Annotated in this window: 56 protein-coding genes and 2 tRNA genes (2 of these 58 cut by a window edge); 30 read left to right on the forward strand and 28 right to left on the reverse strand. The window is 69.9% G+C overall.

Going from position 1 to position 54937, the window contains the following annotated elements; genetic code table 11:
• Window positions 1-106: the 5' portion of a hypothetical protein gene (locus tag ASF27_RS22025; protein ID WP_156368832.1), read on the reverse strand. It extends 68 nt beyond the left edge of the window; the window shows 106 of its 174 coding nt (coding positions 1-106); it begins with the start codon at window positions 104-106; the stop codon falls past the left edge of the window.
• Window positions 107-237: 131 nt separating this feature from the next.
• On the reverse strand, window positions 238-741 hold the full coding sequence (locus tag ASF27_RS02935; protein ID WP_056166130.1) for an META domain-containing protein: 504 nt from the start codon (window positions 739-741) through the stop codon (window positions 238-240).
• A 317-nt stretch (window positions 742-1058) separates the two neighbouring features.
• Between ASF27_RS02935 and ASF27_RS02940 the strand changes: the two genes are divergently transcribed.
• Window positions 1059-1346, forward strand: a complete 288-nt coding sequence (locus ASF27_RS02940; RefSeq protein ID WP_244480905.1) for an XRE family transcriptional regulator — start codon at window positions 1059-1061, stop codon at window positions 1344-1346.
• Window positions 1347-1451: 105 nt separating this feature from the next.
• On the opposite strand, the gene ASF27_RS02945 is transcribed toward ASF27_RS02940, so the two are convergent.
• Both ASF27_RS02945 and ASF27_RS02950 read right to left on the reverse strand, forming a co-directional pair.
• Window positions 1452-2672, reverse strand: coding sequence for an FAD-dependent oxidoreductase (locus ASF27_RS02945; RefSeq protein WP_056357556.1), 1221 nt, complete (start codon window positions 2670-2672; stop codon window positions 1452-1454).
• Window positions 2669-3625, reverse strand: a complete 957-nt coding sequence (locus tag ASF27_RS02950; RefSeq protein WP_056166124.1) for a LysR family transcriptional regulator — start codon at window positions 3623-3625, stop codon at window positions 2669-2671. The genes ASF27_RS02945 and ASF27_RS02950 overlap by 4 nt, the downstream gene beginning before the upstream one ends.
• 175 nt (window positions 3626-3800) lie before the next feature.
• Between ASF27_RS02950 and ASF27_RS02955 the strand changes: the two genes are divergently transcribed.
• The 4 genes from ASF27_RS02955 to ASF27_RS02970 all read left to right on the forward strand — a co-directional run bounded on the left by ASF27_RS02955 (window position 3801) and on the right by ASF27_RS02970 (window position 7249).
• Window positions 3801-4859, forward strand: a complete 1059-nt coding sequence (locus ASF27_RS02955) for a class 1 fructose-bisphosphatase (RefSeq protein ID WP_056263226.1) — start codon at window positions 3801-3803, stop codon at window positions 4857-4859.
• Window positions 4860-4886: 27 nt separating this feature from the next.
• On the forward strand, window positions 4887-5747 hold the full coding sequence (locus ASF27_RS02960) for a phosphoribulokinase (protein WP_056166118.1): 861 nt from the start codon (window positions 4887-4889) through the stop codon (window positions 5745-5747).
• Between the two features lie 72 nt (window positions 5748-5819).
• Window positions 5820-6497, forward strand: coding sequence for a ribulose-phosphate 3-epimerase (gene rpe / locus ASF27_RS02965; RefSeq protein ID WP_056166115.1), 678 nt, complete (start codon window positions 5820-5822; stop codon window positions 6495-6497).
• Window positions 6491-7249, forward strand: a complete 759-nt coding sequence (locus tag ASF27_RS02970) for an HAD-IA family hydrolase (protein ID WP_056166112.1) — start codon at window positions 6491-6493, stop codon at window positions 7247-7249. Before rpe ends, ASF27_RS02970 begins: the two co-directional genes overlap by 7 nt.
• Window positions 7250-7251: 2 nt before the next feature.
• Here ASF27_RS02970 and ASF27_RS02975 read toward each other — a convergent pair whose 3' ends face one another.
• On the reverse strand, window positions 7252-7515 hold the full coding sequence (locus ASF27_RS02975) for a hypothetical protein (RefSeq protein WP_056166109.1): 264 nt from the start codon (window positions 7513-7515) through the stop codon (window positions 7252-7254).
• A 95-nt stretch (window positions 7516-7610) separates the two neighbouring features.
• Window positions 7611-7686: transfer RNA gene (locus ASF27_RS02980), tRNA-Thr, on the reverse strand.
• Window positions 7687-8162: 476 nt separating this feature from the next.
• Between ASF27_RS02980 and ASF27_RS22985 the strand changes: the two genes are divergently transcribed.
• The 6 genes from ASF27_RS22985 (at window position 8163) to ASF27_RS03005 (ending at window position 12524) form a co-directional block, all read left to right on the forward strand.
• Complete coding sequence (locus ASF27_RS22985) at window positions 8163-8303, forward strand: NepR family anti-sigma factor (RefSeq protein WP_244473650.1); 141 nt, start codon at window positions 8163-8165, stop codon at window positions 8301-8303.
• The gene (locus tag ASF27_RS02985) at window positions 8300-8881 is read left to right on the forward strand and encodes a sigma-70 family RNA polymerase sigma factor (protein ID WP_056263218.1); all 582 of its coding nucleotides are present in this window, start codon (window positions 8300-8302) and stop codon (window positions 8879-8881) included. The genes ASF27_RS22985 and ASF27_RS02985 overlap by 4 nt, the downstream gene beginning before the upstream one ends.
• A gap of 143 nt (window positions 8882-9024) precedes the next feature.
• The gene (locus tag ASF27_RS02990; RefSeq protein ID WP_056263216.1) at window positions 9025-10800 is read left to right on the forward strand and encodes an ABC transporter ATP-binding protein; all 1776 of its coding nucleotides are present in this window, start codon (window positions 9025-9027) and stop codon (window positions 10798-10800) included.
• Window positions 10801-11012: 212 nt separating this feature from the next.
• Complete coding sequence (locus ASF27_RS02995) at window positions 11013-11480, forward strand: MarR family transcriptional regulator (RefSeq protein WP_056166100.1); 468 nt, start codon at window positions 11013-11015, stop codon at window positions 11478-11480.
• A 381-nt stretch (window positions 11481-11861) separates the two neighbouring features.
• Entirely contained in the window at window positions 11862-12320 is a 459-nt protein-coding gene (locus ASF27_RS03000; protein WP_056166097.1) for an NUDIX hydrolase, read from the forward strand.
• A gap of 129 nt (window positions 12321-12449) precedes the next feature.
• A tRNA-Thr gene (locus tag ASF27_RS03005) sits at window positions 12450-12524 on the forward strand.
• 911 nt (window positions 12525-13435) lie between these two features.
• Here ASF27_RS03005 and ASF27_RS03010 read toward each other — a convergent pair.
• The gene (locus tag ASF27_RS03010) at window positions 13436-13672 is read right to left on the reverse strand and encodes a hypothetical protein (protein ID WP_156467428.1); all 237 of its coding nucleotides are present in this window, start codon (window positions 13670-13672) and stop codon (window positions 13436-13438) included.
• Window positions 13673-14017: 345 nt separating this feature from the next.
• Here ASF27_RS03010 and ASF27_RS22030 point away from each other — a divergent pair, with 345 nt between their 5' ends.
• Window positions 14018-14155 carry a hypothetical protein gene (locus ASF27_RS22030; protein WP_156368979.1) on the forward strand — a complete coding sequence of 46 codons (138 nt, stop codon included), beginning with the start codon at window positions 14018-14020 and terminating at the stop codon, window positions 14153-14155.
• A gap of 538 nt (window positions 14156-14693) precedes the next feature.
• On the opposite strand, the gene ASF27_RS03020 is transcribed toward ASF27_RS22030, so the two are convergent.
• Window positions 14694-14951 carry a hypothetical protein gene (locus ASF27_RS03020; protein WP_056357562.1) on the reverse strand — a complete coding sequence of 86 codons (258 nt, stop codon included), beginning with the start codon at window positions 14949-14951 and terminating at the stop codon, window positions 14694-14696.
• 153 nt (window positions 14952-15104) lie between these two features.
• Window positions 15105-15740, reverse strand: coding sequence for a DUF2059 domain-containing protein (locus tag ASF27_RS03025; protein WP_244473017.1), 636 nt, complete (start codon window positions 15738-15740; stop codon window positions 15105-15107).
• 570 nt (window positions 15741-16310) lie between these two features.
• On the opposite strand from ASF27_RS03025, the gene ASF27_RS03030 reads away from it, so the two are divergent.
• From ASF27_RS03030 to ASF27_RS03045, 5 genes are all read left to right on the forward strand, one after another.
• Window positions 16311-16763, forward strand: a complete 453-nt coding sequence (locus tag ASF27_RS03030; RefSeq protein ID WP_056265115.1) for a hypothetical protein — start codon at window positions 16311-16313, stop codon at window positions 16761-16763.
• Between the two features lie 403 nt (window positions 16764-17166).
• Window positions 17167-17322 (forward strand): hypothetical protein, encoded by a 156-nt coding sequence (locus ASF27_RS22035; RefSeq protein WP_156467429.1) that lies wholly within the window; start codon window positions 17167-17169, stop codon window positions 17320-17322.
• Between the two features lie 24 nt (window positions 17323-17346).
• The gene (locus ASF27_RS03035; protein WP_056166081.1) at window positions 17347-17532 is read left to right on the forward strand and encodes an Rmf/CrpP family protein; all 186 of its coding nucleotides are present in this window, start codon (window positions 17347-17349) and stop codon (window positions 17530-17532) included.
• A 198-nt stretch (window positions 17533-17730) separates the two neighbouring features.
• Window positions 17731-17931 carry a hypothetical protein gene (locus tag ASF27_RS03040; protein ID WP_056166078.1) on the forward strand — a complete coding sequence of 67 codons (201 nt, stop codon included), beginning with the start codon at window positions 17731-17733 and terminating at the stop codon, window positions 17929-17931.
• A 261-nt stretch (window positions 17932-18192) separates the two neighbouring features.
• The gene (locus ASF27_RS03045; protein ID WP_056166075.1) at window positions 18193-18381 is read left to right on the forward strand and encodes a hypothetical protein; all 189 of its coding nucleotides are present in this window, start codon (window positions 18193-18195) and stop codon (window positions 18379-18381) included.
• A 131-nt stretch (window positions 18382-18512) separates the two neighbouring features.
• Here the strand turns inward: ASF27_RS03045 and ASF27_RS03050 are convergent, their stop codons facing one another.
• The 6 genes from ASF27_RS03050 to ASF27_RS03075 form a co-directional block, all read right to left on the reverse strand.
• Window positions 18513-18722, reverse strand: coding sequence for a hypothetical protein (locus tag ASF27_RS03050; protein ID WP_056166072.1), 210 nt, complete (start codon window positions 18720-18722; stop codon window positions 18513-18515).
• Between the two features lie 100 nt (window positions 18723-18822).
• On the reverse strand, window positions 18823-20175 hold the full coding sequence (locus tag ASF27_RS03055) for a hypothetical protein (protein ID WP_056166069.1): 1353 nt from the start codon (window positions 20173-20175) through the stop codon (window positions 18823-18825).
• Window positions 20172-20891, reverse strand: a complete 720-nt coding sequence (locus ASF27_RS03060) for an NADPH-dependent F420 reductase (protein ID WP_056166066.1) — start codon at window positions 20889-20891, stop codon at window positions 20172-20174. The genes ASF27_RS03055 and ASF27_RS03060 overlap by 4 nt, the downstream gene beginning before the upstream one ends.
• Window positions 20881-21810 carry an aldo/keto reductase gene (locus ASF27_RS03065; RefSeq protein WP_056357565.1) on the reverse strand — a complete coding sequence of 310 codons (930 nt, stop codon included), beginning with the start codon at window positions 21808-21810 and terminating at the stop codon, window positions 20881-20883. Before ASF27_RS03065 ends, ASF27_RS03060 begins: the two co-directional genes overlap by 11 nt.
• Before the next feature lie 95 nt (window positions 21811-21905).
• Complete coding sequence (locus ASF27_RS03070) at window positions 21906-25511, reverse strand: glycosyltransferase (protein WP_056357568.1); 3606 nt, start codon at window positions 25509-25511, stop codon at window positions 21906-21908.
• Between the two features lie 17 nt (window positions 25512-25528).
• On the reverse strand, window positions 25529-26431 hold the full coding sequence (locus ASF27_RS03075) for a glycosyltransferase (protein ID WP_244480906.1): 903 nt from the start codon (window positions 26429-26431) through the stop codon (window positions 25529-25531).
• A gap of 366 nt (window positions 26432-26797) precedes the next feature.
• Between ASF27_RS03075 and ASF27_RS03080 the strand changes: the two genes are divergently transcribed.
• Genes ASF27_RS03080 through ASF27_RS21395 form a run of 4 tightly spaced genes read left to right on the forward strand, consistent with a single transcriptional unit; the run spans window position 26798 to window position 32782 of the window.
• On the forward strand, window positions 26798-28570 hold the full coding sequence (locus tag ASF27_RS03080) for a hypothetical protein (RefSeq protein WP_156467430.1): 1773 nt from the start codon (window positions 26798-26800) through the stop codon (window positions 28568-28570).
• Window positions 28567-30438 carry a GSCFA domain-containing protein gene (locus tag ASF27_RS03085; protein WP_056357575.1) on the forward strand — a complete coding sequence of 624 codons (1872 nt, stop codon included), beginning with the start codon at window positions 28567-28569 and terminating at the stop codon, window positions 30436-30438. The genes ASF27_RS03080 and ASF27_RS03085 overlap by 4 nt, the downstream gene beginning before the upstream one ends.
• Window positions 30435-31175: a hypothetical protein gene (locus ASF27_RS03090; RefSeq protein WP_156467431.1), complete on the forward strand. Its 741-nt coding sequence runs from the start codon at window positions 30435-30437 to the stop codon at window positions 31173-31175. Before ASF27_RS03085 ends, ASF27_RS03090 begins: the two co-directional genes overlap by 4 nt.
• 17 nt (window positions 31176-31192) lie before the next feature.
• Window positions 31193-32782 (forward strand): glycosyltransferase family 2 protein, encoded by a 1590-nt coding sequence (locus ASF27_RS21395; RefSeq protein ID WP_156467432.1) that lies wholly within the window; start codon window positions 31193-31195, stop codon window positions 32780-32782.
• A 70-nt stretch (window positions 32783-32852) separates the two neighbouring features.
• Here the strand turns inward: ASF27_RS21395 and ASF27_RS03100 are convergent, their stop codons facing one another.
• The 3 genes from ASF27_RS03100 to ASF27_RS03110 all read right to left on the reverse strand — a co-directional run bounded on the left by ASF27_RS03100 (window position 32853) and on the right by ASF27_RS03110 (window position 40482).
• Window positions 32853-33569: a glycosyltransferase family 2 protein gene (locus tag ASF27_RS03100; RefSeq protein WP_056357579.1), complete on the reverse strand. Its 717-nt coding sequence runs from the start codon at window positions 33567-33569 to the stop codon at window positions 32853-32855.
• Between the two features lie 77 nt (window positions 33570-33646).
• Window positions 33647-37507 carry an autotransporter domain-containing protein gene (locus tag ASF27_RS03105; protein WP_156467433.1) on the reverse strand — a complete coding sequence of 1287 codons (3861 nt, stop codon included), beginning with the start codon at window positions 37505-37507 and terminating at the stop codon, window positions 33647-33649.
• 434 nt (window positions 37508-37941) lie between these two features.
• Window positions 37942-40482, reverse strand: coding sequence for a TonB-dependent receptor (locus ASF27_RS03110; RefSeq protein WP_056357585.1), 2541 nt, complete (start codon window positions 40480-40482; stop codon window positions 37942-37944).
• Between the two features lie 465 nt (window positions 40483-40947).
• On the opposite strand from ASF27_RS03110, the gene ASF27_RS03115 reads away from it, so the two are divergent.
• The 5 genes from ASF27_RS03115 to ASF27_RS03135 all read left to right on the forward strand — a co-directional run bounded on the left by ASF27_RS03115 (window position 40948) and on the right by ASF27_RS03135 (window position 45359).
• A complete protein-coding gene (locus tag ASF27_RS03115) occupies window positions 40948-41973 on the forward strand; it encodes a helix-turn-helix transcriptional regulator (RefSeq protein ID WP_056265066.1) in 1026 nt (341 codons plus the stop codon).
• 61 nt (window positions 41974-42034) lie between these two features.
• Complete coding sequence (locus ASF27_RS03120; protein ID WP_156467442.1) at window positions 42035-43033, forward strand: iron ABC transporter substrate-binding protein; 999 nt, start codon at window positions 42035-42037, stop codon at window positions 43031-43033.
• 11 nt (window positions 43034-43044) lie between these two features.
• The gene (locus ASF27_RS03125; RefSeq protein ID WP_082478798.1) at window positions 43045-44082 is read left to right on the forward strand and encodes an iron ABC transporter permease; all 1038 of its coding nucleotides are present in this window, start codon (window positions 43045-43047) and stop codon (window positions 44080-44082) included.
• A 2-nt stretch (window positions 44083-44084) separates the two neighbouring features.
• Window positions 44085-44855, forward strand: coding sequence for an ABC transporter ATP-binding protein (locus ASF27_RS03130; protein WP_056357591.1), 771 nt, complete (start codon window positions 44085-44087; stop codon window positions 44853-44855).
• Window positions 44856-44873: 18 nt separating this feature from the next.
• Window positions 44874-45359: an SAM-dependent methyltransferase gene (locus tag ASF27_RS03135; RefSeq protein ID WP_056357594.1), complete on the forward strand. Its 486-nt coding sequence runs from the start codon at window positions 44874-44876 to the stop codon at window positions 45357-45359.
• Window positions 45360-45381: 22 nt separating this feature from the next.
• On the opposite strand, the gene ASF27_RS03140 is transcribed toward ASF27_RS03135, so the two are convergent.
• Window positions 45382-45591, reverse strand: coding sequence for a molybdopterin-binding protein (locus tag ASF27_RS03140; protein ID WP_056357597.1), 210 nt, complete (start codon window positions 45589-45591; stop codon window positions 45382-45384).
• Window positions 45592-45599: 8 nt separating this feature from the next.
• Window positions 45600-46385 carry a molybdate ABC transporter substrate-binding protein gene (modA, locus tag ASF27_RS03145; protein ID WP_056357600.1) on the reverse strand — a complete coding sequence of 262 codons (786 nt, stop codon included), beginning with the start codon at window positions 46383-46385 and terminating at the stop codon, window positions 45600-45602.
• Between the two features lie 192 nt (window positions 46386-46577).
• On the opposite strand from modA, the gene ASF27_RS03150 reads away from it, so the two are divergent.
• Window positions 46578-46919, forward strand: a complete 342-nt coding sequence (locus tag ASF27_RS03150; protein ID WP_056265050.1) for a LysR family transcriptional regulator — start codon at window positions 46578-46580, stop codon at window positions 46917-46919.
• A gap of 68 nt (window positions 46920-46987) precedes the next feature.
• Entirely contained in the window at window positions 46988-47758 is a 771-nt protein-coding gene (locus tag ASF27_RS03155; RefSeq protein ID WP_056357603.1) for a glucose 1-dehydrogenase, read from the forward strand.
• A gap of 80 nt (window positions 47759-47838) precedes the next feature.
• Here ASF27_RS03155 and ASF27_RS03160 read toward each other — a convergent pair whose 3' ends face one another.
• The 3 genes from ASF27_RS03160 to ASF27_RS03170 form a co-directional block, all read right to left on the reverse strand.
• A complete protein-coding gene (locus ASF27_RS03160) occupies window positions 47839-48510 on the reverse strand; it encodes a haloacid dehalogenase type II (protein ID WP_056357872.1) in 672 nt (223 codons plus the stop codon).
• Window positions 48511-48543: 33 nt separating this feature from the next.
• Entirely contained in the window at window positions 48544-49653 is a 1110-nt protein-coding gene (locus tag ASF27_RS03165) for a catalase family protein (protein WP_056357605.1), read from the reverse strand.
• A 288-nt stretch (window positions 49654-49941) separates the two neighbouring features.
• Window positions 49942-51339: a TAXI family TRAP transporter solute-binding subunit gene (locus ASF27_RS03170; RefSeq protein WP_156467443.1), complete on the reverse strand. Its 1398-nt coding sequence runs from the start codon at window positions 51337-51339 to the stop codon at window positions 49942-49944.
• Between the two features lie 144 nt (window positions 51340-51483).
• On the opposite strand from ASF27_RS03170, the gene ASF27_RS03175 reads away from it, so the two are divergent.
• On the forward strand, window positions 51484-51837 hold the full coding sequence (locus tag ASF27_RS03175) for a hypothetical protein (RefSeq protein ID WP_056166004.1): 354 nt from the start codon (window positions 51484-51486) through the stop codon (window positions 51835-51837).
• 107 nt (window positions 51838-51944) lie between these two features.
• Complete coding sequence (locus ASF27_RS03180; protein WP_056265041.1) at window positions 51945-52394, forward strand: hypothetical protein; 450 nt, start codon at window positions 51945-51947, stop codon at window positions 52392-52394.
• 35 nt (window positions 52395-52429) lie between these two features.
• Here ASF27_RS03180 and ASF27_RS22630 read toward each other — a convergent pair whose 3' ends face one another.
• From ASF27_RS22630 to ASF27_RS03200, 5 genes are all read right to left on the reverse strand, one after another.
• Window positions 52430-52603, reverse strand: coding sequence for a hypothetical protein (locus ASF27_RS22630; RefSeq protein ID WP_200918676.1), 174 nt, complete (start codon window positions 52601-52603; stop codon window positions 52430-52432).
• Window positions 52604-52645: 42 nt separating this feature from the next.
• Entirely contained in the window at window positions 52646-53152 is a 507-nt protein-coding gene (dut, locus tag ASF27_RS03185) for a dUTP diphosphatase (protein WP_056357608.1), read from the reverse strand.
• Window positions 53149-54036 carry a CoA ester lyase gene (locus ASF27_RS03190; RefSeq protein WP_056357875.1) on the reverse strand — a complete coding sequence of 296 codons (888 nt, stop codon included), beginning with the start codon at window positions 54034-54036 and terminating at the stop codon, window positions 53149-53151. Before ASF27_RS03190 ends, dut begins: the two co-directional genes overlap by 4 nt.
• A gap of 99 nt (window positions 54037-54135) precedes the next feature.
• Window positions 54136-54492: a phage holin family protein gene (locus ASF27_RS03195; RefSeq protein ID WP_162238632.1), complete on the reverse strand. Its 357-nt coding sequence runs from the start codon at window positions 54490-54492 to the stop codon at window positions 54136-54138.
• A 125-nt stretch (window positions 54493-54617) separates the two neighbouring features.
• Window positions 54618-54937 carry the 3' portion of a DEAD/DEAH box helicase gene (locus tag ASF27_RS03200; protein WP_056265029.1) on the reverse strand. 1312 nt of this gene lie beyond the right edge of the window, so only the last 320 of its 1632 coding nucleotides appear in the window; the start codon falls outside the window, past its right edge — the gene reads right to left on this strand; it ends in the stop codon at window positions 54618-54620.

Raw genomic sequence — 54937 nt, forward strand, 5'->3', positions numbered from 1 at the left:
CGAGGGCACTGGGATGCGGCCCGGACAGGAAGGTGTAGCGCGTGTCCTCACGCGCACCGGCCCGCAATCCGCGGCTTCCCGTCGTCCATTCCAGCCGCGTTCCCATCGAATTCCCCGTGCCTGCCATGGGGATCAGCAGGCGCCGGGGGCGTTGAACGCGGGGTAAACTCGAGCCGCAGAGTCGGGATCGTCCTCAACGCAGGCTTAACGCCACGAGAACAGAGGAACCGGCGTCGATCAGAGCGCGCGGTCGAAGCGCAGCTCGCCTTTCTGACTCTTGATCACGAGTTGCGACCCGACGAGGTCCCACTGTGCCGCCGTCCGCAGGGCGATGAAGAAATCCTGCTCGCTGGCGCCCAGGCCCTTGTCGCAGGGCTTTTTCGTCAGCGCGAGGGGGCCGACGGCGAGGTGCTGCTCCTTCAGCGGGAAGGCGGTCGCCGCGAAGGTGTTGCAGCCGCCGTAGCCGCGGGCACGGTACTGCTTGTCGACGATGAAGCTCGGCCGGTCGTTGCCGCTGAACGCCTTGCCGTTGAGGCTCACGGCCGTCCAGGTCGCGTCGAGGGGGAAGATCTTCTCCTGCGCCTTGGCGGCGGGCACATACTGCTTCTTCTCAGGCTTCTCGCGCGCGTCCTTGCCGAAGCCGGTGACGTTGCCGCCCATCTGGGCCCGCACCTGCGTGGCGGTGGTCACCGCGCTGGCCGCAATGGCACCGGCCATCGCGGCGATCAGGATCGCTCTCATCCTCGGCCCTTTCTCAGTTCAAGCGCGCACGCGTCGCGTCGGTGGACGAAAATTCACTCGTTCACGCGGGACGATTCGCAGCGGCGGAGCGCGCGGGACCGTCGACGGAGCGAGCCTGCGCCAGGGCCAATCGGATAAGATTCCAGCACAAATATGGTCAAGACCCCGTGAAGGGTGATTTCCAGCCGTCCACGGACCATCGCAGCGGTTTGCGTTGAACGAAGGCGCTCATCCTCCGTTGTCGGGTCAGGCGAGACGGCCTGACGGCGAACGAGGGATGCACGGTGGCGGGATCGGACGAGGGCGGAGCGAGCGGCATGAACCCGAACACCATGAGCGCGGCGCAGTCGCGCGCGGCCCGTGCGCTGCTCGACTGGTCTCGGGGCGATCTCGCCGGGAAAGTCGGGTTCGGCGAGGAGACCGTCGAATCCTTCGAATCGGGCGGGAGCGACCTCGCCTCGGGACAGATCGAGGCCCTGCGCAGCGCCCTGATGGCGGCGGGCGTCGTGTTCACGGAGGACGGCTCGGCCGGCGTGCGCCTGAGCGACCGGGGCGGCGACGAGGGCACCCGCCTCGGTGCGCTCACCACCGAGAACGACCGCTAAGCAGGTTTCGCAAAAGTGGTCACCGGTTTCGCGTCGAAAACCTGCGACAGATCAATAAGCTAAGCAGGTTCGCGTTGGCTTGCCAACGAGACCCTGCTTAGGACGTCACCGCCCCGTCGCCAGCGCCTTGAGATCGTGGGCGGGATCGGCGGCTGCGGTGGGGCTCAAGGTCCGACCCTGCGCAAGGATGCGCCGCGCGGCCATGTGGTCGCCGGGGCGATCCACGGTCTCGACGGCGGACAACCGGCCTTCGCGAAAGCGGAACACGCAGAGCCCCGACGCCACGGGCCGCGCCACGGCCGCGTCGGACGGAGCGGACAGGCCCGCGATCTGCAGCTTGTGCGGACCCTGGTCGCTCCAGAACCACGGCACTGCGTCGTAGGCGGCGGGCCGGCCGACGAGGCGCGCGGCGAGGCACCGACCCTGATCGAGGGCGTTCTGCACCGATTCGATCCGGACGGACGCGCCATCGGCGAAGCGGCTCGGAGCGCGGGCGCAATCGCCGATGGCGGAGACGGCGGGATCGTCGGTGGCGAGGAACGCATCGACGTGGACGCCGTCCCCGACGGCGAGTCCGGCCGCCTCGGCCAACGCCTGGTTCGGGATCACGCCGATGCCGACGAGAACGAGATCGGCCGCGAGGGATGAGCCGTCGCGCAGGCGCACGGTCTCGGCACCCTTCTCCCCCTCGATGGCGGTGACGCCCGCCCCGAACAGGAAGCGGATGCCGGCATTCCCGTGGGCGCGGGTGAAGAACGACGCCGTCTCGGACGAGACGGCCCGGGCCATCGGCCGCTCCGCCGATTCGAGAACGGTGACGGACAGGCCGCGCGCGGCGCAGATGCCCGCGAATTCGAGCCCGATGAATCCCGCTCCGACGACGGCGACCGAACGGGCATTGGCGAGGGCCGCTTTCAGACCGTCGGCGTCGGCACGTCCGCGCAGCTGGAACACGCCGGCCAGGTCGGCGCCCGGGACCGGCAGCGCCCGGTTGCGCGCGCCCGTGGCGAGGACGAGGTGATCGTAGGCCACGGCCGTCCCGTCGGCGCACAGCACGCGCCGCGCCGCCCGGTCGATGGCGTCGATCCGCACGGAGGGGCGGTGGTGGATGCGATGATCCGAAAAATACGCCGCCGGGCGCAGCTCGAGGCCGGACGCGTCGGTCTTGCCTGCGAGATAGGCCTTCGACAGGGGTGGCCGCTGATACGGCAGATCCGGTTCGTCGCCCAGCAGCGTGATGGGATCGGCGTAGCCCGCCTCGCGCAGGGACGCGGCGAGCTGGAAGCCGGCCTGCCCGGCACCCACCACCACCACGCCCGCGCTCACGCCTCGAACTCCGCGGTGACCGCCGAGACCCGCGGCACCAGGGCGAGTTGCGGCAGCCAGCGGCCGCCATCCTTGACCACGTAATCCCAGCACGCGGCGGCGGCCGGGCCGAGCACCTTGTCGGCCCGGCGCACGGCATACCAGTCGCGCCGGATCGGCAATCCCTGAACGTCCAGGAGGACGAGGCGGCCGCTTCCGAGTTCGGCCGCCACCGTGTGGGCCGAGATGAGGGCGATGCCCAAGCCCGCCATCACCGCCTGCTTGATGGTCTCGTTGGAGCCCGAATCGATGCCGAGGCGCGCCCGCTTGATCATGATGCCGTTCATGAACTCCTCGAACACCGTGCGGGTGCCCGACCCCTCCTCGCGCACGAGGAAGGATTCCTGGGCCAGATCCTCCCGGGTCAGTCCGGTGCGGCCGGCGAAAGGGTGGCTCGGCGCCGCGACGACCACGATGGGGTGGACACCGAAAGTCTCCGCTTCGATGGCGAAATCCCGCGGTGGCCGGCCCATGATGGCGAAATCGATCTCGTAGTTGCGCAGGGCCTCGACCATGTTGCCGCGGTTGCCCACCGCGAGGTTGATCTCGACGGCCGGATGCGTGCCGACGAAGCCCGAGATGATGCCGGGGGCGAAGTACTTCGCCGTGGAGACCACGCCCATGGCGACCCGCCCGCCCGCGCCGCCCTTGAGGGTCTCCAGCCGGTCGGCACAGGTCTCCAGCACGGTGTTGATGCTGTCGATGGCCCAAAGCATCTCCCGGCCCGCATCCGTGGGCCTGAGGCCCGTGGGGGTCCGGTCGAACAGCAGCAGGCCCGCCTCCTCCTCCAACTGGCGGATGCGCGCGTAGAGGGCGGCGGAGGTGACGTTGAGTTCCTGGGCCGCCCGGGTCATCGTGCCCAGTCGGGCGACGGCCGCGACGGCCTGGAGCTGCTTCAGGGAAAGGTTGCGCATGGGCCGGTTTTAGTTTTTTTGGAACCGCCCGCAAGTTTTTTCAAATTCCTTGTTTTGATGAGGACGCGCCCTCCGGCGCTCTGGTTGTCACGGGCCCACTCGTGGCAAGGAGATGAAAACGCGGCGTGGGCGGTGGCCTACGTGCGGACGATGAATCCTGAGAGAAGGTGAGCCGATGTCGATGGGATCTCTGGAGATCGGGTCTCGCCTCGATGCGTGCCTCGCCGCGGCCGTCGCCGCCGACCCGACGCTGTCCGATGTCGCCGAGGTGATCGCGGCCTGCGCCACGGCGGCCATCGAGGTCAGCACGGTGATCGGGCGCGGTGCCCTCGCCGGCGACCTCGCCGCCCAGGGCGCGCAGAACAGCGACGGCGACGTTCAGAAATTCCTCGACGTGCTGGCCCACGAGCGCTTCACCGAGGCCTTGCGCGGGGCGCCCGTTTCCGAAGTCGCCTCGGAGGAATCCGAAGGGGTGATGCTTCTCAACCCCGGCGCACCGCTGGCGGTGGCCATCGATCCCCTCGACGGCTCGTCGAACATCGGCGTCAACATGGCGGTCGGCTCGATCTTCGGCATCTGGCCGACGGCTTCGACGCCCGAGAACCCCCTCGGCTCGTTCACGGGGCCCGGCACCCTCCAGCGCGCCGCCGGCTTCGTCACCTACGGCCCGGCCACCTCCCTGGTGCTGACCCTCGGCCACGGCACGCAGACCTACACCCTCGACCGGGCGGAGGGCGCCTTCCGCCTGACCCACCCGCGCATGGAGGTGGTGGCTGCGGCCAAGGAATACGCCATCAACGCCTCCAACGCCCGCCACTGGGACACCCCCGTGAAGGCCTATATCGAGGATTGCCTGCGCGGCGCGGAAGGCCCCCTCGACAAGGACTTCAACATGCGCTGGCTCGGCTCCCTCGTGTCCGACGCCCAGCGCGTGCTCCTGCGCGGCGGCGTGTTCCTGTACCCGGGCGACAATCGCAAGGGCTACGCGCAGGGGCGCCTGCGCCTCCTCTACGAGGCCGCTCCCATCGCCTTCCTCATGGAACAGGCGGGCGCCGGCGCCATCGACGGCGAGCGCCGCATCCTCGACATCTGCGCGAGCGCCATCCACGAGCGCGTGCCGCTGATCTTCGGCTCGGCCGACGAGGTGGCGTGCGTGGCCAAGTACTATGGCGGCCGGAACCCGGCGGCCGGGCGCTCGCCCCTGTTCGGGCAGCGCGGCCTGATGCGCGGCTAGCGGTAGGGGTCGCCTGGGCCAGAACGCATGTCGTCGCGTCATCCCATCATCTCGGTCACGGGCTCGTCGGGGTCGGGCACCACCTCGGTGCGCAACACCTTCGAGCAGATCTTCCGCCGCGAGGACGTGAGCGCCGTCTATATCGAGGGCGACGCGTTCCACGCCCTGGACCGCATCGCCATGCGCAAGGCCATGGCGGCCGAACCGACCCTCAGCCACTTCGCGCCGCGCGCCAACCTCCTGCCCGAGCTCGAGGAGGTGTTCCGCACCTACGCCGAATCGGGCACGGGCCGCACCCGGCATTACGTCCACGACGCGGCCGCCGCCGAGCTCTACGGCACGCGGCCCGGCACCTTCACCCCGTGGGAGAGCTTCGCGCCGGGCTCGGACCTCCTGTTCTACGAAGGCCTGCACGGCTGCGTCGTCGACGACAACGTCGATCTCGCCCGCTACGCCGACCTCAAGATCGGCGTCGTGCCGGTGATCAACCTCGAATGGATCCAGAAGCTGCACCGGGACCGCTCGACCCGGGGCTACTCGACGGAGGCCGTCACCGACGTGATCCTGCGGCGGATGCCCGACTATGTGCAGACCATCTGCCCGCAATTCACCTGGACGGACATCAACTTCCAGCGGGTGCCAACGGTGGACACCTCGAACCCGTTCATCGCCCGGTGGATTCCCACCGCCGACGAATCCCTGGTGGTGATCCGGTTCAAGGACCCCAAGGGGATCGACTTCTCCTACCTCATCTCGATGATCCAGGGCTCGTTCATGAGCCGGGCGAATTCCATCGTGATCCCGGGGGGCAAGCTCGACCTCGCCATGCAGCTCATCCTGACCCCGATCATCATGCAACTCGTCGAGCGCAAGCGCCGTATGGCGTAGGAACCGCGCCGCCTGGCGTGAGGCGCACGCCGCACGCGTTGAAGGGCGCCGCGCGCCCGAGAGGACAGAACCGTGACCAGCCCGATCATCTCGCCCTCGATCCTCTCGGCGGATTTCGCCCAGCTCGGCGCCGAGGTGCGCGCCGTCTCGGAAGCCGGGGCCGACTGGATCCACCTCGACGTGATGGACGGGCATTTCGTGCCCAACCTCACCTTCGGGCCCGCCGTGGTGAAGGCGCTCAGGCCCCACAGCACGAAACCCTTCGATGTGCACCTCATGATCGCCCCGGCCGATCCCTACCTCGCGGCGTTCGCCGAGGCCGGGGCCGACACCATCTCGGTCCATGTCGAGGCCGGTCCCCACATCCACCGTTCGCTCCAAACCATCCGCGACCTCGGCAAGCGCGCCGGCATCGCCCTCAACCCCGGCACGCCGGCTTCCGCCGTGGAACCCCTCCTCGACATGGTCGACCTCGTGCTGGTGATGACGGTCAATCCGGGCTTCGGCGGCCAGAGCTTCATCCCCTCGACCCTGGAGACCATTGCCCGCATCCGCGCCATGGCGGCCGGCCGTCCCCTCGACATCGAGGTCGATGGCGGCATCACCCCCGAGACCGTGGGGCTCGCGGCGCGGGCCGGCGCGAACGCGTTCGTGGCCGGCAACGCCGTGTTCAAGGGTGGCCCGGCCGGCTACGCCGACCGGATCGCGGCGATCCGCGCCAATGCCGGCGGCGATCCGGTGTCATGCTGAGGGCGCTGATCTTCGACGTCGATGGGACGCTGGCCGAAACGGAAGACCTCCACCGGCAGGCATTCAACCAGGCCTTCGCCGAGATGGACCTGCCCTGGTCCTGGGACTCGGCCTTCTACGCCGACCTGCTCGCGGTGATGGGCGGCAAGGAGCGCCTCGCCCATTACGTCGAGACCCGGCATGCCGGGGATCTGCCCGCCCTTCGTCCACGCCTGGCCGAGATCCACGATCGGAAGACCCGGATCTACGGCGAACTGGTGGAGGACGGGCGCCTCGGCCTGCGCCCCGGCATCGCCCGACTCGTCGCGGAAGCCCGGGCCGCCGGCCTGCGTCTCGCCGTCGCCTCCACCACGAGCCGGCCCAACGTCGAGGCCCTGCTGCGGATGAACTTCCCCCGGGGCGACGTCCCGTTCGACGTGATCGCCTGCGGCGACGAGGCCGCCCGCAAGAAGCCCGCGCCCGACGTGTTCGAACTCGCCCTGGCGCGCCTCGGCGTCGATGCCTCCGAGGCCATCGCGTTCGAGGATTCCGTGGCCGGCATCCGCTCGGCCCTCGATGCCGGGCTGCCGGTCATCGCCACCCGCAGCCGCTACACCGGGACCCACCGCCTCGACGGCGCGTTCTCGGCCGTTTCGGACCTCGGCGAACCGGACGCGCCGCATACGCTGCTGTCCGGCACCGCCTGGCCCGGTCACGTCGTCACCCTCGCGGGCCTCCGGGCCTGGCAGGACACCCGCGAGGCCGAGGCGTAGACCTATTCCCGCTCGGGCCGGGCCTGCAGGATGGCGGCGCGCACGAACGGGCGCTTGAGCTGCGGGCCGGCGTCGGAGCGGTTGACGAAGTCGTTGGCACCCGGGTGTCGGCGTATCGCCTTGCCGAGATTGAGCCGGTAGCCCTCCTTGAACGTGTAGGGCAGCGCCATCGGATCGGCCATGAAGGCCGCGATGGCGGCCTCCACCTCGGCCTCCGCGATGAGTCCGAGATCGCACAGGGCGAGGATCGTCAGCTTTTCGGTCATGGGGTGGGATAGGCCGGAACGGCCGGCCACGGCAATGCATGCGGTGCGCCGGAATGACGACCCAGTGTCGGGCGGTCGAATCTGGATCGGAAAAGTGGTGCCGGTTGCGGGACTTGAACTCGCGACCTACCGCTTACAAGGCGGTTGCTCTACCAGCTGAGCTAAACCGGCGCTGAAGGTTGCGCTACCAGCGCGCTCCGCCCTGCGCAAGCCCCGGCCTCTCCCTGCCCGTACACCGCGGGGTCGCGCCGGCAGGACCCGCGTTCAGCGAACAGACAGATCGCTCCGCTTAAGCCTTCCTTATGGCCGAGCTTGATCGGCCTGTGTTTTCGATCAGCAACAGTTCGGAAACAAGCCTCCGGATTCAGGGGCTTAAGATCCGATGAATGCATTTTTCAGTACACGTTAAATCGCTCTTCGTTAGCACCGCCGTCGATAGGATTTCGGATACGGCCCCGATACGCAGGGCCGGCGGTGCATGCCTTACGAAAGCACAGCGCCGCGCATCCGCCCTCGGACAATGGGCAGCGATGACCAGACACGCGAGCGATTCAGGCCTCGACGCCGTTCCCGCAACGGCAGCTCCGCATGACGGGTCGGGGATCATTCCAGCTCTGCCGCCCACGGTCCGAGAACCGGCACCGCCGTTGGGACGCGAAGCGCGGCGCCGGATCGGGCGCAACCTGCGCCTGCTCTACGGGGACGTCCTCCATCAGCCGCTGCCGGATCGCTTCACGGCGCTCCTCGACAGCCTGTCGTCGCAATCCGATTCGCAGGGGTCCCAATGACGTGCCCATCGATCCGGCCGGCTGCCCCCCAGGGCGGAGCCGACGCCGAGATGCGCGATCTCCTCCTCGGCGCCATCCCGGCCCTGCGGGCGTTCGCGTACTCGCTGACCTACAACCTCGACCGCAGCGACGACCTCGTCCAGGACACCCTCGTGCGGGCCTGGACCAAGGCCGACAGCTTCCAGCGCGGCACCAACCTCACCGCGTGGCTGTTCACCATCCTGCGCAACCTGTTCTATTCGGAACAGCGCAAGCGCAAGCGCGAGGTGGAGGATGGCGACGGTGTCCATGCGGCTCGCCTCACCAGCCTGCCCGAGCAGGAGATCCGGGTGGAGATGCGCGAGTTCCAGGCCGCCCTCGACGGCCTTCCCCTGAGCCAGCGCGAGGCCCTGGTGCTGGTCGGCGCCCAGAGCTTCACCTACGAGGAGGCCGCCGCCATCTGCGGTGTCGCCGTGGGCACCATGAAGAGCCGGGTCAGCCGCGCCCGGGGCCGTCTCATCGAGACCTTGGGAATGACGGGCACCGACGACATCGGCGCCGACGCCTTCACCCGCGCGGCCGCCGGCTCGGGCCCTTGACCGGGCCGGCCGGCTGCGATTCGCGGTCGGCCGGCTTCAATGGGCGTCAAAATCCTCTAAGGGGCAGGGCCGAGTGGCTCCGCCCCCGATCGTGACGGTCTCGTCCGCAGGGCCGCCGGAGCCTTCACCCGAGGAGCCCCGCCATGCGCGCCCTGATCGACCTCGTGCGCGTCCTGCGGCCGCGCGACCGGCGCCGGCTCGCCCTCATCGCCCTCGGCCTCGCCTGCGCCGCCCTGTTCGAGGTGGTGGGCGTCGCCTCCGTGGTGCCGTTCCTGACCCTCGTGGGCGACCCGTCCGCCGCCAGCCGCATCCCCTATCTCGCGACCCTGCGCGACGGCCTCGGCCTGACCGACGACCGCACCTTCCTCATGGTGACGGGCGGGGCGGCGTTGGCCGCCATCCTCACCACCAGCGTGGTGAATGCCGGCCTCACCTTCGCGCAGCTCCTGTTCACCAACCTCACGGGCTACGGCCTCGCCCGGCGCCTGCTCGCCCGCTACGTCGACCGCGAGCGCCTGTTCTTCGCCCATGCCAACAGCGCCGAACTCGCCAAGAACGTGCTGAGCGAAACCGACCGCCTCGTGGTCGGCGTCCTCACCCCCACCACGGTCATCGCCTCGCGCAGCGTCTCGGCGCTCGCCGTCGTCACCTTCCTGATCTTCTACGCACCCCGCCTCGCCCTGATCCTCGGCGGCGGCTTCGGCGGCCTCTACGTGCTGCTCTACCTCGTCATGCGGGTGCGCCTCGCCCGCCTCGGGGCCAGGGCCGTGGCGGACAACGAGCGGCGCTACCGCGTGGTGCAGGAGACCTTCGGGGCGCTGACCGAGCTCAAGCTCTACGGCCGGGCCGAAGCCTTCGCCGCCGGGTTCGACGGGCCCGCCCGGGCCTACGCGAAGGCCACCGCAGCGAGCCTGCTCACGGGCCAGTTGCCACGCTTCGTCATCGAATCCCTGGCCTTCGGCGGGGTCATCGTGGTCGTGCTGTTCGCCCTCTCCCAGGGACTCGACACCGCCGGGCTGCTCCCGCTGCTCGGCCTGTTCGCCTTCGCCGGTTACAGGATGCTGCCGGCCTTCCAGAACATCTTCACGTCGCTTGCCCTCCTGCGGTTCTACCTCCCGGCCGTCAGGATGGTGGTGGACGAACTCGCCGGCGAGCGGACGCCGCGCCCGCGCCCGGCGACGCGCCTGCCGTTTCGGAGGGACATCCGCCTTACCGGCATCGGCTTCGACTACACGCCCGAGCGTCCGACCCTGCGGGACATCGATCTCACGATCCCCGTCAACACCACGGTCGGTCTCGTCGGCCGCACGGGATCGGGCAAGTCGACCCTGGTCGGGCTCATCCTCGGCCTCCTCACGCCCACCACCGGGTCCGTCACCGTGGACGGCGTCCCCCTCGACGCCGAGACCCTGCCGGCCTGGCAGAACCGCATCGGATACGTGCCCCAGGACGTGTTCCTCATCGATGCCTCCGTGCGCGAGAACATCGCCCTCGGCGTTTCGCCCGAAGCCGTGGACGAGGCCGCCGTGGAGCGGGCCGCGCGGCTCGCCGGCTTCCACGAGGTCGCGCTGGGCCTCGACGGGGGCTACGATGCGGGTGTCGGCGAACGCGGCATCCGCCTCAGCGGCGGTCAGCGCCAGCGCCTCGGCATCGCCCGGGCCCTGTACCACGACCCCGACGTGATCGTGTTCGACGAAGCCACCAGCGCCCTCGACGGCGAGACCGAGGCGGCGGTGATGGGTGCCCTCGCGTCCCTGAACGGCACCCGCACCATCATTCTCATCGCCCACCGCCTCACGAGCCTCTTGGGCACCGATACGGTCCACGTCCTCGATGGCGGGCGCCTCGTGGCCTCCGGTCCTCTCGCGACGGTGATGCCGGATGCGGCCGCTCGCATGTCCGCGCCCGCCGAAGCGTGACGGGAGCGGCCTCACAAGCAAAAAGCGCCGGCCGGTCCGGGATATGCGTGTATTCACCGCGGATGGGGGTGGATCGGCCATATACCGGAACGTCCCAGGTCGGCTATCCTGTTCTCCCGGACAGATTTTTCGTCACAGGTTTCCCGGCCCGGTTTTTCGGCAGGGTCCCAGCCGCTCCATTCACGGCCCGGGAACAGATGGCATGGTTTGGCATGGTCGACGCTCCTGCTCCAGAAACGCCTCCGCAGATCGATCCCCTGCTCCTCGACAATCAGCTCTGCTACGCCCTCTACGCCGCGGCCCATCGCATGACGAAATCCTATCGTCCGATGCTCGAGCGCCTGGGCCTGACCTACCCGCAATATCTCGTCCTCCTCGTTCTGTGGGAGACGGACGGCATCACGGTCTCGGAGATCGGCCGACGGTTGCGCCTCGATTCCGGGACCCTGACGCCAGTCCTGAAGCGCCTCGAAACGGCGGGGTTCCTCCTGCGCAGCCGGCGACGCACGGACGAGCGCGAGGTCGAGATCGCCCTCACCCCGCAAGGCCGGGCGTTGCGGGGCGAGGCCACGACCGTGCGGGAATCGGTGATGTGCCAGCTCAACATGTCCGAACCCGAAGTCCAGGCCATGCGGGCCGACCTCAATGCCCTCATCGAGAATCTGAGCGCCGCCGGGTAAACGCCCCTCGCAGGGGTTCCGCCGGGTCTTCGGGCTCAGGAGATGCGGCGGAAGCCGGGCATTCGGCTGCGGCACGCCAGGAATCCTTCGGCGTTGCGGTCTCTCCCCTCATCCGCGCGCCGTTCGCGACAGCGGCATCGGTGTGTCTCGGACCGCCCTATTTTAGCCGGGTAAGTATCTCCATGGAACCGGGAGCGGACGGCGGCTATGCCCTCGTTCGATCATCGATCTTCGAGGACCAGCGGTGCGGACACCGAACGCGAACGAAGTCGGCCGTCTCGTCGGTCTCATGGCCAGAGCACCGGCGCCTCCTGCCCGGCGGACGAGCACGGGAAAGCGCCCATCCGGCGAACCCGCAAGGCTCCCGGGCGTTTGTCCCCGATGAACGCGACCTTGGCCGACACGGACCGCGAGCCTCGGCGGCAGGTGGGCGCACTGCCATACCGGCGGATGCGTGACGGAACCTACACCATCCTGCTCATCACCTCGCGGGAGAGCCGACGCTGGGTGATTCCGAAGGGCTGGCCGATGAAAGGGCGCAAGCCTTTCGAGGCGGCCGCCCGCGAGGCCTACGAGGAGGCCGGGCTCATCGGTTCCATCGGCAAGCGTCCGCTCGGCTTCTATCTCTACGAGAAGCGCCTGAAGAGCCGTGATTCCGTCCTGTGTCAGGTCAAGGTCTTCCCGCTCGAAGTGCGCAAGCAGCTGAAATCGTGGCCCGAGAAGGACGAGCGGGAGGATCACTGGTTCTCGCCCGCCGAGGCCGCCGATGCCGTGGCCGAACCGGGCCTCGCCGCGATCATCCGTGCCGCGTGCAAGCGCGACGCGGATGTGTTGCGCTGAAATCGGAAGCCGACACGAAAGTTCACCGGCGGTGCGATTGAGTCCGCCCAGGCGATTGCCAAGCCGGAAACGATGGGCTAATCCCCCGCTCGTCCAGACGGAGACGCCGCGGCGAACCCCGGACACCCCGCTGCTGTAGCTCAGTGGTAGAGCACCTCATTGGTAATGAGGAGGTCGACAGTTCAATCCTGTCCAGCAGCACCATCACAATCAATCACTCAACCCCCACACCGCGGACTGGCCAAGCGTTCCGGCAGGCACGGTGACGTGTGCCCGGCCCGCGACATCGGCGAGGGGTGAGCGCGGGGGAACTTGAGCCCTTCCCGACCCGGAGCTCAACCCTCCGGCGTGGAACATATTTGGCCGTCTCCTGTCGCTCAGTGCGCTGCATCAGGCCTTCGCCGACGAGGGCGGAATCGCACGCTTTGTTCAGCCACGCCGGCTGGAGACCCTTCGCAAGGCCCTGCGTCGGCCCCATGAAGGGCGGTCGGTCGCAGCGCTCGCATTCGCCTGCGGCTTCGTCAGCGAGAGCCACTGCAGCCAAGCCTTCCGAGCCGCGTTCGGAAGCCTCCGGGCCGCTACCGCGCCGGCATCCGACAGGCGCGCCAGGGCGAGGCCGGCGGCGGATCGCCCCTTGAGGTTTTCCAGCGCTGGGCGAACCAACTGTATTGACCCATGTCCGGGCCTCGGACGGCACCGTTCCGAGAGGAGGCCCGACGAACCCTGAGGCTTCGGTCCTGATCGGACGTCGCGGGTCGCCCCTGATCCGTCCGCACCACGAAAGACCCGCCTCGGATCGCTCCGGGCGGGCAAGGTGGGAAGATCATCTCGGGTTCGAGGGATCTATGGGGTAGACGGATTCAGGGGACGCGATAATCCGTGGTCCGCCTCCGGCCCCCGGCATCGACCGCGCCCACATCGAGCAGGTGGCTCAGCCGGGCCGGCGCGCGTCGAACCCGCTCCTGCGAGCCTCGATCCTTCATCCGAAGCCGATCGGCGTCGGACAGTACACCTGAGCCAACAGAAGCAATCACGCAGAAAAAACCCGCCCTGACCGAAGCCGAGCGGGTTCTTGAATAGCAATGAAGGAATGCTCCTTCACGTGTCCGGTGAAATCAGCAGTCGTTGCTGCCCGGCTTGACGACCTGGCCTTCGGCCGGCTTCTTCTCGCCCGCGCCGGGCTGGGTGTTGCCGCCGACGTTGGACATGGCGCCGACCGTGCCGGGCGACTCGGCCTTGGCGCCGGGAGTCACCTTCGCATCCGAAGGACCATCCGCCTTGGAGGTCTTGTCGGTGGACGCGTTCTGGCCCTGGGCGTTCGTCGTCGTTCCGACGGCGCAGGGCGCAGCCATGGATGCCGATCCCGTGGCGATCACAGCGGCCGCCGCGATGGCAATCATGCAAAAATTCTTCATTGGTTTCTCCGAAGGCGTTTCCCAAAGTTCCCAACGACGCGAAGCGTCATCACGTTCCGATGGCCGAGCGGGTTCCGACACGAACCGGGGGCCGGAGACCGAACCGCCGCCTTCGCCGCACGGCCACGCCCCCCCGATCCGTCCAGCCCATCGGGCTCATGGACGAACCCGTCGCGGTCGCGCTCAAACCGACGATCACGGTCTCGAAACGAGCAGCGGTGCCTTCGGCGATCCTGTAGAAGCGGACGTGAGCCTTCCGACCCTTCCCCCACGGACATCGTCATGCCCCGCTGGTTCCTCGCTTTCGTTGCCGCGATCGCCACCCTGGCCGTGGTGATCGCCCTCCTGTTTCTCGGCAGCGGTGCCACCAAGAACACCGTTCCGGCGCCGGAAGCGGGGGTGAAGGAGACCACGAAGTAGCCGCGACGGTTCGCCCGGGCCGCGAACAAAGGCGCGCCCGACGGCGTTTCACGCCTGAACCTCTCCACACGACGGAACGCTTCATGCACAGGACGACCCTTGCCCTCCAATGGACGGCCCTTGCCCTCGCGACTTCGTTGATTCTCTCGCTGACGGGGCCCGCCGACGCGCAGACCCCAGGTAGCGCCCCGGCGACCAGCGACGGGAACACCGCCGCCGATCTCAGGAGCAACGGCGACAAGGCGGACAACCGCACGATCGGGTCCTCTAGGGGCGGGAGCGACAACCCCGGCGGACGTCCCTCCGATCAGAACGGCACGGCGAACACCCTCGGAAAGGAGAACGGTAGGGCCGGCGGTTCCGTGTCGTCGCCCGCACCGCGCCCGTGACCGTACCCCGATCGTTTCCAGGCTCGGACTTTTTCTCCGATCAGTCCTTCACCCCAGATCCGGTCAGTCCGACCTTCGAAGCGATGAGCCAAAAAAACCCGCCGCGGCGTGAGCCGGGCGGGTGATGATGATCCGAACCGATGGACGGGTTAGCGACCGCCGCCGTTGGCGCTGCCGTTGGGGATCGCCTGTTCGGGCCGCGAGGCGTTCCCACCGGCGGCGGAATCGGTCGTCGCCGTGTCGGCACCGGTCGCACCGCGCGAGATGGCGATGTTGGCGTCGTTGCCAGTGCTGTTCGGCTCGCTCTGCACGACGACACCGGGAGAGCCCGGCTGACCCGGAGGGCCGACCTGGGCGAGTGCGGGGGTGGCGGCGAACAGGGCGGTGGCGAGGATGAATGTTCTCATGGCGAACTTTCGATTGGGCCGACGGCGGGACAATCTTCGCCGGCTCAGCTCGAAACAAACTCCGGAACGCCCCGAAGTTTCCTGACCGCTGTGTCACACCCGGAGGCGATCTGACCCGAAAACCCGCCTGGGCGGGCTTGGCGGGCGTGGGGATCATTTCGGCTTATCGCCCGGACCCCAACCATGCGCCTTGATGACTTGCATGATCTTGGTCTGCATCTCCGGCATCAGCGCTTGCATCCACTGCGTCGTCCCGGTCATTTGCGCCTGAGCGAGCTGCGGCTGGGCAGCCGCCAGGCGCCGGCCCGCCGGAGAGGCGTAGAACGCTCCCACCGCTTGGAGATCATCCTTGGAGAGGACCGTCGCGAAGCTGCGGGCCTGGAGATCGAGGAGTTCGTCGTAGTGCGCGGTCAGCATCGGAAGCACGGCTTCGCGGACGATCACCTGCGCGCGCTCCGGCTCGCGCACGCCCATCTGCTGCATCATGCCGGCCATGGGAGCGGCCATCGCGTTCAGGGTGGTGACACGGTCGCCCTGCATCTGGGCAACGACCTCGCGCGCCACCTTCAGAGTCGCCGGATCCTGCGTCGCCGAGGCCGATGGCTTGTCCGGGGACGGGGCCGCCTGTGCGTACGCCCCGTTCGCGAGGGACGTGCACAGGGCGAGGCCCGCGACGATGCGGCCGAATTGGTTCAGCAAAAGCGTTCCTCCAACATTGGCACCCGCGAGACGGGGCACTCCAAAAGAAGAACCCGCCGGGCTGGGAACCGGGCGGGTGAAGGTGGTCACATATGAGGATGCCCTGGGAAGGGCAAGGGACTATCGCATCTGGTATGCCAGACGCCAAGCCCCCGGCGGCCGGATTGGTCCGCTATTCGACGCGCCGACGGTCCTCGCCGCATTCGTCTCTTCACGGAACCGGTGCTGGGCTTCGAATGGATCGGTCGAAAGGCGCCCATGGTCGGACCGGCCTCCGGGTCGTGGAACGAATCCGATCCCATCCGAATACTTTCACGGGCACAGATGGAGTGCGCGCGAATGCTTGCGAGATTGTTGAGCGCCATCGCGGGTACTGGCGCGGATCGGGCGGGCGAGAGCACCCGGCCCGCGCAACCTCAAACGAAGGCGACGAAGGCACCCGCGAGACCGCCGTCGCCCCGGAACGACGAGGGGATGCGGAGGGTCTGCGAGGAAGTGGAAAAGGCGCTGCGGGAGGCCGGGCATCTGCGGTGAGGGAACGCCGCCGCAAGGTCGGTGATGGGCCGTCGGGTTGCCGCGGCGCGCTGCCGCAAACAGGAACTCGCCGATCCTCGGCCCTCTTTCCCCGTCACAGTCCAGGAACGGATAGAGAGTTGCTTCATGCGTCATGCAGTGATCGGATTTGGTGCGCTTGCCGCCGTGGTCTCGGCGGGGCCGGTCCTCGCCCAGGGTAAGCCGCTCCCGGCCCCATCGAGCAGCACCACGGTCCAGGGGGAGCTGACCATCACGATGGATGGCGACAAGCCCGTCTGTGCCCCGGCCGAGCTCAAGCTTCCGGCAAACACGAACGTCGAGCTCCACATCGTCAGCACGGCGAACGTGCCCGTCACCATCACGGCACCCGGCCAGTTCGAGAAAGGTCACGTTCTCCACGCGGACGGCTCGCTCGTCCACGTGTCGAGCGAGAAGGGGTACCTCGTGAAGGCGAATGGCCAAGGCGTCCTGAAGATCCGGACCATGGAGGCTGGAACGGAAACCTACGCCTGCACCACCACGAGCAACCAGAAGGCTCCCTTCGAAGGCAAGCTGGTCCTGACCGCTCCGGCAGGGTAGCCGCGTCTCGAGCCTCGGGACAGCCGATCCACGGCTGCGCCGGGCAGGGGACGAGCGACGAACGGCCCTGCGACGGTCGGGCGGATGACCGGAGCGGATCGGGCCGTGGCCCGGTGATGATGACGGGGCTGTTCTTCGCTCTCTTTCTCTACGGCGAGACGCCGGCTTTGCCGGCCTTTTCGCCCGACGTTCGCGATCTCTGCCGGAACGCAGGTGATGCGAGGCAGAGGGCGAAACCGAAAAATGGCTGCGGCCCCGGGGGATCGAAGGTAGTCGATGCAGGTTTAACCTTAGAATATGCTTGGCGTCGGCGAAGCGAATACCGCCTCGCCGTCACCGAGCATAGCGAGATCGAGAACGATGACTTGCCGCACGGCAAGGCCTTCCGATTCAGGAGCAGACGATGGCAGACGATCAGCCGAAACCGTCTCAAGTGGACGCGACGCCGGATGCCGGCTCGCCGGCGCCGCAGCCGCCCGAGCCGGGCCATCATCCGAAGCCGGCCGAGACCGACGCGCAGCCGGACAGGCCGGTCCCCAACGATGCCGCAAATTCCTGAGCGCCTCTTTCGGGGATGCGAACCATGGCCTTTCCCCAACGCTCCCCCGCCGCCGTGAGCCAGGAAGGTCGACACGCGCGCGACCGGGGCGATCCGCTCACCGCCAACCCGTATCCCGAGGGCTCCGAGGAGCATGAGACCTGGGCACGGGGCTGGACGGTTCCCGATGGTGAGATCGGGCACGAAACCGCCGGGAGCGATGTTGGCTGATGCGGTTCGATTTGGACGATCGGGGTTGTCCAGGCTCCGGACCGAACAGGACCGTTTCCGGCTTGTGGTTGTCCTTCTTCCCCGGCACACGCAGGTTTGCGACCAGATTGCACATGCCGCGAGGCTCACCCTCCGCACGACAGGCCTCGCGCCGAATCGGCCGGTGATCTATTCAGCCCGCCGCAACGGAGCGGCACGATGAGTCAGATCGCCAAGGAATTCTTCCGTGATTGGGTTGCGGACAACCTCGACCCCGACAAGCCCCCCCAAACCCACCTAGACGAGCTGCTGCAGGATGCCGACGACGAAGGCATCTCCGAGGAAGAGATGGTGAAGGCCGCCGGTGGCGATCTGCTCAAGGCCGTCTCGAAGGCGATCGCGAAGGCCAAGCAGGACTGAGACCGTCTCCGGATCATCCGTTCGGAGAACAGTCTCAGGCAGCCCGCGCGGCGCCTGAGCGAAGCCGAAATCCGCATCACGAAGCGATCAACCGGTATGAGCGCCCATTTCCAGAGTCGCATCGGGTGGGATCTGGCCGAACGGCTCCGACGCAGAACCGCCGTTCATGGCACCTGCAACCTGTGGGCGGTTCCCGAATCAGGACGGAACGGAGTATCGAAAGCTTCGCCGTAAGCGCGGCGCAGCACCCCAGGAGCCTGGATGACCAAAGACGTGCAGCCCGATCGCTCTGCCTCGACGCTCGCATCCGTCTCTGACGAGATCTATCCAACCCCCTTGAAAAGCAGGCCGGACCTTCCGGCCGAAGACCTGTCGCCGGCCCCCGCGGAGGATTCGGACCTGTCGGCCGCCCATACCGAAAGCTTCGAGGGATTCAGTTCCTTCGGCTGAGTACAGTCCAACATCGTGGACGGCCTACGGCCTGCGCTGGGGCCGAGTGCTGCAGGCCGTCCCGACACCCACCCCTTCGGCGATGTCACCGGACCTGGCCCGACCTCGGAACCGGGGCCCTGGTGTCCAGCCTACTCGCGCGGGCGGGACACGTCCTCGGCTTCCGTACCGGGTCGATCGCTCGGCCCCTCGGGGGTCGCCCGTACGGTGTCATGGTCTGCGTCGCGCGGGGAGACCGCCGCTCCGCCCATGTCGGGTTTGGAGTGCCGCTCGCGCGCGCCGCGTTCCTGATCGTAGGTCGATTCGGGCAGGTTCTGGTTCGAGGCGGTCAGATCGGACATGCGTCGCTCTCCCGTTCTGCCAGCAACGCACTGGGCGTCGAAACGGTTTCGGACGACCGCAACCGTCGATTCCACCGTCTTCGTAGCTCGGGCGATCGCCTCAGGGACGTTCCCCACCCGATGGATCTTCCCCCCTCCGCTGGCGCTCCTCCTGCCTGCGGCCGAGCCAGAGACTGTTGAGCAACCATGCGATCGAGAGCGGTACCGCGGTCACGGCCACCGCCGTGGAGCCGAGGCCGAGCGCCCCGATCCCGGCGAAGGACCACGCTCCGATCTGGTCGCCGGTGCGGTAGACCACGGTGTCGAGGAAGTTCTTCGCCTTGTAGCGATCTTCGCGCGGCACGACGGTGAACAGAACCTCGCGGATCGGCCGGGCGATGGCGAAATTGCCGGCCCGCCGCAGGACCTGGAACACCACGATGGCGGAGATGGTCGGCGATACGGCAAGGGCGGCAAAACCCAGGACGCTGGCCGCCGGCAGGAGGGCGAGGCTCGGCCCGACGCCGATGCGCCGGACGATCCGGCCGGTGAGGAAGAACTGCACCCCGAGCGTCAGCGCGTTCACCAGGAGGTCGACGCTGGCGAAGAACGCCGTCTGCGCCCCGCGGTTCGCGAAGCTCTCCTTCGCGATCTTGGCCTGCTCGAAATACAGGAACGTCGAGGTCACCGAGAACAGCAGCAGGAACAGGCCGATGTTGAGGAGGTAGGGCGAGCGGAACGTGCGGGTGATGCCCGCGAACGCGCTGCCGCCGATGGCGTCGGCCGGGGCCACGTCACCGGCCACGGGGCGCTGGTGCAGACGGTCCGACAGGCGTGCGAGGCCGCGCATGCTGAACACCGCCACCTCCAGCAGAACAGCCGCTCCGATGAGGAGCGCCCAGGTCGGCACGTCGCGGGCGAGGATCGCGGTGGTGGCCGAGCCCGCGATGGCCCCGAGGGTGGCACCGGCGGCGATGAAGCCGAACAGGCGCTTGCCCTGCTCTGTCGAGAAGACATCGACGACGGTGGCCCAGAACACCGACACCACGAACAGGTTGAAGATCGACAGCCAGATGAAGAACGCCCGGCCGATCCAGACGTCGCCTTCAGGACCGGCGAGGTAGAGCGACACAGCGAAGACGAGGATGTTGGCGGCGAAGAAGCGGTAGGTCAGGGGCACGAACCGGGCGCGCGGCAGGGTCTTCACCAGCCAGGCGAAGGGCACGTTCAGGGCCAGCATGCCGATGAGCGTGCCGGTGAACAGCCAGGGCAGGTTCTCGATCCCGCCGGCGATGCCCATCTGGTCGCGAATCGGGCGCAGGACGTAGTAGGCGGCAAGAATCGAGAAGATGTAGGCCCAGGACCACGCGAGCGCCGGAACTTCGCCCGGCCGGACATCGACGAGGCGCCCTAGCCACGAACGCGACCGGCCCTCGGCGGGGACGGGCTCCGCCGCCCCGCCGAGGCCGCTCAACGCGCCACCCCGAGGCGCGCGCCCGATTCAGCGGCGGTGAGGTCGTGCCCGAAGCCCGGCGACCCCATGGCGAAGCTGTCCGCCTTGGAAAGGGGCCCGACGATCACCGGATCGAAGCCGGCCTCGGTCACCAGCTTGGCGACGGTCGCCACGGCTCCGGCATCGTCGCCCGCGAGGGGGATCGCCATGCGGGCGCCGTCGCGATGCGCGTTCTTGGCAAAGACCTTGTAGTTCGCCGCGTTGAAGGCCCGCACGATCCGGGCACCGCGCAGGTACTTGGCCGAGACGGCGGCGATGCCGCTCTCCTTCACCTCGGCGTAGACCTCGCCGTCGCGGGCCTGGGTCGCGTTGCCGGCATCGATCACGGTCTTGCCCTGAAGAGCGGCGCCGTGGTCGGCGCTCAGTTGCGGATAGGCCTTGTAGGGCACCGCGATCAGCACGACGTCGCCGAAGGCGATGGCCTCGGCCGGAGTCCCGGCACGGGCCTTCGGACCGAGGCTCTCGACGAGGCCCTTCAGCTCCTCGGGGTGGCGGGAGGAGACCATCACCTCGTGCCCGGCCTTCGCCCATAGGCCGCCGATGGTGCCGCCGATGTTGCCGGCACCGACGATGCCGATGCGTGCGGGCTGCGCGGCGGACTGGGCCCAGGCGCTCCCGCTGGCGACGAAGGCGGCGAGCGCGAGGGCCGCGCGGCGGGATACGAGTTTAGAGCGCATCGACAAAGGCCTCCATCCGGGCACGCTGGGCCGCATCGGGCATCCGGCCCCGGGCGGCCCCGAGGTTGTCCTCGACATAGGCCACCTTGGCCATGCCGGGGATCGGGCAGGTCACGGCCTCGTGTCCGAGGACGTATTTCAGGAAGAACTGCGGCCAGCTCGCGCAGTCGAACTCGGCGGTCCAGGGCGGCAGTTCGCGGCCCTGGACCGCCTTGAACAGGCGGTCGCGCCCGAACGGCACGTTGACCATCACGGCCATGCCGCGCTCTGCGGCGAGCGGCAGGATGCGCTGTGCGGCCAGCCGATCGTCGAGGGCGTAGTTCACCTGGATGAAATCCAGGGTCTCGCGCTTCATGACGGCTTCGAGATCGGCGAACTGGCTGTCGCGCCACACGGTGACGCCCGCATAGCGGATGCGCTTGGCCGCCTTGAGGTCGCGCAGGGTGGCGAGGTTGGCGGCGGTGTCGATGAGGTTGTGGACGGCGACGAGGTCGATGGTCTGCGTGTTCAGGCGCTTGAACGAACGCTCGATCTCGGCGAGCCCGGCCTCACGCCCCGGCGTGCCGACCTTGCTGCACAGGAACACCTTCTCGCGCAAACCATCCTGCGGGAGGATGAGGCCGAGCACGTCCTCGGCCGTGCCGTAGCTCGGGGCCGTGTCGATGACGGAGCCGCCGAGCGCCACGAACCGCCGGACCGCCTCGCGCAAGGGCGCGACCTTGTCGGGCGTCGGCTCGACCTCGTAGCGGCGCGAGGTGCCGATCCCGAGGACGGGAATCCGCTCGCCCGTGGACGGGATCGGCCGGCTCAGGAGCCCGGCCGCTTCCGCCTGCGCGGGTGACGCGGCGGATCCGAGAAGCGGCACCGCCAAGGGAAGCAGGCCTGTGCCGGCCAGGAAAGCGCGTCGGGATGGGTGCATGCGGGCTCCTCACGGGGACGGGCGTGCACTCCCATCTAGGTCACCGGTCCGCCTCCGACATGGGTGTCCGACATGAGTGAATGCCGACACACGCGTCACCCGACGGCCCGTTGCAGGGCGGCGGCGAAGCCGGTGAACTCCACTGTCCGGCGCCGGTAGCACTGGAAGACCCGCACGCCGCCGGCCTGAAGCGCGGCGCGCGGAACCGCGAGTTCGAAGCCGCTGCCGAGCGCCTGGGCCGTGCCGAGATGCGCGGCGACCTCAGGCCGGGCGAGGCGCGCCGAGACGCAGACCTGCGGGCGGCCTGCCGCGTCGTTCCAGACGGCGAGGGTGCACAGCACGTCGCCGAGGCCCCGTGCGAAGGCCCAACCCCGGCACGCGATGCTCCCGCCGAGGCCGGTGAGGTTTACCCGCTCGGCCCGCTCGATGGCCGGCGCACGCTTCAGCCGCTTGATGAAATGGCGGCGGAAGGCGGGCGGCATCGTCCGGTCGAGGCGGTAGCGGCCCGGCCCCGCGACGATCTCGAGACGGCGGGGCACGGCACCGGGATGCACGCCGTCGCCGCCGTGCAGGGTGATGTCGTAGCGGCCGGGCTCCAGGCCGGTCAGGGCCGCGACGAGGCGGAACGTGCCGTCGCCCGCCGCCCCGGGGGCGATCCGTGCGCGCCATGCGGTGCCGTCCTCTCCGCGCAACCAGAGGCTCAACGGGAGATCGGACGCCGCACCCTCGATCCGGCCCGCGATGCCCCAGAGGTCGCCCGGCGCCGCCAAGAGGACGCCCCCCGCCTCGGGCAGGTTCTGACGCAGGTCGAGGAGGGCGGGGCCGGGGACGGCACCGGGCGGCGTGGCCTCGCGGGCGAACCGCACCAGCGCCCCCTCCGTCGCGCCCCCCGCGAAGACCTGGCCGAAGCCCTGCGCCACGAGCAGCCCGTCGCGCCCGGCCTGGACGAGGTCGAGGGTGTGCGGCCCGAACGCGAGGCCGGCGACGTCGATGGTCCCGGTGAAGCCGGAGCGCGCGGCGCCGGGATCGCCGAGGCTGTCGACCACGTCGGGGCGGTCGTCGGGCTGAAGGACTGCGTAGGCGGTGCGCGATGGTCCGGTGAACCGCAGGTAGGTCCGCGCGGCGGGCGCGGCGTCGAGCCTGTGCAGCCAGCCCTTCACCGCGAGGTGGCGCAGCACGAGGTCGTGGCCGCCCGGGTTCGCGATCTCCCTGTCGTCGAGGCGCAGGCCGTCGCGGGCGAAGGCCAGGGTCGCGTGGGTCAGGGGGAGCACGACGGCCGGCAGGGCCCGGTCCGATGCGGGTAGATCGTCGAGGAGGGGCGTCGCGGGCCGCGCACGCCCGGTGGCACCGAGGGCGGCGGCATAGGTGCCGTCCCAGTGGATGTCGCGCGACACCCAGGACGGGGCGTTCACCCGCAGGCCCATCTCGGCGAGCGACAGGTCGAAGGTGACGCGCAGACGGTCCGGCACCCGGTCGTGCGGGCATGGACGCGCGGCCACGAGCCCGTCGTAGACGCGGCGTACGGCGTCGAGATGCGCGGCCACGGTCGGAAAGCGCTTGGCCTGAACCGCGTTCCGCATCCGCGCGAGACGGGCCGGGTCGTAGTAGAGATCGAGGAGCCTTGCCCGCACCGCCCCCGGATCGTGGGGCGGGACGAGGAAGCCGTCGACCCCGTCCGTCACCCGCTCGGCGAGCGCGCCCAGGGCGGTCGCGACGGGGACGAGACCGGCCTGCCACGCCTCCGTCAGGGCGATGACGTAGGTCTCGGGCCACGTCGAAAGATGGAGCGAGACATCGCAACCGCTCAGCAGGCCGTGGATGGCGTGCGGCTCGTAGGGACCCGAGAGGGTGATCCGGTCCGGCGCGATTCCGCACAGGCGCCCGGCGTGGTGCGCGTCGACCCGGCCGAACACCTTGAAATGGATACGGTACTCCTCGCAGATCCGCATGAGCTCGACGATCTCGTCGCCGCCCTTGTGCGCGGCGAAGTTGCCGACCACCGCGACGGTGAGCCGGGGACCGTCGTCGCGCTCGGGCCGGAGCATGGGCACGATGGGGGTGGGCTCGACGGGGGCCAGCATCGCGATCTCGACGACGCGGTCGGCCTCGATCTCCGGGTAGAACGCCCGTAGGTAGGCCCCCGTCGCCGGAGTGCTGGTGATGAACCGGTCGACGGCGCGTACGAGGAGCGAGACGAACCCGTCGCGGCGCGCCTTGGCGCCCGGCGGGTAGTTGCTGGATGCGATGAGGCAGGCATCGCACTGGTCGCGCCCGCGGTTCACCACGTCGCAGAAGCGGCCGGCATGATCGAGCAGGAGCCAGCGCTCGCAGATGAGGTGGTGGTCGTGGAGGTGGTAGATCACCGGCACGCCGCAGGCCCGCGCCACCAGGGGCAGGCTGAGCGGCAGGTGGAGCAGGTGGTGGATGTGGACGAGGTCCACGCGCTGCTCGAACAGGATGCGTTCGAACACGCCCTCGACATGGGGGTCGGTGAGCTTGGGCAGACCGATCTCGCCGCATTCGATGGTCTGGCCGAGACCACGCCCTTCGAGGCGCAGGGACCAGCGTCCATCGTGGAGCACGGGAAACAGGAACAGGATCGCGTAATCCGGCGCGAGACCCGCGAGGGCGTCCTGGTAGATCTCAACGCCGCCGCCGTCGCGATAGCCCGTGCGGTTGTGGCTGACCATCAGCACGGTGCGCACAGCCGGCCGCTTGGCAGGCCGGGCCCGCCGGTGCGGGCCGCCCGCCGTTTCGAGGATCTCGGCGACGCGGTGATCGTAGAGATGTTCGGCCAGGGTTCGGGCGCGGGCGGCGCGTGCCGCCGCGATCCGCGCCGCAGGCCGGTCCAGCATCTCGGCGATGATCCGCGCGCCCGCCGCGTCGTCGGCGCAGAGGGCGATCTCGGCATCGGGCTCGTAATAGTCGCGGATCTCGGGTTCCGGCGAGATCACCACCTGGAACCCGCCGGCGAGCGCCGTCTCGAACAGTCGGGGCGGAGGTGTCGAGCCCTGCGCCTGGTTCGGGTCGGAGGCGGAGAACACCCGTGGCAGGGTGAGGACGACGCGGCTGCGATTGGCCAACCGCGCGAAGTCGCGGTTGCCGCAGCGCCAGTCGGTGACGAGGCCCGGATCGTCGAGGGCGGGCGGACCGATATAGGTGTTCCACGGGAGGGCGAGCTTGACCTTGAGATCGCGCGACAGGGTCGCCAGGATCGCGTTGAGGCTCGCGACCCGGTTCGGCCAGGCGGTGCCGATGAACAGCAGATCGTAGAGGTAGTCCCGGTCGTCGCCGAGGACGGGCAGGTCCTGGAACAGGCTCGCTGCCGCCAGCGGCAGGTGCCGGGCGCGCCCGCCATAGGCCGCGACGCTGGCCTTGTCGTTGGTGAAGACGAGGTCGAACCCCGTGGAGCAGCGTACGTTGTCGGCGAGCTCGTAGGGATCTTCCGTGGTCCACAGGATGCTGAGCTGCGCCCGAGCGGCGAGGCGACCGAGAACGGGCGCGTGCTTACGCGCGCCGCCGAAAGCGAGCACCGTGTCGAGCCTCTCGTCCGTGAGGGTGGCCAGGGCGTCGGCGTGCCCCGCCAGATGCACGCGCGCCACCCGCGGATGGCGCCGCAGGGCGTCGGCGATTGCGACCACGATGTAATGATTGTGTGTGCCTGGCTCCGTGTCGAGGAGCAGGATCGAGAAATCCGCCATGGGGTGTGCGTGTTTCGTCAGCGCCGGGCCAGGGCCAGGCGCGGCCGCTCCGATCCGCCGGACAGGCCGAGGCCCGCCGTGTTGCGGCAGAGGGCGAGCATCCGGGCGGCACGCTGCGTGTAGGTGTGGTCGCGCAAGGCGCGGATCTGCGCCCGCATCGCGATGGCCTGGATCGCATCGGGGTCGTCCAGGGCCTGCTCGATGGCGCGGGCGATGTCGGCGACCCCGTCCACGAGGAGGATTTCCCGGCCCGGCTCGAAGGCGTCGCAGATCTCCAGGCCGGTGGCGAAGAACAGCTGCGCCGAACCGGCGAGCGCGACCTCGAAGGTGCGCGGCCCCGGCGTCGCTGGCGGCAGGGCGAAGCGCCGGTTGGCGATATCGAGATCGCGGCCGATGTTGAGGGTCAGGCGGGCGTCGGCGGCGTGATCCGCCATCTCGGCCGCGGTGAGGCGCCGGTTGGTGGCGCAGCGGATGTCGGAGGGCCAGCCGGTCCCGAGGATCGCCACGGGATGACGCGACAGCACCGCATCCGCACGGCGGATCAGGGCGACGCGGTTCGGGTAGGCGACACCGCAGAAGAACACCATGGTCTCGCGCTCGGGCAGCGGCGTGAGATCACGGAGGTGCCGCGTCCGCGAGGCGGCCAGGGGCAGGTGGTGGACGTCGCCATGCCGGTAATGGTGCACCGCCCAGGAATCGTTCGAGAAGATGATGTCCGCGGTGAGTTCGGCCTTGAACGCGTAATCGAACTCGTACGGGTCGTCGTGAAGCCAGTAAGCCAGTTCGGCGCCTATACTGTCGGCGGCACGGCGAAGACCGCGCAAATCCGAAGAATCCGGCACGATACTGCCGACCGCAACCACGAGATCGGGGCAGAATACACGGATCGCTGCCGGCGCGAGGTCGAGGGGGACCGCCATCACGCGATCGGATCCAAGAACCTCAGCAAACCCTTCTGCCAGGCAGGGGCGAATCGAAGTATTCGTGTTCAGTGCATCGTTGAACGTACTCGTCACGAGCACTTTCGGCCGGCCAAAACTCCGGCCGTTGTAAAAATTCATCCTGCGACTCGGGCTGAACAACGGGGCCTGTCGGTTTGACTTTGTGAACGCTAGAACAATAAGTCCGGGTCCTTCGATTGTCCATGCAATCGCAAAAAAACTGCCTATTGGGTAAAAGTGGCAATAGACTATGCTTCTGATCGGCAAATGAGTTGGGATGTTCCGGCAGATCTTCGCGAGGCGACGCAGTCGGCGCGCACGGACATGTCCGGCACGGATCCGCGCGTGCTCCATCCCTTTCGGTCGCTCCTCACCGGTTCGGTCCTCGTCGCCGGGGGCGCGACCGCCGATCTCGTGGCGGCCCTCCGTGAGACCGCACGGTCGGTGACGATCCTGAAGGCGCGAGCGGACCAGTCTCGCTACGATGCCGTGGTGTTGCTCCATCCAACGACCTCGGCCTTGGACGGCCTCGGCGTCCCCCCCGGCGAAGGGGAAGCCGATTCGGCGCGTCGGTGTCCGCCGGATTCGAGAACCGGGGTCGACCGTCTCACCCAGGCCCTCGACCGAGCGGCCGGGCTCCTGCGACCCGGTGGACGGCTCGTCGTGGTGGTGGCGAACGCGTCGAGCCTGCGCCACCTCACCGGCCATTCGGAGGCGGATGCCACCCTCGACCCGGTCGGCTTCGCGGATCGCGCGCATCCCGACGGCTCGGCGCTGCCGACGCGGCGCGGCCTGCGGGCCCGGCTCGCCCGACTCGGCCTCACGCAGCAGGCATGGTGGTTTCCCTTTCCCGATCACCGCCTCGCCCTCAGCCTCGTCGGCGAACGCGGTCTCGACGCGGGTGGACCGTTCGAGCCCGGTCTCCTCGCCGCTGCCGCTGCGCCGTTCGATCCGGACGGCCCCGGACCGGGCGGGCGCTCGCTCCAGCGTGCCTGGGCGGCCGTGGCCCGCGCCGAACTCCTCGGCGATCTCGCCCCCGCCTTCGCGGTCGCGGCGTCGGTGTCGGCCCTTCCGGAAGACCCGCGGCTCGCCCTGCATTTCGGCCATCGCCGCCGACCCGCCTTCGACAAGGTGGTCGGCTTCGTGCGCGTGGGCGATGCGATCCGCGTGACCCGTGCGCCGCTCCACGCGGATCTGCCGCGAACGGTGGATGGGGTGACCAACCGGTTCCCCGACGAGCCCTTCGTGCCCGGCGTGCCGTGGCAGGCGGGTCTGCAGGCCTTGCTCGCCCACGACGGCTGGACCGTGGCCGGGATCGTGGCCTGGGCCTCGGTCTGGCGGGATGCCGTGCGGGCGCACTATGCCGACGGCGCGGACCTCACCCTGGGAACGCCGCTTCCGGGCGAAGCCGTCGATGCGATCCCGCGCAATCTCCTGCACCGGGGCGGCGTCCCGGTCTTCATCGACGCCGAGTGGGAGGTCGAGGCCCTCTGCTTCGGTCATCTCCTCGTGCGGGGGCTGATCAACGCATTCACGGATGTCGAGGTCTGCGGGTCGCCCGCCCCCGGAATCGCCCCGACCTTGCTGCCGCTCGTGCTCGCCGTCGCCGAGGGCCTCGGCATCACCCTCGACGCGGCGGCCCTGGACGAGGCGCTCGCCCGGGAAAATCGGTTCCAGACGGCGGTGAGCGGGATCGAAACGCGCCGGAACCGGGCGTGGCTCGGGGGGACGTCGCTGCCGTTGCGCACGGGCTCGCCCGACCCCTTCGCCGAACGAGACCGTGCCCTCGCCCACCTGCATGGCGAGGTTGCGGCGCTCCGCGCGGACGGTGACCGCCGGGTCGCCGCGGTGACCGAGGACTTGGAGGAATCCCGCCGCCGGACCGACCGGGTGGTCCGCTACGCGGCGGAGCTCGACCGCGAGCGCGGGCGGCTGGCGCACGCCCTTGCCGCTGCGCAAAGCGCAATGCAAGGGCAAAGCCCGTCACCGGAGGAAGCGGGAGCACGGCGCGGTGCCTTCCATCGACGCGGCAGGCCGGCCCTTGCCGCCGTGGTGTGGACGGTGCTGGCGACGGGCCTCGGCCGCCTCGCATTCCGCAGGAGCGACGCCCGGCGATGACGCATCCCTATCGCGGGCTGCCCGACCGGGCGTTCTGGGGCCGTGCCTTCGCGGAGCGCTCCCCCCACGCCCTCGTCAATCCGGCCACCGACCCGCTGATTCCGCACGACGCCGCCATCATGTCCGTGGGCAGCTGCTTTGCCGCCAACCTGGTTCCGTTCCTGGAACGGGCCGGCCTGCACTACCTCCGCACCGAGCCCTTGGCCGACTGGCTGCGGATTCCCCCCGAAGCCATGGGCTACGGCCGCTACAGCGCCGCCTACGGCAACGTCTACACCGCTCGGCAACTGCTGCAGCTCCTGCGGCGAGCCTGTGGCACGTTCGCGCCGCAAGAGGATCGCTGGTGCGAACCCGACCGGATCGTCGATCCCTACCGGCCCGGCCTGCGCTACGCCGCCCGAACCGAAGCCGAGTTCGAAGCCTTGACCGCCCAGCACCTGCGGCTGACGCGGGATGCCTTCGCGCGCGCCGGCGTGCTCATCGTCACCCTCGGACTCACGGAGGCCTGGACGGCCCGGGACGGGGCGGTGTTTCCCGCCTGCCCCGGCACCGTGGCGGGGCGGTTCGATCCGGCCCGGCACCGGTTCGTCGAGTTTTCCTGCGCGGAGGTGACGGAGGACCTCGCCGCCTTCGTCGCGGACCTGCGCGCCTTCAACCCGGCGGTCAGGATCATCCTCACGATCTCGCCGGTGCCCCTCGTCGCCACGGCGGGCGGGCGCCACGTGCTGGAAGCCTCCACCCACGCCAAGGCGGTGCTGCGCGTGGCCGCCGAGAGCGTCGCCCGCGGCGCGACCGACGTGATCTACTTTCCGGCCTACGAGATCGTCACCGGGCCTCAGGCGCCGGACACCTTCTTCGCCCCCGACCGCCGCAACGTCAGCCGGGAGGGGATCGCGGCGGTGATGCGGGCGTTCCTCGCCGCGTGCGGCCGCGACCCGCCGGGCGAGACCGACCCAGCCCCATCGGCGACGCCCGTGAGCGCCGTCCTCTCCGGCGCCATCGCCGAGACCGAATGCGAGGAGGAGATGGCCGGGCATCCCGGCCCCACCGGACCACCCGCCCCCACTCACGGGTCACAGAGCCCCGAGACCGCCGCCATGCCCGACGATGCCCCCGATCCCGAGACAGCCGCAAGGATCGCCACGCTCGCGGCGGAGCACGGCCCCCTGCCGCCGGATTTCGAGGGCGCGGGCTATATAGGACTTCACCCGGACCTCGCGGCCCTGTTCGCCCATCCGTGGCAGGGCGACCTGCACTACCTCGAACACGGACGCCGCGAGGGCCGGCTCTATCCCTCGAACGTGACGCGCGCCGAGACCAAGGTGGCACAGGCCCAGCGCATCGCCCTCGTGCTCGACGGGCTCGACGGGGCCGGCAAGTCGACGGTCGCCCGCCTCGTCGCCGAGGCCATCGGCGGCTGCGTGCTCCATCCCTACGACGGCAACGGGCCGCTCCTGGTCTGGCTCGCGCGCACGGGGCAGCACGCGCTCGCCGATGCCGTCGCTCACGCCGCCGTCGCCATGGCCATGGACCGGGTGCCCGAGGGCGTGCCCATCGTGTTCGACCGGCACTGGTTCACCGCCTCGCAGTTGCTCTCCTCGCTCTACCGCCCCGGCTGGGAGCCCCGGCCCTTCACCCTCCTGTGCTGGGCCGACCGCGAGACCACCGTCGCCCGCATGATCGCGCGCGGCGAGGACCGCGACGCCCTGGAGATGACGCAGGACCGGGTCGAGACCTACCGGCGGCTGGCCGCCGAACTCGACGTGCCGCTCCTCGACACCTCGCGCACCACGCCCGAGGCGGCGGCGGAACGGGCCCTGGCCCTGATGACCGAGCGCGGCATCCTGCCGTGGCGGGGCACGTCGTGAGCGCCATCGTCATCGCCGGCCACTCGCACCGCAAGGCACTCGGCGTGGTGAGGGGCGACCGAGCCGAGGCGCCCGCCCTCCTACCCCTCGACCCCGAGGACCGGCGCTTCGTCGGGCTCTCCGGGGGGCCGAAGCAGGCCGTGTACTGGGACCGTCTCTGCACGCACGCATCGGGGCGGCGCATCGCGCTGGCCTGGGAGGGCAACCGCTACAACGATGCCTTCCTTCTCCAGGGCAGCCCCGCCTTCGACCTCGTCGTCGCCGAACTCGCCCACCTGCCGTTGCGCGACAACGCCGTCGTCGTCCCCGAGCGGGCCGTGCGTGCGCGCTTCGCCGAGACCGGGGCGGGACTCGCGGCGTTCGTGGAGCGGCTCGCGGCCCATGGCCCCGCCCGCGTCGTTCTCGTCGGCGCGCCACCGCCGAAAGCCGATGCCGCGCGCCTCGCCGAACTCATCGGCATCGGGGCCTACGGCGCCAAGCTCGCCGCGGCTCACAGCCTCGATCCGCACGACCTCGCTCTGACGCCCGCCACGGTGCGGCTCAAGCTCTGGCAGGTGGAGCAAAACGTGCAGCGGGCGGTGGCGGACCGGTTCGGCATCGCTTTCGTACCGGCACCCGCGGCCTGCGCCGACGCCGACGGCTGTCTCCACCCGGATTACTGGGCGCACGACGTCACCCACGCCAACGCCTCCTACGGCGCCCTCATGCGTGACGAAATCGCTAACCATTTCACGTGAAAAAGGAGGCGGCGACGATGCGCCTGGTGATGACGCTGCTGATCCGCAACGAGATCGACATCATCGCGGACTTCCTCACCTACCACCTCGCCCAAGGGGTGGATTTCATCGTCATCACCGACAACGGATCCACCGACGGCACCCTCGACGTGGTCGCGCGGTTCGTGCCGACGGGGCGGGTCTGCCTCCTCGTCGAGGAGGATCAGGATTACCGGCAATACGCCTGGGTCACCCGGATGGCGCGCCTCGCCCGCGATCTCCTGAAGGCCGACTGGATCATCAACAGCGACGCCGACGAATTCTGGCACGCCGCGGGCGGCAGCCTGAAACAGGTACTGGCGCAGGCCTCCGCCGATGTGCTCATGGTCCGCCGCCGCAACATGATCCCGCCAGAGGAAGGCAGCGGTCGCGACGTGCTCGCCGACGGGACCCTCGCCGTGCTGGCGCCGGTGGCGGATCGAAGCCGCTCCAAGCTCATCCGCACCGTCAGCGCCAAGGCGGTGTGCCGGGCGGACGGATTCGTCTCCATCGGCCAGGGCAACCACGAAGCGACCTACGACCGCCCGGTGACGCAGGCGGCCGAACCGCGCCTCACCATCTACCACTATCCGATCCGGACCTACGCCCAGTTCGAGGCGAAGGTGATCCAGGGCGGGGCGGCCTATGCCCGCAACACCGAGTTCGACCGAAGCGTCGGCGGCCATTGGCGGCGGTGGTACGCGACCTGGGAAGCGGGCGGCCTGCGGACCGCGTACGACGCCATCGTGCTCGATCCTGCGGCCCGCGCGGCGGCCGTGGCCGAGGGCATTCTCGGAGACGACGATACCCTGGCGCGTCATTTCCGGAGTCGGGTCCGGAGTCGGGCCGACGCCGCGCCCCCGGAGGAAGCCCGGCGCATGGCCGACCTCGTCTCCCTCGATGGTCCCCTGCCCGGGGATTTCGACGCGGGCGGCTACCTGCGCCTGCATCCCGACCTCGCCGATCTGTTCACCCTGCCCTGGCAGGGCGCGCTGCACTACCTCGAACACGGCCGGCGCGAGGGCCGGATCTACCCCTCGGCGCGTACGCGGGCGCAGGAGAAGGCGGACCAGGCCGGACGCATCGCCCTCGCCGTCGACGGGCTCGACGGCTCGGGCAAGTCGGCGGTGGCGCGCCACGTGGCGGCGGCTCTGGGCGCCACGGTGCTCGACCCGTTTGCTGGCCGGGTCGGCGCCCTGATGGTGCATCTCGCCCGCCTCGGCCAGCACGACCGCGCCGACGCCGTGGCGCACGACGCCGTCGCCCTGGCGCTGGCGGAGGCGCCCCCGGGGCCGGTGGTGTTCGACCGGCACTGGTTCACGGCGTCGCAATTGCTGTCGAAGGCCTACCGCGCCGGGTGGGAGCCGCGCCCGTTCAGCGTGATGACCTGGACCGACCGCCCCGCCACCCTGGCGCGGCTGGCCGCGCGCGGCATCGATGCCGCGGCGGAGATGCCGGAGGACCGGATCGACACCTACCGGCGCCTCGCGGCCGAGCTCGACGTGCCGCTCCTCGACACCACCTTCACAACTCCGGAAGAGGCGGCAACGCGGGTGCTGGCCCTGATGGCTCGGGGGACGCCGTCCTGAGGGAGGCCAGGGAAGACAGTCGGGCTCTGCCCGACACCCACCGAAGGGCTTGCCCTTCGGTATCCCGGGATCAGGCGGGCTGGGGGTCCACCGGTCCCTGTGGGATGCGCCGATCCCAGCCGATGTGGCGGACATAGCCGCCCCGATCGAGAATCACCGCCCGGAAGCCGAGCGCGTGGTAGTGCTGCGAGATCTGGCCCTCGTGCTTCAGCGGGCTCACGAGGATGCGGCTGAAGCTGCCGATCGCGGCATAGTCCGACAGGCGGCGCAGGCCGGGGTTGAACGTGAACCCGTGCCACTTGCCCCGGTAGCCGAAGGCAAGCACGCCGAAATCCCCCGCCGGGGAGACGAAGTGCAGGGGATGCCCGTTGGTGTCGTCCCAGGCCCGCAGCCACACGCAGATCGTCGAGGGATCGGCGGCGAGCAGGCTGCGGCTGCGCTCGATGAAACCGCCGCGATAGAATTCCCAATCGTCCTCGGTGTGGAAGATGTAGGGCGTGCGGACCTCGGCGTAGCCGGCCTCGATGGCGGCGATCTGCCCGCGGGACCGGCCGAGGCGGAGCAGGCGCGCACCGTGGCGCCGGCAGATCGCGGAGGGGTCGCCCGTCCCGTCCTCGACCACGAGGATCTCGGCGATGCCCTGATCGGTGTTCCAGGCCCGGAAGCTCGCCAGCGTGCGTTCGAGAAGGTCGTGGCGCCCGCACGAGGTGAGCACGACGGTGACGTCGGGGGAGTTTGGCGCAGGCTTGCCACCCCGCAGCCACCGCCATCCGGCCTTCCACGGCATCGCGTCATCCTGTTCCAAAAAAGCAAAAAGGGGCCGGCTCGTGTCCGAGCCGGCCCCCGTCGTGCCGTCCGTTCGGATCAGAACGTGTAGCGAACCCCGCCGCGCACCGCCTGGATCGTATCGGAGGAGGCGAGTTCGGCGTCGTAGCCGAGAAAGCCGGCCAGGCCCGGAGCCAGTTCCGTGCTCACGCCGAGGCCGACCAAAGCCCGGTCGCGGGCGAGGCGACGGCCGGAGACCGCGAACGGCACCGTCGGCACCAGGGTGAAGGACGCCCCGATGGTGCGGCTGATGTCGGCGAAGTCGTGGACGTAGGCCGCCTTGACCCAGAACGAGACCGGACGCCCGTTCAGCACCGTCGTCGCCGTCTCCAAGCGGCCGCCGACCAGGGTGCGGGCCGAGAGGAAGTCCTTGGCGGCGATGGTGAGGCTGAGGGGGCCGGCGCTGCCCTCGCGGACCCGGTCCTGATCGAAGGTGTTCACCTGGAACCCGACGAAGGGCGACAGCACCGTGGTGGGCGCAACCGCGAAGCGGTAGCCGAGCTCACCCGCGGAGATGAACTGGTCCCCGCTGACCTTGCCCTGCGCGCCACCGGCCTGGATCTGCGCCAAGCCGAGGGACCGGTTCACGCGGCCCTCCGCATGGGCGTAGCCCACGGTGGCGTTGGCGTAGAGGGCGCCGCTGGAGACGCCGCCGTAGATACCGACCTGAGCGTTGTCCGTATGCGCCCGCTCGCCGGTGCGGTTCAGGCCGACGTCGACGGAACCGTAGCCCGCCGCGATGCCCAGCACCGTGCCCACCTGCGGGTGGAAGTCGATGCCGCCCGCCATGCCGGCGACGGTCTCGGAGCGGCCCGCCGCGTTGGCGGTGGAGTCGACGCTTCCGAACTGGCCGTAGCCCGTGGCCCAGAGGCCGTAGCCGCGGCTCGTCTCGACGAAGCGGGGGGCGGGCACGGGGGCGCGGTTCGGCATGTCGGCGGCGTAGACCGTCGGCGGCAGGGTGAAGCCCGTCGGGCCGGCTTCCGTGCTGGCGGCGTAGGCCCGCGACAGGAGTTGGCTGCCGAAGGCGCGACCCGAGCGGAGCTGCGGATCGGCCAGCGACGCGTAGCCCTGGCCGGCGACCCGGTCGAGGGTCGCGGCGATCCCGGCGTTGCTCTGGTTGTCGATGACGAGGAGCGCCTGCGGGTTGTTGGCGAGCGCCGCATCGAGGCCGCGCGCCACGTTGGCCTGGTTCGCCGTCTGCGCCACGAGGCCGAAGCTCTGCTGGGCCAGGGTCACGTAGGCGTTGTTGGCGTCGGAGGAGGCGATCGCGCGGATCAGGAAGGGCAGCGAGCCGTTGTCGGTGACGTTGGCGAAGTTGCCCCGCACGCCGCCGGCGGCGCTGACCAGCGTGTACCGGGCGTTGGGCAGGTAGGTGCCCGCCGCCGTGACGCTGGCGGTGCCGGCGAGGGTCGCGGTGCCGGTGGCGACGAGGCGGGACGCCTGGCCGTCGACGCCGAGGTTAGTCTGGAGCGTGCCGCCGGCCTGCTGGACGAAGTTCGTCACCGTCAGGGTGCCGAAGGGGGCGGCGGTGCTGCCCGGGGCGACGATGCCGGCGTTCGTCAGGGTGCCGGCGACGCGGCCGGTGCCAGCGAGGGTGCCGGCCGGACCCACGCCGGTGTTGGCGTTGAGGGTGGAGTTCACCGTGAGGACGCCGCCCGCCACCGTCGCGCCGCCCGAGAAGGTCTGCGTCGAGCCGAAGGCCAGGGTCCAGGCGCTGTCGGCCTGGCGCAGGGTGGTGAACCCGGCGACGTTGCTGGCGAGCGTGCCGGTGCCCGACAGGTTCAGGGCGTTGATGCCGAGCCCCTGCGCGGTGATGTTGCCGCCGATGGTCGAACCGGTGCCGAGGTTCACGGTGTTCCGGCTCGCCGCGACATCCGCATAGGTGATGTTGCCGGTGATCGTGCCGGTGTTGGTCAGGGTGTGGTTGCCCATGCCGTACTGGACGTTGCCGGCGATGCGGCCGGCATTCGTCGTGGTGCTGTTGCGGCGGTTGGCCGTGGTGGCCACCTGTGGGTCGGCGTCGGTGAAGCGCACGTCACCGGTGATGACACCCGTGGCGGCGTTGGTGAGCACGCCGTTGCCGGCGCCGTAGACCACGATGGCCTGACCACCCGCCGGGCCTGTGATCGTGCCGGCATTGGCGATGGTGAAGGTCTGTGCCCGGCCCTGAATGGCGCGGACCCCGGTGCCGGTGCCGCTGATCGTGGCGCCGGCGCGGTTGGTGACGCTCAGCGCCGCGACGTCGTCGTCGGAATCGATGGCCGCCACGGCCGCCGTGCCGGTGCCGTTGCGGGTCGCCGAGATGGTGCCCGCGTTGGTGATCGCCATGGAGGCGATGTTCTCGCCCGCATAGATGCCACGCGAGATCCCAATCCCATTCTCCGTCACCGCGATGGTGCCGTTGTTGGTGACCGCCACGTTGGCGAAGTCGGCGCCCGTCGAGTTCGTCAGCACGCCGTAGACGCGGGTGGCGGCGGTGTTGGCGCGGCCCGCCGCACCAGTGCCCACGAGGGTGCCGTTGTTGACCAGACTCGTGTTCGAGCCCGACAGGTTCACGGTCTTGTTGGTGAGCGTATTGTTCACGGTGAGCTGCGCGCCCGAGCCCGTCACCTGAATCAGCCCGGCGACGTTCTGCGTCGAGCCGGCACCGAGCGTCAGATTCCCACCCGCCACCGTGAGGTTGCCGGACAGGTTCTGCACCGAGCCGCTCGCGGTGGTCCAGGCGCTGCCGGCGCCGGTCTGGTTGAGGCTGGTGAAGCCCGAGATCGTCCCCGTGAGGGTGCCGGTGCCCGACAGGTTGAGATTGTTCGTGCCGAGGCCCCGCGCGGTGATGTTGCCGCCGATGCTGGACCCGGTGCCGAGGTTCACCGTGTTCACGGTGGCGGCGACGTCGAGGAACGACAGGCCGCCGGTGATGCGGCCGGTGTTGTTCACGGTCTGATTGCCGCCGCCGAAGGCGACGTTGCCGTTGATGGTGCCGGCGTTGGTGAGGGTGCCGGTGCGGCGCAGGTTCACCACCGTCGTGGCGGTCTGGAGATCCTGGTCGAAGTTGCGGACATCGCCGTTGATGACGCCAGTGGCCGTGTTGGTGATGACGGTGTTGTAGGCGCGGACAGTGGTGGCGTCGCCGGCATTACCGGCATTCACCGCGAAGGTTGCGATGGCGGCCTCATTGGCGGTGGTGTTGGTGAGGGTGCCGCTGTTGTTGATCTCGTACTGGGCGGCGCGGCCCGAGATCGCGCGGGTGTTCGTGCCCGTAGCGGTGATCCGGCCGCCGGCGGCGTTGTTGACCACGAGACGGTCGGTATCGTCGTCGGAATCCACTCCCGCCACCACGGCCGTCGTCGCCGTGGCGGAGGTGCCGCGCGTCGCCGAGATCAGGCCGGTGTTGTTGAGCGTGAACAGCGTGGTGTTCTCGCCGGAATAGATGCCCCGGGCGATGCCGTTGCCGTTCTGCGTCACCGCGATGGTGCCGGAATTGGTCACCGTGGTGCTCTCGTACTGCGAGCCCGCCGGCGCGCTCGAATAGGCGCCGTAGACCCGGGTCGTGGTGTTGCCGGCCGGCGCCGTGAGGGTGATCGTGCCGGTGTTGTTCAGGGTCGAGCGGTCACCCGCCAGGTTCACGCCGAAATTGTCGCGGTTCAGCGGCGCGGTGTTGCCGACGGTGCCGGCATTGTTGACGATACTCGTGCCGTTCACCCGCACATTGGTGAAGCTCGGGTTCGTGCCGGCGCTCGTCTGCTGCGAACCGATGGTGCCGCCCGGCTGGATGCTGACCGTGAGGCCGGTGGCGGCGGCCGGCGCGACGTAGCCGGTCGGCTGCGCATCGGTGCAGGTCACGGTCTGCCCGCTGGCGGGCGAAGCCGGTTGGCACGCCGCCGAGGCCTCGGCGATCAACATGCTCCACACGGGAACGCTCACCATCAGTGAGCGGCGCAGCACTTGACCTTGCCTCGACATCGTATCCCCCAGGATTTTATGATTTTGATTGGTCGGCCGCTCGCATGCGCTGCCAATGGAGCGACGATTACGGACAGCACGAGCAGAGTCAAAAATTAGTTCTGTGTTCGAGGGCCGGTGTCCGGAATTTGATTTTACGAGATGCAAATCAATCACACATTCTTCTTAGAACGCGGACTTTAGACACGAACATCACGGTATTCAGGCAGGATTTCTATTTAAAACAGGCAGAACGGACAGGAAAAACTGGCAATTCGCGTCGAGAGCCCATGAATGCGAAAAGGGCCGGCCCCTGTTCGAGGCCGGCCCTTCGGACGGAGACCCGGTCGTCACCGATGCTTGGTGATGACCGGGCGTGGGTGACTGACGACGGCTCAGTACTTGCGCACGATGGGCTCCGGCATCGGCGCGGGCGCCTCGCCGAAGGTGTAGCGGATGCCGCCGTAGACCGAGAGCGGCTGAGCGAGCGTCGTCGTGCGCACGTCGTTGACGGGGTAGCGGTTGGCCACGAGGCCCGGCTCGAAGAAGGTGCCGAACGTCGTGTAGCGGTTGTTGGTCAGGTTGGTGACGTAGCCGAACAGCTCGAGGTTCCGGTTCACCCGGTAGCTCGTGTTGAGGTTGAGCACGTAGTACGCGGGCAGCTTGCGGTTCAGGTTCGACTCGTCGCCGCGATAGTAGGCGGACGAGAAGGCCTGCATGGCCATGCCGACGCGCCAGCGCGGCAGCACCTCGACGTCGAAGCCGACCTTGAACTGGTGGTCGGGGATCAGCGGGACCTTGTTGCCCGGGACCACATCGATCGCGCCGTCCACCGACAGGGGGTTGTTGGGCGAGGACAGCGTGCCGTTGAAGCGGAAGGTCGCGTCGATCAGGGCGTAGTTCGCGTAGACGGTGAGCCAGTCGGCGACGTATTCGAGGCCGACCTCGACGCCCTGGCGACGGGTCGCCGGCACGTTGACGAAGTAACCGCGTGCCGCGTTGCCCGGGGTGGCGAGCGACAGGATGTCGTTGGTCAGATCGGTGCGGAAGGCGCCGACCTTATAGTTGACCAGGCCGCCATCGTAGAAGTTCGGCAGCGCGCCGCGGAAGCCGACCTCGTAGGTCTGGCCCTCGACCTGCTTGAGCGGCGGATCGGCCACGAGGGAGTTCGGCAGCAGGCAGGGGCGGAGCGGGTTGGCGCAGGCGAGTTCGAGGGGCGTCGGCGCGCGGTTCGACTCGGAGTAGCCGCCGTAGAGGTTGAGGCCCGGGGCGAAGCGGTAGGTCAGACCCGCCACCGGGTTGATCTTGTTGAAGTAGTGCGTGCCCGTCACGTCGGGGGAGAAGCCCGTCTGGTCCTGGCTCGAGATGCGGGCGAAGTTGAGCCGCGCGCCGGCCGTCAGCGACAGGGCGTCGGTGATGTCGATGGTGTCGGTGGCGTAGAGGCCCATGTAGAGGTTCGAGCCCGTCACCGAGCTCGGCGCGATGCCGAGTGCAGCCGACGTGCGCAGGAAGTCGGTGCCGAGGCCCGGCACGGTGCCGTAGGCGGGCGTCAGCGGGTTCGTCGTCACCGACAGGTCGGGGTTGATGACGCCCAGCGTGCTCGACGACTTGTAGCCGTAATCCGCGACGTCGATGGAGCCGCCGACCACGAAGCTGTTGTTGAAGCCGAACACCCGGTCGCGGTTGGCCGCCTGGAGCGTGCCGCCGTAGCCCGTGGCCTCGGTCTTGGTGACGTCGAGGGTGCCGTAGGGAACGCCCGCCGTGAACGGGATGCCGTTCGGGGCGCCCCGGCCCACCATCAGGAACTGGTTACGGAAAGCGAGCTGCGACTGGCCGGCCGAGGGGCTGAAGCCGTCATCCTCGTAGCAGAGCCGGCCGCGGAAGCTCGAGCGCGTGCTGCAGTTCTCGAAATCGCTGTCGTTGCCGTCGATGTAGCGCTGGCTGAAGCGTCGGAAGTAGGCGGCACCGGAGATGTCCCAGGTCGGCGAGAGATCGACGCGGCCGGTGAGCTGGATGGTGCCGACTTCGGAGGTGGTGGTCTGCGGATAGGTGAAGATCGCCCGCGGCTCGATGTGGGTGAAGTCCGTGGGTGTCGCGGCGGCGGCGCCGAAATAGGTCCGCGCCATCTGGCCGATGAGGTGGAACTCCGAATCCAGCGTCCGGTAGCCGACGTCGCCGTAGACCCGGCCGATGGTGCTCGGGCTCTGGAAGCGCCAGCCGCGGTCGTTGAGGCCATCACCCGCGAAGTAGATGCTCCATGGGCCGATCATCTTGCCGTGCTGCAGGGAGCCGGCGATGCGCGCGTCCGAACCGCCGAGCGCGGTGATCTCGGTGCCCTGCCAGTTGAAGCCGTTCTTCATCTGGATGTTGATCGCGCCGCCCAGCGCGTTGAGGCCGAAGACCGGGTTGCCGGTGACGACGTCGATGCGGTTGATGGCGACCTGCGGGATGAGATCGAGGTTGACCGTATCGCCGAAGGCTTCGTTGATGCGCACGCCGTTCTGGTAGACGGCGAGGCCCTGCGGCACGCCCGTCACCGGCGAGGCCTGGAAGCCACGGTAGTTGATGTCGACGCGGTTGTTGTTGCCCTGGCTATCCGACAGGTTGAGACCGGGCACGCGGCGGGCCAGGGTCTCGACGGCGTTGAAGGTCGCGCGGTCGAAATTCAGATCAGCGGCCGTGACCGTCTCGACTGTGCTGGGAATCTTGTTGAGCGGCAGAGCACCGCCACGCAGACGCGTGGTATCCGGAACCTGGAGAGCCGTTCCGCCCGGGGCCTGCAGTACCGGAATACTGGGCGCACCATTTCCGGCGGCGACACCGACCGGTGTGGTTGCAACAACGCTGATCTCGCTGAGCGAAACCGTGCTCTGTGCCTGAGCAACGCACGGCAGCAGCGCGACTGAAGCAAATAGGCTGTACCGCAGCGAGCGCATGATTCTTTCCCGACCCAGGATTGTATTTGTAACCGTCACCTTCTGGCGACGTGTTGTTCACTCATGGGCGAGGATGCGCGGACAGGGCAAGTCCATCCCGCATCATCATCGGGAATCCTGGGCTCCCTGGCAGCGGAATGGCGGACCAAGTGGTGTTCATGCCACATTTTTCCCTTATTCGACAGAGACTTAGAGGCAACAATGGCAATCTTGTTCGGGATCATTCGGCAATCGCGGCCGGCCTAGCCACCCGAAGGCGATCGTCGTCCCGATGGAGAACCATTCATCCAGGATCCCCTGTCCGGACCGGTGGCGACCGCTCCGTCGAATCGAGGGCGATGGTGGACGAAACGGGCTCTGGACGTACGATCGTCCATTCGGCCGCTTCACCCGCGGCGTGCTATCCGTCCGTCGCCTCGGGTCACGAAACCGGAGGCATCGGATCAGCACTCGCGACGGTCTCCCATGACGCAAGACGCCGATGGACAACCGCTCAGCATCGCGCTCGGCATCGGCGGAACGATCCGCATCGGCGAGCAGCATCTCGGCGTCGCCGAAACCCTCGCCATCGTGGAGGCCATCGCGCGCACCGGCTCGGTCCAGGGCATCGCCACGGAACTCGGCTTGTCCTATCGCGCCGCCTGGGAGCGCCTGCGCACCCTCGAAAGCGCGCTCGGCCACCAGATCGTCCAGAAGACGCGCGGGCACGGCAGCACCCTGACGGAGACGGGGGTGGCGCTGCACGATGCCCTCGCGGAGGCCGCCGCGGCCCTGGCGGGGCCGTTGGCGCGCGAGGGCCGGTCGGTCCAGGCGCGCCTCGCCGGCCTCCTCGGCGACGCGGCCCCCACCCTCACCCTCGTCGCCAGCCACGACCTGCTGCTCATGACTGTGCTGGCCGATTGGCCGGGGATCGCCGTCGTCGTCGCGGGCAGCGCGGATGCCGTCGCCCGCCTCGCCGAGGGCCGCGCCGACGCTGCCGGATTCCATTGCGGTCCGGGCGGGCTCGCCCTCGCCGGCCCCGCCTTCGCCGACCTCGGCGACACGCCCGGGATCCGCGTCCGCCCCCTGTTCGAGCGGGAGCAGGGCGTGATGCTCGCCGCCGGCAATCCCCTCGGCATCCAGGGGTTCGCCGACCTCGCGCGCCTGCGGGCGCGGACCATCAACCGGCAGAGGGGGTCGGGGACGCGGGTGTGGTTCGATCGCCTCCTCGCCGAGCACGGGATCGAACCATCGGACATCCAGGGCTACGCCACGGAGGAGTTCACGCATCAGGCGGTGGCCGCGGTCATCGCCTCCGGGGCCGCCGATGCCGGCCTCGGGGCCCGAGCGGCGGCCGAGCGGTTCGGCCTCGCGTTCCTCTCCCTCGGCTGGGAATGCTACTACCTCGCCTGCAGCGCCTCGCTGCCCGACGCCCTCCTCGACCGGGTCGCCGAGGCCGTGGCGGAGGGTGCGGATCGGACGGTCGGCTACCGGCGTGCGAAGAGCGACTGAACCGATGAACGTTGTCAGACACTTGCGGACGCGGGTCCGTGTTCTCGCGGGTGCCCTCCTCATGGGCGGCCTCGCGGTTTTCCCCGCCTCGGCGCGCCCGTTCACCGACGCGGCGGGACGGGTCGTCGAGATTCCCGAACGGGTGGCCCGCATCCTCGCCGCCGGCCCGCCGGCCTCGGTGATGCTCTACAGCCTCGCGCCGGGCCGGATGGTCGGCTGGGTGCGCGCGCCGACCCCGGCGGAGCGTCCGTTCCTGGCACCCGAGACGCGGGATCTGCCCGCCACCGGGCGCCTCACCGGGCGCGGCGGCACCGCCAACGTCGAGGCCGTGCTGGCGTTGAAGCCCGATCTCATCGTCGATGTCGGCAGCACGGGGCCGACCTACGCTTCCCTCGCTGACCGGGTGCAGGCGCAGACCGGCATTCCCTACGTGATCCTCGACGGCACCTTCGCGAAGACCGCCGCGACCTATCGGCAACTCGGCGACCTCATCGGCGACCCGTCCGCGGCCGAAGGTCTGGCCGCCTCTGCCGACGCGACCCTGAAGGCGGTGGCCGACACGGTCGCCACGCTTCCCGAAGCCCGGCGCCCCCGCGTCTACTACGCGCGCGGTCCCAGGGGCCTCGAGACGGCGCCGGCCGGGGCCCTCAACGCCGAACTGCTCGACGTCGTCGGCGCCCGCAACGTCGCCGTGGCGACGGGACAGACCGGCCTCGCCACCGTCTCGCCGGAGCAGGTCCTGGCCTGGAACCCGGACGTGATCGTGACTCAGGACCCGGCCTTCCGAAAGGCCATCGCCACCGATCCGCTCTGGTCCGGGGTGAAGGCCGTACGCGACGGCCGCGTCCTTCAGACGCCGACCCTGCCCTTCGGCTGGTTCGACGCGCCGCCCGGGGCCAATCGCCTCATCGGCGTGCGCTGGCTCGCGGGCGCGCTCTATCCCGACCTATTCCCGGAGCCCCTGACCGAGGTCATGCGCGACTTCTACCGGCGGTTCTATCATGTCGACCTCACGCCCGCGCAGGTCGATGCCCTCCTCGACGGCGCCGCGGCGCCGTGACGGCGGAGGCCATGGCCCTGCGGGGGGCGCGACGACGGCGGGCCCTCGTCCTCGCCGGATGGGCACTGCCGGTCCTCGCCCTATCCGCCCTCGCCATCGTGGCGCTCGGGCTCGGCCGCTACGCCGTTCCGCCGGGCGACGTGTTCGCCGTGCTCGCCGCCAAGCTGTTCGGCTGGCCGTCCGGCGCCGACGCGACCGTCGAGACGGTGGTGCTGCGGGTGCGCCTGCCGCGTGTCGCCGCCGCCCTGGTGGTCGGAGCGGCCCTCGCGGCGGCCGGGGCGACCTACCAGGGTCTGTTCCGCAATCCCCTGGTGTCGCCCGACATCCTCGGGGTCTCGGCCGGCGCCAGCCTCGGGGCGGTGCTCGGCATCTTCCTGTCGCTCCCCGTGGCGGCGATCCAGGGTCTCGCCTTCGCGGGCGGCCTCGGCGCCGTGGCCTGCGTCTATGCCGTCGGCGCCGCGGTGCGCCGGCACGATCCGGTGCTGACCCTGGTGCTCGCCGGCGTCGCCATCGGGGCGGTGCTGGGGGCGGCGATCTCCCTCATCAAGGTCCTGGCCGACCCCTACAACCAGCTGCCGGCCATCACCTACTGGCTGCTCGGCAGCCTCGCGTCGGTGACGATCGGCGATGTCGGCGCCATCCTGCCGGCCATCGTCCTCGGCCTCGTGCCCCTGGTGCTCCTGCGCTGGCGCATGAACCTGATGAGTCTCGGCGAGGAGGAGGCCCGGGCGCTGGGCGTCGAGACCCGGGCCCTGCGCCCGCTCCTCATCATGGCCGCGACCCTGGTGACGGCGGCGGCGGTCTCGGTGACGGGGGTCATCGGCTGGATCGGGCTCCTCGTGCCCCACGTCGCCCGTCTCCTGGTGGGGCCGGATTTCCGGCGCCTGCTGCCGGCCTCCCTGATGCTCGGCGCCGGGTATCTGCTCGCCGTCGACAGCGTCGCCCGCACCCTCGCCTCCGTGGAAGTGCCCCTCGGAATCCTCACGGCGCTCATCGGTGCGCCGTTCTTCCTCTGGCTCCTCGCCAGCGGCCGGCGGGGCTGGGCCTGACGATGTTCGGCGTCGAGAATCTCGCGTTCGGCTACGGAGCCCGGAGGATCGGGTCCGGCGTGACCTTCACCCTCGCGGCCGGCGAGGTGTTGTGCCTGCTCGGCCCCAACGGCGGCGGCAAGACCACCCTGTTCAAGACCCTCCTGGGGCTGCTGCCGAAGCAGGCCGGGCGAATCCTGCTCGACGGCGCCGACGTGGCGGGCTGGTCGCGGGCCCGGCTCGCCCGCAGCCTCGGCTACGTGCCCCAGGCGCACGGCGCGCTGTTCCCGTTCTCGGTCCGCGACGTCGTCCTCATGGGGCGCGCCAGCCGGCTCGGCGCCTTCGCCGGCCCGGGCCGGGTCGACCGCGAGCACGCCGAACGGGCGCTGGCGACGCTGGGCGTCACGCATCTTGCCGACCGAATCTACACGGAGATCAGCGGCGGCGAGCGCCAGATGGTACTCATCGCCCGGGCGCTCGCCGGGGAGCCCCGCCTCCTCGTCATGGACGAGCCCACCGCGAGCCTCGATTTCGGCAATCAGACCCGCGTCCTCGATCAGGTCCGGCGGCTCGCACGCGGCGGGATCTCCGTGATCCTGTCGACCCACGACCCCGACCACGCCTTCCTCTGCGCCGACCGCGTCGCGCTTCTGCACGAAGGGCGCCTCGCCGCCCTCGGGGGCCCGGCCGAGACGATCACGCCCGCGAGCCTGGAGCGCCTCTACGGCGTCGCCGTCGCGGTGGTGCCGCTGCCCGGATACGGCCGCTCCGTCTGCGCCCCGATCCTATCCTGATTGCGAGAGGCCTTGCCGATGGTGCGCCTGAACGAGATCCGCCCCAACGAAATCGCCGTGGCCCCGCCCGCCGCCACCGATGCGGGCCTCGTCTATATCGGGCGGATCTCCACGCCCTGGACCGACCGCCTCGCCTGCCCGCGTCAGGGGCGGGCCGACGGCCCCCTGTGCCGGATCGAGGTGTTCGAGCCCTGGGTCGCCGCCCTCGACGGGCTGTCGGCCTACGCGCGGATCGAGGTGCTGTACTGGCTCGACGCGTCCCGGCGCGACCTCGTCCGCCAGTGCCCGGCGAGCGACGGGATCGCGCGCGGCACCTTCTCCCTGCGCTCGCCGGTGCGCCCCACCCCCATCGGGACGTCCATCGCGCGGCTCGTCTCCGTCGAGGGGCCGGTGCTGACCGTGCGCGGTCTCGACTGCCTCGATGGCACACCGCTCCTCGACCTCAAGCCGGACCGCAGCCTGTTCACCCCCGTCGCCCCGCCGCAGCCGGGCGACTTCGAGTAGGGGCCGCGCCCCGGACGCTCGCTCAGTCGACGGCGATCATCACGTCCGACGCCTTGACCACGGCGTAGGCCTGGGCTCCGACCGTGAGGCCCAGGGAGTCCACGGCCTCGTTGGTGATCGAGGACGTGATCACGGTGCCGTCGGCGACCTCGATCTTCACGTGAGCGGTGGTGGCGCCCTTCTCGACGGAAACGACCTTGCCCTTGAGGGTGTTGCGCGCGCTGATCTTCATCGTTGGTCTCATTGGCGGGGTGGAGGGGGGCCGAGGATCTGGAAGCCCTGGGCCTCGAAATAGGGCCGAGCCGCCGCACTTCGGAGGAAGGTGAGGAAGCGGGCCGCGCCGTCCCCCTTTGCCTCGGCGGTGACGGCGAACGGATACACGACCGGCGGGTGCGAGTCCGCCGGAAACACACCCACCACCTTCACGCCGGGATCGGACCTCGCATCGCTTTCGTAGACGACGCCCAACGGAGCCTCGCCGCGCGAGACGAGCAGGAGGGCGGCGCGCACGTTGTCGGCCTGGGCCAGACGCGGCTGCACGGCGCTCCAGAGGCCGAGCGTCTCGAAGGCCGCCTTGGCGTACTTGCCGATGGGTACGGAGGTCACCTCGCCCGTGGCGAGCCGCCCGTCGGGGCCCAGCGCCGCGTCGAAGCCCGCCGGGGTGAACGGCACGGCGGTGATCGTCGCGTCCTTCGGCGCGATGACCACGATGCGGTTGCCGAGCAGATTCACCCGGGTTCCGGGGCGCACGAGCGACTTCTTCTCGAGGTGGTCCATCCATTCGAGGTCGGCCGAGGCGAAGAGGTCTGCGGGCGCACCCTGCTCGATCTGCCGGGCCAGGGCCGACGACGCGGCGTAGCTCGTCTTCAGGGCGACGCCGTTCTCCGCCGTGAACGCCTTGCCGGCCGCGTCGAGGGCGTTCTTCAGGCTCGCGGCCGCGAAGATTGTGGCAGTCTCGGCGGCCCGCGCGGCGGGGGCCGCCACGATCAGGCCGGCGAAGACGAGGGCACGGAGGGTGGCGCGCATGCGGGCTCGGTCCTCGGGAAGGCACAGACGTTCGGGCTACGGGCCACCGGGAATATCATGCGTGGCCGCCCCCCGATATATACAGACGGACATAACGAAGGCGAGGGGCTTTCTTCCGAAGGGCTTCGTGTCGGAGCCGATCGGACGACGATGCTCTTGGAAGACGACGCTTTTGGAAAAAGAAAGACCCCGATGGCGCGCCTGAGCATCCGCATCGATCTCGGAGACGGTCACCGCATCGGGCCCGGCAAGGTCCGGCTCCTCGAGGCGATCGCGGAGCACGGGTCGATCTCGGCGGCGGGCCGGGCGCTGGGCATGTCGTATCGACGGGCGTGGGTGCTGGTGGAGGCCATGAACCACGGCTTCGGGCGGCCCGTCGTCGCGACACAGGCGGGCGGCAGGGCGGGCGGCGGCGCGCATCTCTCCGACCTCGGGGCCCATGTGGTCGCGCGCTACCGGGCCGTCGAGGACGCGGCGGAGGCGGCAGCGCGGCCGTTCCTCGACGGCTTCGCGAGTCCGGAGGATGGCGCCTGACTCTCCGTCGCAGGAACCGACATTCGGAAGCGCCGATTGATCCCGCATCAGCGAAACACGGGATCATCATGAAGCTGCAAGGCAAGCGCGCCCTCATCACCGGGGCCGATTCGGGCATCGGCCAAGCGACGGCGGAGTTGTTCGCCCGCGAAGGCGCGGACGTCGCCATCACGTACAACACGGATGCGGAGGGCGCGCGGGAGACCGCCCGTCGCGTGGAGGCGCAGGGGCGGCGCTGCCTCGTCATTCAGGACGATGTCGGCAACGCGGCCTCCGTCGAGGCGACCTTCGCGCAGGTGGCACGCGAACTCGGTGTCCTCGACATCCTCGTCAACAATGCCGGTCAGGCCATGAGCGGCATGCCCGTGGCGGAGATGGAGGAAGCGAAGCTGGAGCAGATCCTGCGGGTCAACCTGATGGGGCCGGTCTTCTGCGCCAAGGCCTTCATCGCGGTGCGCCGCGCCCAGGGCGGACGGGGCAAGATCGTGACCGTCTCGTCCGTGGCCCAGCACCTGCCGACGCCGGGGAGCGCGCCCTACGGCATGTCGAAGGCCGGCATCGGCTCCTTCTGCCGCAGCCTGTCGCGGGAGCTCGCCGAGGACAAGATCAACGTCAACAACGTCGCGCCCGGCCTGATCGAGACCCCGATGACGAGCGACCGGTTCGAGGATCCGAAGAAGCTGGAGGCATCCCTGGAGCGGATTCCGTGGCACCGCGCCGGCCAACCCGACGAGATCGCAAAGGCTGTCCTCTATCTGGCGTCCCACGACTCCGACTACGTCACGGGTCACACCCTCGTGGTCGATGGCGGACTGACCATGCAGTGGGGCGGCGCCTGATCGCCTCATGACGGGAAGCCGGCCCCCACGGCGGGCTTCCCACGACGCCGCGGCCTGAGCGCCGCAATGTCCGCGCCGGTCTACGGCGCGGCGAGCTGTCGGGCGACGTCCAGCAGCGTCTCGCCGGTCACGTCCGGCGCCCGCAGCACCGGCGAGAACGGACGCCCACGCGCGACGTATCCGCCGACGAGCCCGACGGCCTTCGCACCGTGGATGTCCCAGGGATGGGTCGCCACCAGGGCCATCTCACCCGGGGCGACACCGGCCTCCCGGACGGCATAGCGGTATACTTCCGGGCGGGGCTTCGCGAGACCGACCGCCTCGACGGACAGGACCCGTTCGACGAGCCCGGCCAGGCCCGCCGCATCGAGGAGCCCCTGGGTGGTCTCGGCGGCCCCGTTGCTGAGGGCGACGATACGCAGGCCGGCCCCGGCGAGCACTTCGAACGCCGCCCGTGCGTCGTCGTGCGGCGGCAGGGTCTTCATCAGGCCGAGCACCGCCTTCTTCTGCTCCACCGACGCCGTCACGCCCTTCATGGCGAGCAGTTCGTCGAGGCAGCCGGCCATGACGGACCGGAAGGGTGCGAAGGCCCCCGTCACACCCAAGGCGAACGTATCCCGCAAGGCGGCGGTGTAGAGGAAGTCGAGGGCGAGGGCGGGAAGCCCGAGTCCCGTCAGCGCGGTCCGCATCGGCGCCATGCTGAACACCGTGCCGATGATGTCGAACGCGACGACCTTTACGCGGGGCGGCAAGCCGGCTCCGGCTGGCTGAGCGTCGGCCATGGGTCAGACCACCCCGTCCCGGACTTGTCCGATCGGCCCTTGTCCGGTCGGTTCGTGGATGGGGCATCCGTTGAAACGCTGGCGGAAATCGGCCGAGTGCCGGTAGGGCGCGTTGCGCGCGCGGTTGATGTTGCCCAGCGGCCGATGCGCGGCGAGTCCGGTCCAGACGCCGAAGCGCATGCCTTCGTCGACCGCCGCGACACGGCCCGCGTCCCAGCTGTCCTGCGGGCGGACCGTGATGGTTGCGACGGTGTGGAACGGCGCCTCTTCCTCGTTCCAGACCACGGTCGGGTCCTCGACGGGCTGGCGTTCCAAGTCGCGGCAGAGCTGAACGCGGAACGCCCACACGGCCTCGATATCCCGCATCTCGGATCGGACGGTCTCGCGGATCGCGTCGGGGCGGCCGGAGGCATCGATCTCCCGGCCGGTCAGGGCCCGGAGCGCCGGGGCCACGGGGCCCAGGGAGAACTTGGCGATGTGGTCGCCGTACCGGAACGGCGTGACGCTGTAATAGGTCTCGCCCAGGGGATCGACGTTCGGCGCACCGCCCAGCGACCCGAGGGTCGTGCTCTCCACGCCCACCGCCTGCAGCGCCTTGTTGACGCCGCGCAGCACCGTCGAGGCCGCGACCTTCAGGGATTCCGCCCGGTCCGTCGTCTTGGCCAGCAGCTTGAGGCTGCCATGGAACGCCTCGGCGGTCTTGGCCTGGAAGCTCGGGGCGTTGACCATGATGAAGTCCTGGCTCGTCCCCTCGGCCCCCTCCAGACGCGCGCCGGGGGCATCCAGCACCTTGAGGGCGAGGCCGCGCGGCAGCGAGACGGCGTCGGGCAGGAGATCGCCGGCATTCGTGGACAGGCGCAGGTAGACCCGGTGCTCGCCCGGCACCGCGAACAGGCCCTGCGCCAGTTCCGGGGGCAACCCGGCCGCGATGGTCATCGTCCCCTCCAAGATGCCGTGCGCCTTGGCGTGCACGGACCGCACGGCGTGCCCGTAATCCTCGGCGGTCCGCTCCAGAATCGTATCGAAGGTCCGGCACAACCCCTCGATCGTCTGCCCCTCATCGGGTTTCACGTCCTCGACATCGGCGCTGTAACGGACGGGGCTGTCGGGCATGCGAAGGTCTCCGGAGGGTCTCTGCGCACAACCGGCTCAGTCGAGACCCGTTCCAGACTGGCTGGGTGGCGCGCGTTCACGATGGTGCCAGATAGAATCCCGCGCGATTTCTGAGACCGGACCGTGATCTTTCTCGTGAAAGTCCAAGTATTCGGAGCGCCTTCAGTATCTCTCACAAAACGCCCGTTGCGCCGTCGTGCTCGGAGTGCGAACCGACGATGAACGCGAGTTCTGTGAGGCACTCCAAGCCGGCGGCGCGCGGCGAGGGATGCCGGATCGCCGCCGCGATCAGGCGATTTCGGGGGCGGACAGGGCAGTGGCGGGCGGCTCCGATGCGTCCGGTCGTCCGGACCGGCCGTCGCCCCTGAGGGTCGTGCGCCGCACCGTCGAGCGGGCGGCGTCGATGGCGATGGCGGCGGCGCTCATGGTGCGGGCCTCCGTCGGGCGCTCGAGGGCGTGCCGGGCGATTTCCCCGGCGAGATCGTCGATCTCGGCCGCGAGGGCATCGAGGCCGGCGCGGTCGGTGGTCTCCCGCGCCTCGGCCCGGATGGCCAGGAGCCGGTCGGTGGCCTCCTCGACGCGCTCGCGGCGCACCCGCGACAGGCGCTGGCGGATCCAGGCCAGGGCCGAGCCGAAGCCGCCGCCCAGGAAGGCGACGAGGTAAATCCAGGTCTCGTAGCGCTCGATGAAGCCCTGCTGCTCGCGCTCGAAGAAATCGATGGCGCCGGGATGGATCGGCAGGCGGGCGCTGGTGGCGGCGGCCGTGGTCTCGTAGCTCGGCGCCAGCATGTAATCGGCCGCCGCCGTGGCGTTGGACAGGCCGCTGCGCAACTCGAACAGGTGCTGGGTCACGTCCGCCGCCACCGTGCGCGACAGGCCGGCCCGGGCCATGAGGCGGTAGGACGCCCCGATGGTGCGGACATCGTCGGCGGGCACCTTCGGGGCGCCGCCGAACAGCCCCGCCGGGATCGTCACCGCCTGGAGCCGGGGCATGCGCTCGATGATGGCGGTGCCGTCGGCGACATCGACGAAGGCGACCTTGCGGGTGCGGCTCGCGGCCTGGACGATTCCGACGATGCGCAAGGCCGTCGGTGCCGCCGGGGCGATGACGGAGACGACGGCGTCGATCCGTTTCTTCGCGAAGGCCTGGGCCAGGTCCGCCTCGTCGAGCTGCACCAGGGCGACGTGGCGGGCGGGCACCGGGCCGTCGGGGGCGCCGTCGAGGAGGGTGAGGCCGTAATGCTCCACCAGGGCCTTGATCAGGGTGTGGTCGGCGTCGCGGTGGGCCAGGATGGCGAGGCGCTTGCGGTCGAGGTCGTCGAAGGCCGTGATGCCGGAGGGCTCGGGCGAGGCGATGATCATCGCCTGATCGCGCAGGATCGCCAGGGTGAGGCCGTTCTCCGGCAAGGCGACGTCGGGGCGCACCACGGCCAGATCCGCCTTCCCCGTCTGCAGGGCGGCGGCGGAGTCGCGCACGTCGTCGAAGGGGACGACCTTCAGGCGGATCTCCTTGCGGCTCACCTTCAGGGCGTCCGCATAGGCCCGGATCAGCGCGGGTTCAGTGCCGTCGCTCGGCGCCACGGCCACCGTCAGCGTGGTGGCGCGCGACAGGTAGAAGGCGCCCGCCGCCGCGAGCACGAGGAGCACCGTGAGGGCGAGGAAGACCAGCTCGCGCCGGATGGGCATCGCTGGCAGGTGCATCCTCGGGTCCGGCTCCCATGAAGCTTCGCGGCTCGGGTATCGCAGCACCGCAACGTATCGCGCGGCGTGACGGTTGCGGGGCCGGGGCTTCCCTTGTCAAGGATCGGTCGGATCGGCGATATCGGGCCCATGCGAATCCCCGCGCGACTCGTCCTCGGTCTGGCCCTCGGCCCGCCCCTCGTCCTGCCCCTCGGCACGGTTCTGGCCGCGCCCGACGTGGCGGCCCTGGAGCGGGCATGGACGACCTGCGTGCGCGACTCCTTCGCCGAGCAGCCTGCGCTCCAGGGCAAGGCCGGCGCACAGCGCAACGCCCTCGATGCCTGCAAGGAGCGGGAGGACGCCTACGTCGCCGCCCTCATGGCCGAGCGCGCGGGCGGGGACGGCAATCGGACCATCGTGGCACGGGCACGGGAATGGGCGTCCTCCATGGCCGCCTATGTGGTCGATCCGGTTTCCTCCTGGATCGCTATGTTGCGGCGCTGAGCGCCTCTGTTTGGGCGAGGGCCGCCGCGCGGGTTCAATCGAAGCCCGGCCCGCGATAGGGTCCGCTCCCGCCGCCCCGCCTCCGGGGGGCTCGACCGGAGACCCGAATGCCCGGCATCGCCGCCCGTCGCACCCAGCGCCTCGTCCTCGCTGCCGCCCTCCTCGCCGCACCGGCGGCCTTCGGCCAGGGCGCCGACAATCCCGATTCCGTGAAGCCCCAGGTGAGCGTCGCCGCCGGCAAGCCGGTGCAGATTGCGGTGCTCAATCCGTTGAAGCGCGATTGCAGCCTGGGCGCCGCGCCGACCCTGCGGGTGCCGGGCCTGCCCAAGCACGGCCGGGTCATCGCCACCACGGCCAGCATCGCCACGGGCAAGAAAAACCGCTGCCCGGACCAGAAGGTGTCCGGGCAGGTCGTGGTCTACCAAGCCAACGCCCAGTTCACCGGGTTCGACGAGGTCCAGATCGAAGTCGAGACCGCGGAGGGGGAAGTCCGCCGGGCGACGATCCGCATCGAAGTCACGCAGGCGGGCCTGCCCGCGGGCCAACAGCGGCTGTGAGGGAAGCCCGGGGGCTCGCCGCCGAGTCGCGCGCGTCAGGCCTCCGACTCGATCCGGTCGACGTTCTGCTCCGCTTCGTCGGCGGTATAGCCTTCGAGCCAGTCGGCGCTGTTCTGCGAACCGGCCGGGTACGGGTTGGCGTCGTCCGACAGGCCGGCACGCTTGGCGGCCAATCCCTCTTCCATCACCGTCTGCGATACGAATGCCATGAGGGTCCCTCGCTCGATGCTTGTTCGAGGGGTGAACACCGCTCAGGGCGTTTGGGTCCGTCCGACCCCCACGCCCGTCGAACCGAAGCCGCCCGCGCCGCGCCCGGACCCGGTCTCCACCGGGCCGGACACGAGGGTGAAGGCCGGGCGGACGATGCGGGTGAAGACGAGTTGGGCGATGCGGTCGCCGGGAGCGATGGTCAGGGCCGGGCCCGGTGCCGGGTTGCGGTTCCAGGCCGAGATCATCAGCGGGCCTGTGTAATCGGCGTCGATCACCCCGACGCCGTTGCCGAGCACGAGCCCGTCGCGGTGGCCGAGACCGGAGCGCGGATAGATCAGCGCGCACCAGGACGGGTCGCGGATCGCCACGGCGAACCCCGCCGGGATCAGCACGGCCGGCCCCTGCGGCGCCAGGGTCAAGGGCGCGTCGAGGCAGGCATGCAGGTCGAGGCCGGCGGCCCCGGCGGATCCCCAATGGGGAAACCCCCAGCCGGTCAGGCGCGGGTCGAGCAGACGCAGATCGACGGCGAGTTCGGGCGCGGGCGTCACGCCGCCCGCGCCGCGATGGCCTCCGCCATGGCGACGACCCGCGCCGCCTCGACGGCGTGCAGGCGCTCGATCATCCGCCCCTCGAACGCCACCACGCCGCGCCGGGCATTCGCCGGATCGGCGAAGACCGCCATGATGGCGCGGGCCTCGGTCACGGCCGCATCCGTCGGCCCGAACACCGCGTTGGCGGGCGCGATCTGGTCGGGATGGATCAGCATCTTGCCGTCGAAGCCGCAATCGCGGCCCTGCTCGCACTCGGCCAGAAAGCCGTCGGCGTCGCGAAACGCATTGTAGATGCCGTCGATGACGTCGATCTCGTAGGCGCGGGCGGCGGCGATCACGGTCATCAGCCACGGCAGCAGGGCCGGACGCCCCGGCACGCCGAGGCGGACACGGCTCGCCTTGGCGAGGTCGTTGGGGCCGACGATGAGGCAGGCGAGCCGGGTGTCGACGTCGCGGGCGGAACTGGCGATCTCGCCGATGTGCAGGAGTGCCATGGGGCTCTCGATCATCGCCCACACGCGGGTACGCTCGGGCGCCCCGAGGCGGCGCAGGCGGGAGCCGACGGCCACGAGGGCATCGGAGTGGGTGACCTTCGGCACCAGGATCGCGTCGGGGCCGGCGGGCGCGATGGCGGCGAGGTCCGCCTCGCCCCAGGGGGTGTCGAGGGGATTGATTCGGACCACCACCTCGCGCCGGCCGAAACGCCCGGACCCGACCGCCTCGGCGACGGCCTGGCGCGACGCCTCCTTCGCCTCGGGCGCCACCGCGTCCTCGAGGTCGATCATCACCACGTCGCTGGGAAGCCGGGCCGCCTTCTCGAGGGCTCGCGCATTCGAGCCCGGCATGGACAGGACGCTGCGGCGGGGGCGAATCTCGGTCATGGCGGTCAACCCTGTCGCTCGAATCCGTGCATCGGCCGGGAGCGGTACCGCCCCCGGCGCCGTGATTCAAGGCGAGCGCTCACGTACCCAGCGCGCGTGTCAGCCGCGCGGGCGCGTCGCCATGCGGGCGTCGCGGGCGACCTGCCGTTCGAACCGGCGCGGCGCGAGGTTGTCGCGGGACATGCGCCTGATTCCCAGCACGGTCAGGACGACGGTGGCGAGGGCGAAGGGCCCCCCGACGACGAGGGCCCCGGCGACCTCCGAGCCGAGCAGGGCGCCGGCCGCCTTCACCAGGAAGACGACGAAGAGCATCAGGGCGGCGAGCACGAGCAGCGAGGCCGTGCCGAACGTGGCGATGAGGCCCAGGATCGCCCGGATGTTGCCGTCGGTCTCCCGGCGCAGGAGCTCGAACTCGCCGCCGACGAGGTCGGCCGCATGGCGCACACTGTCGCTCAACAGGGCGCCGACACCTTTCGCCGACGGATCTCGCATAGTGGTCCTCGCTGAGACTCCCCGGGGAGCCGAACGGTGCAACCGTGGCGGGGCCATGCGTGTTCCGCGAAATCGCCGACCCCGGGCAATCAGGCGCCGGCTCCGTCGAGGCGCCGCGTATCGACGAAGGTGCGCCCATCGGCGAAGCGGTAGCTCACGCTCTCGGACAGGCGGCCGTTGGTGCGAATGAGAATCGCGGCGGGGCGGGTGAGGTCGTCGGCCCGGTCGAGGGCTTCGGAGACGCTCATGGGGACATCGCGGCCGCCGCCGAACTGGCGCCACCACTGCACCGCCTTCTCGCGGGGATAGCCGGTCTGTTCGAGGCCGATCCGGACCCGGTGGGTCAGCCCGTCCTCCGTGCGGAACACCACGTCGAGGCTGCCCGACGCGATGTGGCGGGCAAGCTGCC

The sequence above is a fragment of the Methylobacterium sp. Leaf102 genome, from assembly GCF_001422425.1.
Lineage (GTDB): Bacteria > Pseudomonadota > Alphaproteobacteria > Rhizobiales > Beijerinckiaceae > Methylobacterium.

Excerpts from the sequence above, each read along its gene's own strand:
- modA (WP_056357600.1), bottom strand. The coding sequence starts at position 46,385 with ATGCGCGCCACCCTCCGTGCCCTCGTCTTCGCCGGCCTGATCGTGGCG.
- ASF27_RS03075 (WP_244480906.1), bottom strand. The coding sequence starts at position 26,431 with ATGGCGGTCCCCCTCGACCTCGCGCCGGCAGCGATCCGTGTATTCTGC.
- ASF27_RS03010 (WP_156467428.1), bottom strand. The coding sequence starts at position 13,672 with ATGGCTGCGCCCTGCGCCGTCGGAACGACGACGAACGCCCAGGGCCAG.
- ASF27_RS02960 (WP_056166118.1), top strand. The coding sequence starts at position 4,887 with ATGTCGTCGCGTCATCCCATCATCTCGGTCACGGGCTCGTCGGGGTCG.
- ASF27_RS03140 (WP_056357597.1), bottom strand. The coding sequence starts at position 45,591 with ATGAAGATCAGCGCGCGCAACACCCTCAAGGGCAAGGTCGTTTCCGTC.
- ASF27_RS03070 (WP_056357568.1), bottom strand. The coding sequence starts at position 25,511 with ATGGCGGATTTCTCGATCCTGCTCCTCGACACGGAGCCAGGCACACAC.
- ASF27_RS02990 (WP_056263216.1), top strand. The coding sequence starts at position 9,025 with ATGCGCGCCCTGATCGACCTCGTGCGCGTCCTGCGGCCGCGCGACCGG.
- ASF27_RS03105 (WP_156467433.1), bottom strand. The coding sequence starts at position 37,507 with ATGTTGATCGCCGAGGCCTCGGCGGCGTGCCAACCGGCTTCGCCCGCC.
- ASF27_RS02935 (WP_056166130.1), bottom strand. The coding sequence starts at position 741 with ATGAGAGCGATCCTGATCGCCGCGATGGCCGGTGCCATTGCGGCCAGC.
- ASF27_RS03125 (WP_082478798.1), top strand. The coding sequence starts at position 43,045 with ATGGCCCTGCGGGGGGCGCGACGACGGCGGGCCCTCGTCCTCGCCGGA.
- ASF27_RS22630 (WP_200918676.1), bottom strand. The coding sequence starts at position 52,603 with ATGGCATTCGTATCGCAGACGGTGATGGAAGAGGGATTGGCCGCCAAG.
- ASF27_RS03190 (WP_056357875.1), bottom strand. The coding sequence starts at position 54,036 with ATGACCGAGATTCGCCCCCGCCGCAGCGTCCTGTCCATGCCGGGCTCG.
- ASF27_RS03155 (WP_056357603.1), top strand. The coding sequence starts at position 46,988 with ATGAAGCTGCAAGGCAAGCGCGCCCTCATCACCGGGGCCGATTCGGGC.
- ASF27_RS03170 (WP_156467443.1), bottom strand. The coding sequence starts at position 51,339 with ATGCCCATCCGGCGCGAGCTGGTCTTCCTCGCCCTCACGGTGCTCCTC.
- ASF27_RS03040 (WP_056166078.1), top strand. The coding sequence starts at position 17,731 with ATGAGTCAGATCGCCAAGGAATTCTTCCGTGATTGGGTTGCGGACAAC.
- ASF27_RS03100 (WP_056357579.1), bottom strand. The coding sequence starts at position 33,569 with ATGCCGTGGAAGGCCGGATGGCGGTGGCTGCGGGGTGGCAAGCCTGCG.
- ASF27_RS03020 (WP_056357562.1), bottom strand. The coding sequence starts at position 14,951 with ATGAGAACATTCATCCTCGCCACCGCCCTGTTCGCCGCCACCCCCGCA.
- ASF27_RS22030 (WP_156368979.1), top strand. The coding sequence starts at position 14,018 with ATGCCCCGCTGGTTCCTCGCTTTCGTTGCCGCGATCGCCACCCTGGCC.
- ASF27_RS03050 (WP_056166072.1), bottom strand. The coding sequence starts at position 18,722 with ATGTCCGATCTGACCGCCTCGAACCAGAACCTGCCCGAATCGACCTAC.
- ASF27_RS02970 (WP_056166112.1), top strand. The coding sequence starts at position 6,491 with ATGCTGAGGGCGCTGATCTTCGACGTCGATGGGACGCTGGCCGAAACG.
- ASF27_RS02975 (WP_056166109.1), bottom strand. The coding sequence starts at position 7,515 with ATGACCGAAAAGCTGACGATCCTCGCCCTGTGCGATCTCGGACTCATC.
- ASF27_RS03000 (WP_056166097.1), top strand. The coding sequence starts at position 11,862 with ATGAACGCGACCTTGGCCGACACGGACCGCGAGCCTCGGCGGCAGGTG.
- ASF27_RS03130 (WP_056357591.1), top strand. The coding sequence starts at position 44,085 with ATGTTCGGCGTCGAGAATCTCGCGTTCGGCTACGGAGCCCGGAGGATC.
- ASF27_RS03065 (WP_056357565.1), bottom strand. The coding sequence starts at position 21,810 with ATGCACCCATCCCGACGCGCTTTCCTGGCCGGCACAGGCCTGCTTCCC.
- ASF27_RS21395 (WP_156467432.1), top strand. The coding sequence starts at position 31,193 with ATGCGCCTGGTGATGACGCTGCTGATCCGCAACGAGATCGACATCATC.
- ASF27_RS03150 (WP_056265050.1), top strand. The coding sequence starts at position 46,578 with ATGGCGCGCCTGAGCATCCGCATCGATCTCGGAGACGGTCACCGCATC.
- ASF27_RS03165 (WP_056357605.1), bottom strand. The coding sequence starts at position 49,653 with ATGCCCGACAGCCCCGTCCGTTACAGCGCCGATGTCGAGGACGTGAAA.
- ASF27_RS03135 (WP_056357594.1), top strand. The coding sequence starts at position 44,874 with ATGGTGCGCCTGAACGAGATCCGCCCCAACGAAATCGCCGTGGCCCCG.
- ASF27_RS03180 (WP_056265041.1), top strand. The coding sequence starts at position 51,945 with ATGCCCGGCATCGCCGCCCGTCGCACCCAGCGCCTCGTCCTCGCTGCC.
- ASF27_RS03045 (WP_056166075.1), top strand. The coding sequence starts at position 18,193 with ATGACCAAAGACGTGCAGCCCGATCGCTCTGCCTCGACGCTCGCATCC.
- ASF27_RS03115 (WP_056265066.1), top strand. The coding sequence starts at position 40,948 with ATGACGCAAGACGCCGATGGACAACCGCTCAGCATCGCGCTCGGCATC.
- ASF27_RS03110 (WP_056357585.1), bottom strand. The coding sequence starts at position 40,482 with ATGCGCTCGCTGCGGTACAGCCTATTTGCTTCAGTCGCGCTGCTGCCG.
- ASF27_RS03030 (WP_056265115.1), top strand. The coding sequence starts at position 16,311 with ATGCGTCATGCAGTGATCGGATTTGGTGCGCTTGCCGCCGTGGTCTCG.
- ASF27_RS22035 (WP_156467429.1), top strand. The coding sequence starts at position 17,167 with ATGGCAGACGATCAGCCGAAACCGTCTCAAGTGGACGCGACGCCGGAT.
- ASF27_RS02940 (WP_244480905.1), top strand. The coding sequence starts at position 1,059 with ATGAACCCGAACACCATGAGCGCGGCGCAGTCGCGCGCGGCCCGTGCG.
- ASF27_RS02985 (WP_056263218.1), top strand. The coding sequence starts at position 8,300 with ATGACGTGCCCATCGATCCGGCCGGCTGCCCCCCAGGGCGGAGCCGAC.
- ASF27_RS02950 (WP_056166124.1), bottom strand. The coding sequence starts at position 3,625 with ATGCGCAACCTTTCCCTGAAGCAGCTCCAGGCCGTCGCGGCCGTCGCC.
- ASF27_RS03175 (WP_056166004.1), top strand. The coding sequence starts at position 51,484 with ATGCGAATCCCCGCGCGACTCGTCCTCGGTCTGGCCCTCGGCCCGCCC.
- ASF27_RS02955 (WP_056263226.1), top strand. The coding sequence starts at position 3,801 with ATGTCGATGGGATCTCTGGAGATCGGGTCTCGCCTCGATGCGTGCCTC.
- ASF27_RS03035 (WP_056166081.1), top strand. The coding sequence starts at position 17,347 with ATGGCCTTTCCCCAACGCTCCCCCGCCGCCGTGAGCCAGGAAGGTCGA.
- ASF27_RS03085 (WP_056357575.1), top strand. The coding sequence starts at position 28,567 with ATGACGCATCCCTATCGCGGGCTGCCCGACCGGGCGTTCTGGGGCCGT.
- ASF27_RS03060 (WP_056166066.1), bottom strand. The coding sequence starts at position 20,891 with ATGCGCTCTAAACTCGTATCCCGCCGCGCGGCCCTCGCGCTCGCCGCC.
- ASF27_RS02995 (WP_056166100.1), top strand. The coding sequence starts at position 11,013 with ATGGTCGACGCTCCTGCTCCAGAAACGCCTCCGCAGATCGATCCCCTG.
- ASF27_RS03120 (WP_156467442.1), top strand. The coding sequence starts at position 42,035 with ATGGGCGGCCTCGCGGTTTTCCCCGCCTCGGCGCGCCCGTTCACCGAC.